Source organism: Microvirga terrae (assembly GCF_013307435.2).
Classification (GTDB): domain Bacteria; phylum Pseudomonadota; class Alphaproteobacteria; order Rhizobiales; family Beijerinckiaceae; genus Microvirga; species Microvirga terrae.
Genome location: NZ_CP102845.1, coordinates 1,354,867 through 1,408,768, shown reverse-complemented (window position 1 = coordinate 1,408,768; position 53,902 = coordinate 1,354,867). Strand labels below are relative to the sequence as shown.

Sequence of the window (53,902 nt, the reverse complement as noted above, 5' to 3'; positions counted from 1 at the left end):
AAGCTGCGCGTCGAGCCGAAGGCACTCGAGATCATCCGGGCCTTCTACTCCTCGGGCAAGACCGTCGCGGCCATCTGCCATGCGCCCTGGCTGCTCATCGAGGCGGGCGTGATCAAGGGCAAGCAGTGCACGTCCTATCACTCCATCAAGACCGACGTGATCAATGCGGGCGGACAATGGCGCGACGAGACCGTGGTGACCGACAAGGGTCTCATCACCAGTCGCAACCCGGGAGATCTCGACGCCTTCGTGAGCAAGATCATCGAGGAGGTGCGCGAGGGCTCTCATGCGGGCCGACGTCAGGCCGCCGAGTAACCAGCGCATTCTGCGGACCTTTCGCGACCGATCCACGTCATCACCGGCCTCGTGCCGGTGATCCCGATCATGAGAAGCGCCGCGCGGATGCCCGGGACCGGCCCGGCCATGACAGCGGCGCGAGCGGGACATCTACAGACGTCGAACACAAGAAAGCGGCCGGTCCGCACCGGCCGCTTCCCTATTCGTGATTGAGCCTTTTAGGCCTGCTGGATCGCCGAGATCTTCCAGGGACCGCCCTGGTCGCGCCGGAACGTCCAGAGCTCCGTCGCCTCCTCGACCCGGTTCGGATCGCCTTCCACCACCCGGCCCGTGGCCCGGTCGGCCATGACGTCGGTGATGCCGAAGCGCATCGCGACGGTCGCGTAGTCGGCGGCGCCCTCGCGCCAGGCTTCCGACAGGTCGCCCTGGTTGAGGCGCACGTTGGAGAGCTTGTTCACGACGCCGCGGGCCGCATTGTCGTTGAGCTCTTCCTGGATATAGCCCGCCATTTCGGGAGTCGCGAGCTGCCACAGCTTGGCGACGTCTTCCCGCGAATAGGCATCCTGCATCTCGACGAGGCCCCGCTCGAAAGCCGCGTAATCCTTCTCGCCGATGCCGATCTCGTCGCGCACGCCCGGTCGGGCCTGCGCCTGCTGCGGCCGGCCGCCGAGAGCGCCGCCAAGGGCACCGCCGAGACCGCCCAGACCACCGCCTAAGCCGCCGCCCATGGGGCGCCCGCCGGTCGGCGGCACGCTGCCGCCCATGGATCGAGCGTAGCCCTGGTCACCGTTCGGGCCGGCAAAGGCCGGCTGCTGGCGCCGGCGGAACCATTTCATGGCGAAGGAGACCAGCAGGACCACGAGGCCGACCTGGAGCAGAAGGCCCAGGATCGACGCGAGACCGCCGAGGCCCCCGAAGAAGCCGTGACCGAACAGCATGCCCAGAAGGCCCGCGCCGAACAGACCGGCCATCAGGCCCGTACCGAAGCCGAAGCGGCGCGGCTGCGCCACGTTCGGAGCCGGGGTGCCGGGACGGGACATGGTCGGGCTCTGGTTCGGGATCTGCGAGCGCTGGATCGGGGCCGCGGCGTCGGGCGCCGTGCGGGTCGCCGGCGGGGCCGTATAGGTGCGTGCGCCGCGCGATCCGAAGCTGCCGCTCCCCCGCCCGACGCGAGCCTCCGCCGCACTACCGGCGAGGACCAGGGCAGCCGCCAGGGCGACCATCACTCGGCTGCGGCGAGAAGCAAAGTTCATCATCGTCTTCGTTACATCCCTTCGGAGCACAATGCTCCCAGGGGATAATGTGGTGATGCCCATAGGGTTGCGGAAGGGCATGGCCGTTCGAATCCGGCCAAGCCGTCGGATGCAGCGTCCTTTGCCTGCCATCAAACACCCGTCATGGCCGCCGCGGGGCCAACCATGACGCTCGATCGCGAATGGTCAATGACCCTGCTTCTGCTTCAGCTGATCGATCCGCTTCGAGGCTTCCGCCTTGTCGAGATCGGGGTCGAAGGCCTTCGGGTCGTGCGCCTGCTCGGACAGGGTCTTCAGATACGACGCTTGGGCGCCCGTCATCGGCTCGTCGCCGGACACCCATTCGTCCGGGTCCTTGATCTGATTGTCGGACGGGTCGGGATTGACCTTCGGGTTGGCTGCCTCTGCGGAAGCTTTATGGTTAACCGCGGAGCGGCTCGGCGTTTTACCATGGGACGACATGCGGGACTCCTATTGTTCATATTTTGTTCTAGAACAGGAACACGCGCGCAGAGCATTGGTTCCTCAAGGAAAGGCGGATTACTCCCGCGGATTATTCCCCGTTATCCACAGATCTCGCTCTCGACTCGCCGCCACGCTTATGTTCCTGCTTCGTTCCGACAACGGAAAGCAGGTGGACGGCGATGCGCAAACCGACGGGTCTCGAGCGGCTCTATGTCGACTTCGATTCCTTCTTCGCCAGCGCCGAGCAGCATCTTCAGCCGCATCTGCGCGGCCGACCTGTCGGGGTGATCCCGGTCGACTCCGAGCATACAGGTCTCATCGCCGTCAGCCGCGAGGCGAAGGTCCTGGGCGTGAAGCGCGGCACCTTCGTGCGCGAGGCCCGCAGACAATGTCCCGACCTCGTTCTCGTCACCGCCCGACACGAGGCCTATGTGGCCCTGCACCATGCCATCGTTCGGGCCATCGAAACGGTCGTACCGGTCAAGGCGATCTGCTCGATCGACGAGATGCTCTGCGCGCTCCTGCCTGCCGAGTGGCCGCAGGCACTGGACATCGGGCAGCGCGTCAAGGAGGCCATCGCCCACGGCATCGGCCCCACCCTCACCTGCTCGGTTGGCCTCGGTCCGAACGATCTTCTGGCCAAGATCGCAGCCGAAATGGAAAAGCCCGACGGCCTCGTGGCGCTTCACCCGAACGACCTGCCAGGCCGTCTGCTCGCTCTTGACCTGACGGACGTTCCCGGCATCGCCCGGGGCAATGCCGCCCGCCTGGCCCGTGCAGGCGTCGGCGACATGGCGGCGCTCTGGCGTCTCCAGCCCAAGGAGCTGCGCCGCCTCTGGGGCAGCGTCGAGGGGGAGCGCCTCTGGATGGGGCTGCACGGCTATACGGTGGAGCGCCCCGAGACCCGGCGGCGGATGTTCGGGCACGGGCGCGTCCTGCCGGCGGAGTGGCGCTCCCTCAACGGCGCCTATGCGGCGGCCCGCGTTCTCCTGGCCAAGGCCTCGGCTCGGATGCGCCGGGCCGGGTTCTCGGCCCGGGCGCTCGCCCTGTGGCTCACCGACCGCAACAGCGCGGGGTGGTACGGGGAGGAGCGTTTCCAGCCGACCCGGGACGACCCGTCCCTGCTGGGCTCCTTGAGCCGCCTCTTTCTCCATGCGGAGCGGGAGGAGATGAGTCGCAGCCGCAGCGTGCACGTTGCGCTGCACGACCTAGTACCCATGGCGGACATCGAGGAGGATCTGTTCGGCCAGACGCCCGAGGCTCAGCTCAAGCGCCGCATGGAGCACCTGTCGACCCTGGCCGATCAGCTCAACGTGGCCCACCGCAGGACGCTGCTGCATTGGGGCCCGTGGGTGACGATCCCCGGCGGCTACGCGGGGGCGAAGATCGCCTTCAACCGCATTCCCGACGCGGAGGATTTTTGAACCGCCTTGGAAACGGAGATGCCCGGCACAAGGCCGGGCATCTCCGAGAGGCCTATGAGAAGCGGGACAGGCTCAAGCCGCCTTGCTCTTGGGCTGAACCTCGGCCGAATAGTCCTCCAACAGCACCCTGGTCATGTTGCCGGGCTGGAAGCGATAGGGACCGATCTCGGATACCGGAGTCACTTCCGCGGCCGTTCCCGTGATGAAGCACTCGTTGAAGCTGGAGAGCTCCTCGGGCATGATCCGGCGCTCCTCGACCCCGAAGCCGCGGCGCTTGGCGAGGTCGATCACCGTGCGGCGGGTGATGCCGTCGAGGAAGCAGTCGGCGATCGGCGTGTGCACGACGCCGTCGCGGATGAAGAACACGTTGGCGCCGGTGCATTCGGCCACGCGGCCCTGCCAGTCGAGCATGAGCGCGTCGGCATAGCCCTTCCGCTCCGCCTTGTGCTTGGAGATGGTGCAGATCATGTAGAGGCCTGCCGCCTTGGCGGCCGACGGCGCCGTGGCCGGATCGGGCCGGCGGTATTCCGCCATGTCGATGCGGATGCCCTTCATCTTCTGGGCCGGGTCGAAATAGCTCGGCCATTCCCAGGACGCGATGGCGAGGTGGATCCTGTTGTCCTGCGCGGCGACGCCCATCATCTCCGAGCCGCGCCAGGCGACCGGACGCAGATAGGCGTCCTTCTGCCCGTTCTTCTCCAGCACGAGACGCTTGGCCGCGTCGATCTCAGCCACCGTGTAGGGGATCTCGAAGTCGAGGATCTGGGCCGATTTCTTCAGGCGCTCGGAATGCTCGGTCGACTTGAAGATCTCGCCGCCATAGGCGCGCTCGCCTTCGAACACGGAGGATCCGTAGTGAAGCCCGTGCGACAGGACATGGAGCTGGGCATCCTTCCAGGGTACGATCTGCCCGTCGTACCAGATCCATCCATCACGCTGATCGAAGGGGGTCGCGGACATCGTTCTTCTCCTTGAATGCCGACCTTGGTGGCAACCGGGGCCGTGTAATTTCCGGTTCGCTTCCTGACGATTTCAATTTCATTCATTTCGCGGAAGCGGCTTGACGAGTAACAATCGTCCTGAGATATGTCAACAAGGCTGACATAAAAATTGGGAACAGATGGTGCCAGACGCAATTCCGGCTTTGAAAGCTCAGCAATCCGGCAAGGAAACGGGCAACGACATCCTGTCCGAGCAGCCGGCCTACGACCTCATCGAGCTGTTCTTCTTCGCCTATCGCGACTTCGTCAGCGATCCGGACAGGATCCTGGACGAATACGGCTTCGGGCGCGCCCATCACCGGGTTCTCCATTTCGTCAGCCGGCAGCCCGGCCTGACGATCGCGGAACTCCTGGACATCCTGCGGATCACGAAGCAAAGCCTCAACCGCGTACTGAAGGAGCTCATCGAGAAGGATTTCATCGAAAGCCGGATGGGCACCTCGGACCGTCGCCAGCGGCTGCTCTTCGCCACCCCCCAGGGCCACGATCTGGCCTTGAAGCTCGCCAAGCTGCAGACCCGCCGCATCATGCGGGCCCTGTCCGAGATGGAGCCCGAGGTCAAGGAAGCGGTCAGCCGCTATCTCCTTCGCCTCATCGATCCGGACGACAGGAGCCATGTGAAGCAGCTCGTATTCGGCTCGGGCAAAACCTGATAAGCAGGGCCCGATAAAGCAGCTCGAAGCCCGATGGATGTACGCATCGACATTCCCGACCACGCCCCGCACGTCCTCGTGGTGGACGACGACCGCCGCCTGCGCGACCTCCTGACCCGCTTCCTCACCGAGAACGGCTACCGGGTGACCGCGGCGGCCAGCGCCGCGGAGGCACGGGCCAAGGCAGGCAACTTCGTCTTCGACGCCCTCGTGCTCGACGTGATGATGCCGGGGGAAACCGGGTTCGACTATGCCCGCAGCCTGCGCGAGCATTCCCAGGTGCCCATTCTGATGCTCACGGCGCGGGCCGATGCCTCCGACCGGGTCACGGGCCTCGAGATCGGCGCGGACGACTATCTCCCGAAACCCTTCGAGCCGCGCGAGCTGCTGCTGCGCCTCGGCAATATTCTGAAGCGCACCCGTTCCGCGCCGGGCGCGGCGGCCGCCGATGTCCCGGAGGTCGTTCATTTCGGCCCCTTCTCGTATCGCTTCGACCGCGGCGAGCTGCGGCGTGGCGACGAGGTGGTGCGCATCACCGAGCGGGAGCGCGAAATCCTGACCATCCTCGGCAGCCATGCGGGCGACAACGTGCCGCGAGAGGCTCTCGCCGGCAACGGTCTCGCGGCCAACGAGCGGACGGTGGATGTTCAGATCAACAGGCTGCGCCGCAAGATCGAGACCGATCCCGCCAATCCGATCTTCCTCCAGACGGTGCGGGGGATCGGCTATCGCCTCGTGATCGATCGATGAAGATCGGGGCGACCCTGCGCTATTCCCCTCTTGACCACGTGGCGCGCTGGTTCGGCCGCTTCCTGCCGAAAGGGCTCTACGCCCGCGCGCTCATCATCATCATCGCGCCCGTCATTCTGCTGCAATCGGTCGTCGCCTACGTGTTCATGGAGCGGCATTATCAGCTCGTCACGCGACGCCTGTCCTCAGCCGTGACGGCCGACATCGCGGCGCTCATCGACATCTATGAGAGCTATCCCCAGGACAAGGATGCCAGCACCCTGTCCCGGATCGCGTCGGAGCGCCTGCAGCTCGACGTCGACATCCTGCACAACACCGACCTGCCGCCGCCCGGGCCCAAGCCGTTCTTCGACATTCTCGACGAGACCCTGACCGACGAGCTGCGGCGCCAGATCGATCGGCCGTACTGGGTCGATACGGTCGGGCGCTCGAGCTATGTGGAAGTGCGCATCAAGCTCGATCAGAGCAACGTCATGCGCATCCTCGCGCGGCGCAGCCAGGCCTACGCGTCGAACTCCCATATCTTCCTCGTCTGGATGGGCGGCTCGTCCTTCGTGCTGCTCGGCATCGCCATTTTGTTCCTGCGCAACCAGATCAGGCCGATCCTGCGGCTTGCGGAAGCCGCCGAAGCCCTGGGCAAGGGCCGCGAGATCGAGTTCCGCCCGCGCGGAGCCCGCGAGGTGCGTCAGGCCGGCCACGCCTTCCTGGAGATGAAGCGGCGCATCGAGCGCAACATCGAGCAGCGCACCACGATGCTGAACGGCGTCAGCCACGATCTGCGCACGATCCTCACGCGCTTCAAGCTCTCGCTCGTCTTTCTCGGTGAGACCCCGGAGGTCGAGGATCTCAAGCGCGACGTGGACGAAATGAGCCGCATGCTCGAGGGGTACCTTGCCTTCGCGCGCGGTGAAGGCGGCGACGCGGGCGAACAGGCGGTCGCGACGGATCTGCGGCAGCTCCTCGAAGAGGTGCAGTCCGACGCCGAGCGGCAGGGCCACGTGACCGAGCTCGACATCGTCGGCGACCCGATGATCACGGTGCGGCCCGACGCGTTCCGCCGCCTCCTGTTCAACCTGGTGTCGAATGCGGCCCGGCATGGCGACCGGATCGAGATCACGGCCAATCACGAAACGCGCTGGCTCGTTCTGCACGTCGACGACGACGGGCCGGGCATTCCGCCCACCTTGCGTGAGGAGGTCTTCAAGCCCTTCGTGCGCCTGGACGAAGCGCGCAACCAGGATGAGGGCGGATCGGGCCTGGGCCTTGCCATCGCCCGCGACGTCGCCCGCTCACACGGCGGCGACATCGTGCTGGGAGAAAGCCCACTCGGCGGCCTGCGTGCCACGGTGCGGCTGCCGGCATAGATTCTCCAAGACAGGGCGTCGTTTCGCAGGACGTGCAGCGGGCTGCCGAACGCGATCGACCAAGCCGCCATGTCACCTTCGTCATCGCCGGCCTTGTGCCGGTGATCCCGGCTGTTTGAAGCGCAGCGCCTTTCCGTATGGGGAGGGTCGGCCATGACGGGGTGCGTTCTGGATCGGTCGGGCGACGCCCGTATCGGCCTAGTACAGCCTTCCGCCCACCGGCACGTCCCGATCCGGACGGATCAGCATCACGTTCCCATTGGCGTCGGGCACGCCGAGGGTCAGCACCTCCGACATGAACGGGCCGATCTGGCGCGGCGGGAAGTTCACCACGGCCATCACCAGCGACCCAACGAGATCTTCCGGTGAATGATTCACCGTGATCTGCGCCGAGGAACGTTTGATGCCGATCTCGGGTCCGAAATCGATGGTGAGCTTGAACGCCGGCTTGCGCGCCTGGGGAAACGGCTCGACGGTCATGATCCGGCCGACGCGGATATCGACCTTCAGGAAATCGTCGAACGTGATGGGCGCCGTTGCCGCATTCGCCTGATCCATGTCTGCCCCTGTGGCCCTCTGTCAGATCGCCGCTGCGGGATTCTGCGCATCGCCGTTGCCCTCGCCGGCACGGCGTGTCTCCGAACGGGTCGCCCGGCGCCCCTGCATCAGGGCCCGCCCGACCGCGCGCAGCGGCGCGCTCAGGCGGCGCAGATCCTCGGCGCCTTCCAGAATGCGCTCGCCGCGGCGCAATTCGCGGTCGAGCCGCGCCATGGTCCTGGCGAGCGTCGGATCCTCGTCGTCGAGCCAAGTGCGCATGGTGTTGGCATAGACCAGGACCGCCCCCTGGAGCTTGAGCGTTCCAAGCGGCCCTTCCGTGTTGATGCCGGCCGCAGCCAGCATGAAGCGTTGCGAGTTGAGCGCCACCTGGTTGAGAGCGGCCAGCGAGGCGGGATCGTATTGCAGATCCCGGACGATCCGGCGCAGGGCCTGCTTGTAGGGCTCCAGCGCATCGAAGCGGCGCATGAGCACGTCGAAGATGCGCTCTCGCGCGGGTTCCCCGGCCAGGTCATCCGTTGTCCCCTCCAGCACCTGCCGGTCGATCTGGCGGGAGAGCGCGCCGAGCACGGCGCCCTTGGAGGGAAAGAGATCCCGGAATTCCGCCAGCGAAACGCCGGCGGCCTTGGCGACGTCGTTGATTTCGATCTCGTGCCAGGAGCGTCGGGCGGCGAGGTCCATGAGCGCCTCGACGATGGCCTTGCGCTTGTCCGTGGGTACGTCAGCGGTCACGATCGATCTCCTGAAAATATGCCGTTGACGCTTATCTAGGGACGGATCGGTTGAAGCCCAAGACTGACCTCGCTCAAGACTCACCTGGACCAAGGCTAGCCGGCGAGTTCCTCCGCCCGCCGCTTGGCGGCCGCTACCGCCTCGCGCATGAGCGCCTTCAGGCCGTCTGGGTCGCGCATGAGCACCTCCAGCGCCGCCGCCGTGGTGCCGCCCGGCGAGGTGACGTTCTGCCGGAGCGTCGCGGGGCTCGACTCGCTCTGGAACAGGAGTTCTCCCGCGCCCGTGACCGTGGCCCGCGCAAGACGCTGCGCCAGGTCAGGCGGAAGTCCGGCGGCCGTTCCGGCCTCGGCCAGGCATTCGACCAGATGGAACACATAGGCCGGGCCCGAACCCGACACCGCCGTGACCGCATCGATCAGGTCTTCGGAGGGCAGCCATTCGACGATGCCGTTGCTGCTCAGCAGCGCATCGGCCATCAGACGCTGCGCCTCGCTCACCGCGTCGTTCGCGGCGGCCCCGGTGGCGCCGCGCCCGATGCTGGCGGGAAGGTTCGGCATGGCGCGCACGATCGCACCGGCGGCCGGAAGCCTGGAGCGCAGATCACCGATGGTCTTGCCGGCGAGAATGGACACGATGAGGGTCTGAGGCCCGAGGTATCCGTTCAGGCTCGGAGCGGCGGCGTCGAGCATCTGCGGCTTGATCGCCAGGACCAGCACATCCGCGGGAGCGGGACTGGCCGGATTGAGCGCGATGCCGTTCGCTTGGCAGAACCGCGTCATCTCGTCGGACGGGCGCGGATCGAGAACGGAAACCCCGTCGGGCTTCATGCCGACCTTGAGCCAGCCCTCCAGCATGGAGCCGCCCATTTTGCCGGCACCGACGAGGATGAGGGACGACGGCAGATGCGAGGGGTTCGGCGACATGAGCTTAACCTGACGGAATGAATGCGGGAGGCCGCACTCTATTCACGCGCGCCCTGCCCTGTCGAGGCAGGTTTAAGCCTCGCCCTCGGTTTCGAACAGGACGGAATCGAGAGCTTCGCGGGCCGATTTGCCGGCCCAGATGACGAACTGGAAGGCCTGGAAATACCGCTCGCAGGCCTCCACTGCGACCCGCAGCATGGTCTCGCATTGGCCGTCGGTGGGATCGGCCCCGCCCGCCAGCAGAAGCGCATGCCGGAACATCACCACGTTCTCCGTGCTCCACAGGTCGAAATGCCCGACCCAGAGCTGTTCGTTGACCGAGGCGATGAGCTGAAGCACCTCCTGGCGGCGCCGCTCGGGAACCTTGAGATCGAACGCGCAGGCCATGTGCATCGCCTCCACGTCCTCGATCCACGTGAAGGCGACGTCGTAATCCGCCCAGCGGCCTGCCACCGAGATGGACATCTCGTCGGCTTCGGCCCGGTCGAAGATCCAGTGCCGCAGGGAAGCGAGACGCTCGACCACATCGAGAGGATGTTCCGAACGATCGATTTCAAGATGAATCTGCGACATGTCGATCCTGGACGCTTGATTGTCCGATTATGGTAAACACATCGGGCAACACCATTGCGTTGATCCGAATACTACTCGAAAGAAGTACTCGAAATACCTTCGATATTCCGAGCTTCCGCCGTGATCGCCTCGAATCAGCTTATGAATCGACAGTCTTAGATTTCCGCCCTCGTCACAATGCGCCGGATTCACCTGTCCACAACAGGAGGTCCGCGTCAGGCGCAGATCGGATTCCCGCTTCGATCAAGGGGTCGCAGGATTGACGCCGGCCGTGGAGGCCAGCTTCGCCTCGAGGTCCTTCACCCGGGCTTCCAGCCGCTCGTTCTCCTCGCGGGCCGCCACCACCATCTCGCGCAGAACCTCGAACTCCTCGCGGGTGGCGACGTCCATATCCTTGATCAGGCGCTCGAACTGGCTGCGGACCACGCTCTCGACCTCCCGCCGGACGCCCTGGGCCGCGCCCGCGGCATCGGTGGCGAAGCGGGCGAGTTCATCGAAGATCCGGTTGGACGATTGGGTCATGGGTTCAAATCCGCAGCGTTCGGGGAGCCGTCAGGGGCTGGTCCGTCACACATGGGCGCATTCGCCACAAACTGCAACAGGGTTGACGATGCGGGCCCTGCGGGTCCAATGGCAACCCGTTCGATCAAGGGCCGACCATGCCTCTCTCCTTTCCCATCATCGATCCCGTGGCGATCTCCATCGGCCCCTTCGCGATCCGCTGGTATGCGCTGGCCTATGTGGCCGGCCTCCTGGGCGGCTGGTTCTATGCCAAGCGTCTTGCAGCCAAGGCCGACCTCTGGGACGGTCTCAAGCAGCCCAAGCCGATGGACGTGGACGACCTCATCGTCTGGGTGGCGCTCGGCGTCGTGCTGGGCGGACGCGTCGGCTACGTGCTGTTCTACAATCTCGCCTCCTATCTGTCCCATCCGCTGGAGATCTTCGCCATCTGGCGCGGCGGCATGTCGTTCCATGGCGGTTTCCTCGGGGCGGTGCTCGCCATCGTGCTCTTTGCCCGCTCCCGGGGTCTCAACCCGCTCGCCCTGCTCGACATGGCCGCGGTGGTCACGCCCATTGGGCTGTTCTTCGGGCGCATCGCCAACTTCATCAATGGCGAGCTCTGGGGCCGCCCCGCCCCCGAATTCCCCTATGCGGTGGTCTTCCCCCATGCCGGACCGGTGCCCCGGCATCCGAGCCAGCTCTACGAGGCGTTCGGCGAGGGCCTTGTCCTCTTCATCGTCATGGCGGTCGCGGCCCGCGCCTTCGGCTTCCGCCGGCCGGGGCTTCTCGGCGGCATCTTCGTGCTGGGCTATGCGGTCGCCCGCATTGTCTGCGAGTTCTTCCGCGAGCCGGACGCACAGCTCGGCTTCCTGTTCGGGTCCTCGGTGCAGGGGCTGAGCGGCGGCATCACCATGGGCATGCTCCTGTCGATTCCCATGGCGCTCGTGGGCGCGGGCTTCATCGTCATGGCGGTGCGCGGCTTGACCCGCCCGGGCAAAGCGGTCGAGGCCGCGTGAGCCCGCTGCGGGACAGACTACGCGAGACGATCGCCCTCGAGGGACCGATCACGGTCGAGCGCTACATGGGCCTGTGCCTGACGCACTACTACGCCACCCGCGACCCGCTCGGCGCCGCCGGCGACTTCACCACGGCTCCCGAGATCAGCCAGATGTTCGGCGAACTGATCGGCCTGTGGATGCTGGAGGCCTGGAACGGCATGGGGCGTCCCGCGTCGTGCCGGCTCGTCGAGTTGGGGCCAGGCCGCGGCACGCTGATGGCGGACCTGCTGCGGGCGACGAGGCTCCTGCCCGACTTCAAGGCGGCCTCCACCGTGCATCTCGTCGAGACGAGTCCTTCCTTGCGAGGCAAGCAGCAGGCGACCCTGGCCTCGTCGGGCTTCTCCGTCGCGTGGCACGACCGGGTCGAGGACGTCCCCCCGGGTCCCACCCTGCTCGTCGCCAACGAGTTCTTCGACGCCCTGCCGGTACGCCAGTTCGTGGGCACCGAGCGTGGCTGGTGCGAGCGGCTCGTGGGCCTCGACGGCGGACGTCTGATCTTTGGCCTGCGCCCGGAGCCGGAACCTGCCCTCGGCAGGCCCCTGAAGCCCGGCGACATTCTTGAATGGCCGGGCGTCTCCATCGACGTCATCGGTGAACTCGCCCGGCGGCTCGAGCGGGATTCGGGCGCCGCCCTGATCGTCGATTACGGCTATTGGGGTCCGGCCTTCGGCGACACCCTGCAGGCTCTCAAGGGACACAAGCCCGTGGATCCTCTGGAGGAGCCCGGAGAAGCGGATCTCACGACCCATGTGGATTTCCACCGTCTCGCCCAGGCGGCCGTGGCCGGCAGGACCCGTGCCCATGGCCTCGTCGCGCAGGGCGACTTCCTCCGGAGCCTCGGGATCGAGGCGCGCGCATCCGCCCTGAAAGCGCGTGCAACCCCCGCCCAGGCGGCCGACATCGACCGGGCTCTGGCGCGCCTGACGGAGCAGGGGCCGACGGGCATGGGTGATCTGTTTAAGGTTTTGGCCGTTACACATGAGGGGATCGAGGCCGTCCCCGGATTGCCCGCCCTCTCCCCCTCCTCCTGAGATCGAGCCATGTTCATTCAAGCGCCCGCCCTCGTGTCACAGCCGAACGTCAGCCATGCCTTCTTCACCCGCCAGGGCGGCGTCTCGGAGGGGATCTACGCGTCCCTCAACGGCGGCATCGGGTCTTCGGACGAACCCGCCAGGGTTCAGGAGAACCGTCGCCGCATGGCGGAGGCTGTCGGGATCGCGCCGGATGCCCTGATCAGCGTCTATCAGGTCCATTCGCCGGATGCGGTGATCGTGGAAGGGCCCTGGCGGGGCGAGCGGCCCAGGGCGGACGCCATGGTGACGGCGACGCCTGGCCTCGCCCTCGCCATCACTACGGCGGATTGCGGGCCGGTGCTGTTCTCGGACGCGGAGGCGCGGGTCATCGCGGCCGCCCATGCGGGCTGGCGCGGCGCCGTGACCGGGGTGCTGGAATCCACGATCGCCGCCATGGAAAAGCTCGGGGCAAGGCGCGAAAGGATCGTGGCCGTTCTCGGCCCGACGATCAGCCAGAAAGCCTATGAGGTCGGTCCGGACTTCATCAAACGCTTCGGCGAGGAAGCACCCGGCCATGAGCGCTTCCTCGGCAAGGCAGAAAGGCTCGATCACGCCATGTTCGACCTTCCGGGCTTTATCGGTGCCCGACTGGACGCCGCCGGCATTGCGGCCTTTACCGATCTCGGCCTGTGCACCTATTCCGACGAGGAACGGTTCTTCAGCTACCGCCGCACCACCCACCGTCAAGAGCCGGATTACGGCCGCCTGATCTCGGCGATCGCGCTCACTCCCTGATGCCGACGACGTCTGGCGTCTCCCAGGCCAGATGCTGACCGCCGTCGACGGCGATCATCTGGCCGGTCACGCTGCGGGCCCCGGCGAGGTAGAGAACCGCGTCGGCGATCTCATCCGGGGTGCCGCCATGCCCGAGCAGGATCGCCTCGCTCTGCTTGGCGAAGTCATCGTCGCCCTGCCGGACGTTCGACAGCGTCGGCCCTGGCCCGATGGCATTGACGCGGATGCGCGGCGCCAGCGCCTGTGCCATGGTCCGGGTAGCGGTGAACAGCGCGACCTTCGTCAGCGTGTAGGAAAAGAACTGCGGCGTAAGCTTCCAGACCCGCTGGTCGACGATGTTGACGATACACCCGTGCTCATGAGCAGGAAGCTGATGGGCGAAGTCGCGGGCCAGGAAGGCCGGCGCCCGCAGGTTGACGGCGAAGTGCCGATCCCAGCGTTCCTGCGAGAGCGTCTCGACCTCGTCCGGCTCGAACTCGGACGCATTGTTGACGAGGAGCGTCAGGGCTCCCAGGGCCCGAGCCGCCTCCGGAACCAGACGCTCGACGGCGGCGCCGTCCGCGAGGTCCGCCTGAACGACTGCGGCCTGTCCCCCCTGCTCCCGAATGCGGGCTGCCATTGCGTCCGCTTCGTCGGTCGAGCGCCGGCAATGGATGGCGACCGCGTATCCCTCCCCGGCGAGGCGTTCGACGATTCGCCGACCGATGCGTTGCGCACCGCCGGTCACGAGAGCGGCTTTATTCATGATTGATCCCTTGAAATGTAACGACATCACGACAAATCAGAGCAGTGGCCAAGAAAATGCCATTTTTTCGCTTCGCGGTCGAACCAACGGCCAAGCTGCGCGTTATGGACTCCGGCGATAGCGCAAGGGGAAACTCGCACATTGCCGCCACAATCCTGCCACGGTGGTTCTCGGCCGCTGTGGTTGCGAGGTCACAGCCCTCGACCGGTTGTCGCTCTATAAACGGACAGTGCTTGGCGTGACCCAACGAAAATTGGGTCGAGCCCGCATGACATCGATTAGGAAAGAGAAACCATGAAGAAGATTCTTCTCGCCAGCGTCGCTCTCTTCGGCTTTGCCGGAGCCGCTTCCGCTGCGGACCTGCCGGTTCGCTCCGCTCCCCCGGCTCCGATTGTTGCCGCTGTTCCGGTGTTCACCTGGACGGGCTTCTACGTGGGTGTGAACGCCGGCTACGGCTGGAACACGAACGACTCGATCACGGTCGGCGGCGTGCGCTTCGACCTGGACGACGACGGCGGCTTCGTCGGCGGCGCTCAGGCGGGCTACAACTACCAGATCGGCTCGTTCGTGGTCGGTCTCGAAGGCGACATCCAGTACGCCGACTTCGGTGGTGACGACCGCTTCGACTTCAACAACGACGGCATCCTCGACGGCGACTTCAACAACAGCGACTGGTTCGGCACCGTGCGCGCCCGCGCCGGTGTGGCCTTCGACCGCGCCCTGATCTACGCCACCGGTGGTTTCGCCTTCGCGGACGACGCCACGGGCTGGACCGTCGGTGGTGGTCTCGAGTACGCCTTCACCAACAACCTGTCGGCCAAGATCGAAGGCCTGTACGTCAACCTCGACCAGGACAACAACAGCATCTTCAACATCGACAACGATGCTGAGTTCGGTGTGGTCCGCGCCGGCCTGAACTTCCGCTTCGGCACCTACTAAGAACCGTCTCCCCGGAGACACACAAGGCCCGGGTCTCCCCGGGCCTTGTTGCGTTACGGCGTCACCCGTGTCTTGGCATAGGCCGGAACGCGGGATTCGAAATCGGCCAGCCAGGCCACAAGCCTGGGATAGCTCTCGCGCCAGCGGCCGCCGAAGCGCAGGTCGAGATAGCCCAGAGCGCAGGCGAGCGCGATCTGGCCGATGTGGAGAGGCTGGCCCGCCTCCGCGAGATGGGCTTCCGCATAGTCGAGGCCGCGGCGCACCTTGTCGGCCTGATGGGAGACCCATTTCGGCTCATGCCTGTCTTCCGGTCGGAAGCGGCCTTCGTAGACCTGCAGCAGCGCCGCATCCATGATGCCGTCGGCGAGCGCCTGATCGCGCAGGGCAGAGTACCTCTCCGGGCCGTTCGGGATAACGCCGCCGCCGGCCAGATGATCGAGATAATCCACGATCACGCGGGAATCGTAGAGCACCTCGCCGCTTTCCAGAATGAGCGCCGGGATCTTGCCCAGCGGGTTCTGCTGCCGAATCGAATCGTCGGGATTCAGGGTATCCGCGTCGACGATCCGGATACGATCGGTCAGGCCGAGAATTGAGGCCGAGAGTTTGACCTTGCGGCCGAAGGGCGATGCAGGCGAGGAGCGGAGAACGAGCATGGGTGACCTCTGTTGGAGAAACCGGCAGGAGTCATGAACGCTCGCATCCCGAACGGCAATCCGCTTTAAGCAGGAGGCCCGAAGGCTTCACAGAGGAAAGCCCCATAGCCGCCGCGGGACAGGCGCTCGGCAAGAGCCGGCAGCAGCGTCTCGGCCTCCTCCTTCAGGGACCAGGGCGGGTTGAGCACGAAGAGACCGCTGCCGTTGAGCCGCGACGGGTCGCGCGGATCGTCCACATAGAGCTCGAGGCGCAGGCCCGGGCGCGGGCTCTCGGCATGCAGCCGCGCGGCCACCGCGTCGACGGGGGCGACCTCCTTGATCGGATACCACCCAGCATAGACTCCTGTCGGCCACTTCTTCAGGGCAGCGAGCAGCTCCGCCCCGAGACGGTCCAGTTCGTTCGGCTTCTCGTACGGCGGATCGATGAGCACGAGACCGCGCTTCTCCTTCGGCGGGATCAGGGCATGGAGCGCCGTCCAGCCATCCAGGTGCATCACCTTGAGATTCGCGACCGCGTTGAAGGCGTCGCTCAGCACCCGGTAATCGGCCGGATGCAGTTCCACGAACACGCCCCGGTCCTGCCGCCGCAACAGTTCGCGCACGAGACCGGGCGAGCCGGGATAGATGGTCTCGCCATGGCGCGCACGCACCTCCGCCACCACCCCCCGATAGGGGGCGAGGATCTCCTCGACCTCGGGCGCGAAGGCTTCGTCGAGGCGCCCGATCCCGTCGACCCATTCCCCGGTCCGGCCGGCCTCGTCGCCGGCGAGGTCGTAGAGCCCGATCCCCGCGTGGGTGTCGACGACGCGCACAGGCGTCTCCTTGCGCTGCAGATAGGCGAGGATGCGCACCAGGAGGGCGTGTTTCATGACGTCGGCGAAATTGCCGGCGTGGAAGGCATGGCGATAGTTCATGGTCGTCCTACGGCATCAGCCCCGGAGGTGGATCGCGTTCCTGGGATCAGCCCGATGGTCTCTGACTCGTGCACGTCGTTCGATGCGCTATCTGACCGCCGGCACGGTAATCTCGCCCGCACGGCAGCCGTCGCGATCGACCTCGGCGCACTGGCGGAATCCGCGCAGGTCCCTGGTGAGGCAGATGCGGACCTCCTGGAAGATGCGCCGTCCGCAGGAAACCGAAATCATGTCGGGACGCAACCCCGGATTGGCCTTCATGAAGGCGCTTTCGATCTCGCTCGGCAGCACCTTGGACCGGCTGTTCAGGCCGTTGAAACCGTCCGGCAGGCGCACGAGGTCCCGCGCCTGCCGGACCGCGCGGAAATACCCCCCGGGGCTCTCGCCCGTACAGGTGCCGTGCTTGCGCCACTGATAGCGGGCGAGATTGTCGTCCGGGAAAAGACCCGCGGCATCGGCCATGGCGGCCTGAGGCACGAAGCGGCCGGCGGGCTCGCAGAAGCTGGGGTAGCCCTGCTCCCGCTGAGGCCAGAGACCGTGGGTCACGAAGCCGAGACCGCTGCCGCTGTCGCACTGCCGGTTCCGGCTGCCGCTGTTCTCGCAGAAGCCGGGCGACCAGGACAGGGCCAGCACATAAAAATCGAACTGCCCCATCGGGGCGCCCCTCGCCTCCCGGGGATTCTGGGCCGCGGCAGGAAGGATCGAGAGGAGGAAGGCGCCCGCGATGGCGAAGCACCAGCGCAGGATCAAGGAGCCGCCTGCTTGCAATGGGGCGCGAAGGCATAGTCGCGGTCGAGCCCGTCGACGCACGCTTCCGTGTTCCAGCCGATGCCGATGAAGCCGAGATCCTCGCGGATCGAGAAGTTGATCCGGCGCTTGTAGCCGTCGGACACGATCACGGTGCCGGTGCAGAAGCGGCGGGGGATGTAATCGAGCCCCCAGGGACGCCATGCGACTTCCTGCACCCGCTCGAATCCGACCAGCCTGAGGTCGGAGTTCCAGAACCGGCCCTCCTTCTTGGCGAACCGCGAGCTGATGCTCTGGAGCACGGAGGGATCGGCGCAGGCCGGCAGCATCGCGTCGAAAGGCTCTTCCCGCCGCTCCGCGGGCGTGATCTCGCGCGCAAGCGCAGGTGCGCTCAACAGCATGCAGGAGATGAAAGCCGCCAGCCACTTCATTGAAAATGCTCCACCAAGTCTTCGGACCGTGCAACCTCGACCATGTGGGCGGCGCCCGCGAAGGTCAAGATCCGCTTACGCTTTAATAGATGGCGTGGCTGTTGAGCATCAGCGGCTGGCCTGCCGAGCGCCCCTGCTGTCTGGGCGGCGCATAGGTCTGCTCGGCCGGACGGCCGAGGGGCGGAAGAGGCGCCCGAGAATAGGATGGGGACGGGCTCCCCCGCGATGGTCCCGCGTTCGGGCCCGGAAGGTCGGCCGAGAAGCCGCCGCCGGACGAGTAGCGGGCCGGCGGAGCCACAGGCGCGGACAGAGCCGGCGATGGGGGCGGAGGCGCCGGCGGGATGTAGGCCTCCCCATCCGGGACGTCCTGTTCCAGATCGACGGGCGCGAGGTCGCCGGAGGCCGCCGCGCTCTGGAGCGCCTCGCGGCTGCGTTCGGGGTCGATTCGCGGGGAGAATTTCAGGATCGGCTTGCAGATGCGCCGCTGACCCCGCGGGTCATGCCGCGCCAGGTCGATGTGGAGATGGTCGTAATGGAAGGCATCGGAGCCCGGCCCCAGCACCGTGGTGAAGTAGCGGCAGGCGCCGACGAAGGCCTCGCGCAGGAACTCCTGCTCGGCTCCGTCCCCTCCCCGCCAACCCTTGACCACGGAGACCTCCCGGCCATCGGCGAGCACGAAGGCCATCACGTCCATGGCGTTGCCGAAGGCGTGCTCCGACACCTTCGCGCCCATCTGGTTGTTGCGAGGCCGGCACGAATACGAGCCGGCTTTGATGTCGGCCAGAGGCACGCCGAAATACATCTCGGCCGCCGGTCTCACGATCTCGTCGAGCCAAGTGTCGATCTGGGGGATGATCGGGCAGGCCAGCGTCACCTTCGATTTCAGCCCTACCGCGCCGTTGTTGAAGGCCGAGACCTTGAACGGATGATCCATGCCGCAGACGCCGGGGCCGTCGATCTTCGAGCTGAGAGCCATGTAGGCGGAAGGCTGCACGAGGCGCTGAGACAGGCAGGCCTCTTCCGCCTGGGCGCGCCACGGCTCGCGCTGCTCGAACCGAAACAGCCCGCAACCGGTGAGCCCAAGCCCGGCGAGCGATAGGGCAAAAAACGCAACTAACCCACGACGCATGCAGTGAGCCTGCCCCAACAACGTAAACATCCCGTCAACCGGGTGCGAAGGGCTTCGTAGCTGGCTCGATTCGGGCTCGTCAGGGGTCGTGCTGAACATTATCCACGCAGTGACGGGGTGCGACACAATCGAGCAGGAACTTTTTTTGTCCGGAATGTCGCAAGAATTAAAGTCGACGAAACAAGGGCTTAATAAATTGTTAACGATTACATCGACGGTCGCCTTGCCTGCCCCTCCCGGCCGGGGTGCTTCTCAGGATCTCGGAGGTTTGATAGGGTGCCTATCCATTCAGATAGGGGGATAACCCCTTCAGAGAGAGGGGCTCAGATGAACCTGACTTCGAATCTGGACTGGGCGTCCAAGCTCAACATCGCCGCCGTCTGCGTGTCCTTCTCGTTTATCTGCGCCGTTTTCACGGGCCTTCTGTAAGCCGGCACCGATCGCCTCTGGCGATATCGACCATCGATCGAATCCTTGTGAACGCTGCCGCGATCGGCGGCGTTTTTCATGTGTCGGGACAGGGCACTTCCGTGATGGTCCAGGACATCACGTTTATCTCCATCTGGCACTGCGCCAGCTTGGGACCCTCAGTCGTCTTGAGACAGGCTTTCTCTCCCACAGCGAACATCTTGCCCTGAGCGCGGCAATAGCAGTCGAGCAGGTTATGGGCGGGCGCCTGAGCCGTCTGGGGAACGGGCATGTCGTGGCCGAGGGCTGGGGCACCGGCGATGAGGCCAAGGAAGACAACGACGCTGCGCATGGGACGCCTCCGTGGTCGTTCACGGTCGATGCTCATCCCGCCGCAGGGTCCCGTCAAGCGCCGTTCAACGCCACCTGTCCGCGGCGAGGTCGTCAGCCTCCTTGGCATCGACCCAGGTTCCGACCGTCCCGTCCTTGAGATGCTCGCGCTTCCAGAACGGGGCCTGAGTCTTCAGGTAGTCCATCAGGAAGGAGGCCGCCTCGAAGGCAGCCTGACGGTGAGCGCTGGCCGTGAGGACCAGGACGATCTCCTCGCCCGGAGCGATTCTGCCGAAGCGATGGACGATCGTGAGGCCAAGGAGCGGCCAACGGCTTGTCGCCTGATCGGCGAGCCGGCCGATCTCGGCTTCGGCCATGCCGGGATAGTGCTCGAGCTCGAGGGCCGCGAGCCGCCCCCCTTCGTCCCGGCACAGCCCGGAGAAGGCGACCACAGCGCCGATATCCAGCCGTCCCCGGGTCAGGGCCGCGGTCTCAGCGGCGGCATCGAAGGGTTGGGCCTGGATGCGGATGGTGAAATCCATGGCATTGCGGCTCCCCGACGGGAGCTAGCCTCCCGTCATCGGCGGGAAGAAGGCGATCTCCCGAGCTCCGGCGATTCGGGCCTCGGGCTTCACGTGGACGTGGTCGATAGCGGCTCGGACGACCCCTTCGTTCTCGAAGGCATAGGCGTATTCCTCGCTCCTGCCTTTCAGCCAGCGCACCAGATCGGCCACTGTGTCGATGCCATCCGGCAGTTCCACCTGCTCGTCCGTCCGTCCGACCCGCTCCCGCACCCAGGCGAAATAGACGAGCTTCATGGCGCTAGCCCTCGTCCATGAGGTGATGGATGCCGTTCTTGAAGTAATCCCAGCCGGTATAGATCGTCAGGATGGCGGCGATCCACAGAAGGATCGTGCCGATCAGGATGTTGTTGGGAAGCACCGTCTCGCCGGCCGGTCCTGCGATCAGGAAGCCTAAGGCGACGAGCTGGAGCGTCGTCTTCCATTTGGCGACCCGGCTGACCGGCACGCTGACCTTCAGCTCGGCCAGGAACTCGCGCAGGCCCGAGACCAGGATCTCGCGGCAGAGGATCACGATGGCGGCCCACAGGGCCCATCCCTTGATAGTCCCGTCAGCCACCAGCATGAGCAGGGTCGCGGCCACCAGAAGCTTGTCGGCGATGGGGTCGAGCATGCGACCGAGCGCCGATTGCTGGGCGAAGGTTCGCGCCACGTAGCCATCGAGATAGTCGGTGATGGCCGCGATCGCGAAAACCGCCAGCGCGAACCAGCGGGACCAGTGGTCCTCGGGCCAGAACAGGAGACCGACCACGGCCGGAACCGCGGCGAGCCGACCGTAGGTCAGCATGTTCGCGAGGTTGAACGCCTTCGAGCGGCCCATGGAGGAAACAGTCTTCATCACACCCGCAGGAAGCATGAGGACGGTCTGCCCGTCAATCGGACAGATCCCGGTTGCGCACCGCGGCCATCCGGCGAACACGGCAATGTGAGGGAAGCCTGAACGGTCCGGCGAGCGCGCAATCCTATCCCCTCTCGTGGAAGAAATCATAGACCGCGCGGGCCGTGGCGGCATTGACGCCCGGAGCCTTCATCAGGTCCTCGAGGGCGGCCCGCTGGATCGCCTTGACGGTGCCGAAATGGTGCAGCAGCGCCCGCTTGCGGGTCGGCCCGATGCCCGGGATCTCGTCCAGCGGGTTCTTCACCAGCTCGCGCTTGCGCTTCGCTCGGTGCGCCCCGATGGCGAAGCGGTGGGCCTCGTCGCGCAGGCGCTGGACGAAGTAGAGCGCGGGATCCCGCGGCGGCATCTTGAACGGCGGCTGGCCCGGCTTGAAGAAGGTCTCGCGGCCGGCGTCCCGGTCGCGCCCCTTGGCGATGCCGACCAGGGCCACGTCGTCCTCGCTCACGCCCACCTCGGCGAGGGCCTGACGGGCGGCCTCGAGCTGCCCCTTGCCGCCGTCGATCAGGACCAGATCGGGCCAGGCCGGAAAGCCGTCGTCGCCCGATCGTCCGTCCGCCTCGGAGCCGCGCGGCTCCTCCTTTACCAGGCGGGCGAAGCGGCGCTGCAGCATCTCGCGCATCATGCCGTAATCGTCGCCGGGCTTGAGGTCCTCGGACTTCATGTTGAAGGTCCGGTAATGCTGCTTCATGAAGCCGTTGGCGCCCGCCACTACCATGGCGCCCACCGCGTTGGTGCCCATGATGTGCGAGTTGTCGTAGACCTCCACACGCTTCGGCGCCTTCGACAATCCGAAGGCCTGCCCCAGGGACACGAGGAGCTTCTGCTGCGACGAGGTATCGGCCAGGCGCCGGGCCAGCGCCTCGCGGGCGTTGCGCAGCGCATACTCGATGAGCTGACGCCGCTCGCCGCGCTGGGGCGCATGGATCTCGACCCTGGCCTCCGCGCGGGTCGAGAGCGCCGCCGCCATCAGCTCCGCATCGTCGATCTCGTGCGACAGGAGGATCAGGCGGGGCGCGGGCTTGTCGTCATAGAACTGCGCCATGAACGAGCCGAGAACCTCCTCCCGGCTCATGGACTTGTCCGCCTTCGGGAAATAGGCGCGGTTGCCCCAGTTCTGCCAGTTGCGGAAGAAGAACACCTCGACGCAGAACTGGCCCGCCTGCTCGTCGAGCGCGAAGACGTCCGCCTCCTCCACCGACTGCGTATTGATGCCTTGAACACCCTGGATGGCCGACAGCGCCGCGAGACGGTCGCGGCAGCGCGCGGCGCGCTCGAACTCGAGGTCCTCGGCCGCGGCCTGCATCTCATCGGTGATGCGCTGCTTGACGGCGTTCGACTTGCCCGACAGGAAGGCCCGCGCCTCGGAAACGAACTCGGCATAATCCTCCCGCGAGACCTCGCTCGTGCAGGGTCCCGAACAGCGCTTGATTTGATAGAGCAGGCAGGGCCGCGTGCGGTTCTCGTAATAGCTGTCGTTGCAGGAGCGCAGCAGGAACGCGCGCTGCAGCGCGTTGATCGTGCGGTTCACGGCCCACACGCTCGCGAAGGGGCCGTAATAGTCGCCCTTGCGCTTCCTCGCGCCGCGATGCTTCACGAGCTGCGGCGCCTCGTGATCGGCGGTGAGCAGGATGTAGGGCAGAGACTTGTCGTCCCGCAGAAGCACGTTGTAGCGCGGCTTGAGCTGCTTGATGAGATTGGCTTCGAGCAGCAGCGCCTCGGTCTCCGTCGCTGTGGTGACGAATTCCATCGAGCTGGTCTGGCCGATCATCCGGGCGATGCGGTTCGAGTGGGCCTGGCCCCGCGCATAGGAGCCGACGCGGTTCTTCAGGCTCTTCGCCTTGCCGACATAGAGCACGTCGCCCTTGGCATCGAGCATGCGGTAGACGCCGGGCGCGTTGGGAAGGGTCGTCCAGAACTGCCGAATGACCTCGGTGCCGCGCTGGACCGAGTCCGGATTGACCTCCAGGTCGAACTCGACGTCCGAGCCGCTCTCGAGAGCGACGGATTCCTCGTCGTCCTCGTTGTCCAGAATGTCCGGGGGGACGTCGTTGGTGGTGTTGCGAGTCATGGGGGAGATTTAAGGGCTCGGGACTCGCGAGGAAAGTGCCGCCGACGAACTGGCGCAGCCCGGCCGTTCGGTTTACACGGCTAAGCTCCTGGAACGCCTGCGGAGCCGGTCATGCGCCTGTCGATCGTCACGTCAGCCGTCGTCGCGGCCCTGGTGGGGTTCGGCAGCACGATCGCCATCATCATCGCGGCCGCCCAGGCGGTCGGGGCCGACGCAGCCCAGACCTCGTCCTGGGTGGCGGCCCTGTGCCTGGCCATGGCGGCCACCAGCGGCACCTTAAGCGTGCGCTACCGCATGCCCGTGGTCACCGCGTGGTCGACCCCGGGGGCGGCGCTGATCGCCTCCTCCAGCGGCATCTCGATCCATGCGGCGGTCGGCGCCTTCCTGCTCGCCGGCGGCCTCATCGTGCTGACGGGCCTCGTCAGGCCGTTCGGGCGGCTGATTGAGCGCATTCCCACGTCCATCGCGGCCGCGATGCTGGCGGGCGTCCTGCTCCAGTTCGTGGTCGGGGTCTTCCAGAGCGCCCAAGGGGCGCCCGGGCTCGTCCTGCCCCTCGTGGGTATCTTCCTGGTGGTTCGCCTGTTCAATCCCGCGCTCGCCGTGCTGGCGGTGCTCTTCGTCGGGCTCGGGCTCTCCTTCGGCGGCGGCATGGCGCGGCCGCTTGCGTCCGATCTCACCCTGTCCACCCTCACGTTCATCGCGCCGACCTTCGATCCCTCGGTCCTGATCGGCCTCGGCCTGCCCCTGGTCCTGGTCACGATGGCGTCCCAGAACCTGCCGGGGCTCGCGGTGCTCAAGGCGTCCGGCTACGAGCCGCCCGCTGGCCCGATCCTTGCCGCGACGGGACTGGCTTCGGTCGTCACCGGGATCTTCGGCGCCCATACCAGCAATCTCGCGGCCATCTCGGCCGCGATCTGCACCGGGCCCGATACGCATCCCGACCCGAAGAAGCGCTGGATGGTCGGGCCATTCTACGCCCTGAGCTACCTGGTCTTCGCGGCCTTCAGCGCCGCACTGATCGGGCTGATCGCCGCCCTCCCCCCGGAGTTGATCAAGACCGTCGCCGGCCTCGCCCTCATGGGAGCCTTCCTGGGCGCTCTCGGGTCCGCCCTTGCCGAGGAGGTGAAGCGCTTTCCGGCCATCGTCACCTTCGCGGTCACGGCCTCCGGACTGACGCTCTTCGGCATCGGATCCGCCTTCTGGGGTCTGGCCGCCGGTCTCGTGACCCTGGCTCTCGACCTCCTGGCGATCCGCCTGCGGCGGCGCGCCTGATCTGGACGAAAGCCTCCGTTAAGCTTAAGACTTCGTTACGAAGACCAAGAACGGGGGCCCTCATGGCCGGGATGACGCATGCGGGGCGGCTGGCCGCTCTGGTCCTGACGGTGGCGTTGGGAGCCTGCCAGGGCTCGCTCGGCGGATCGCCGGAAGGCGTTCCGGTCGCCCTGGAGAGCATCGACGGCGCCCCGGCTCCCATCCGCACCGCCCTGGTCGACGAACTGACCAGCGCGGCCACCGACCGCAAGGTCGATCTCGTCGGCGCCAGCGCCCAGGCGCGATACCGGGTCCGCGGCTATTTGTCGACCTCGACCGAGGATGGGGAAACCAAGGTGGCCTATGTCTGGGACGTGTTCGACGCCCAGAAGCGTCGGGCCAAGCGCCTGGCCGGATCGAGCCCGGCTCCCGCCTCCTCCATCTCGGCCCTCGACAAGGCGGCGCTCGCGAAGCTCGCCCAGGCGAGCATGGACGAGATCGCCGAATTCCTGACGGCGTCCAAGTCCGAAAGCGCCTCCGACATGCAGGCAACCGTGGAATTACCCATTCAGACGGCGGAGGTCTCGGGCGACGAGCTCCCTGTCGCAATGCAATGATTGCATGGCAACGCACCAAACTTGCAGCACATTGGAAGCCCTCCATGTATTGTGACGGTTTCATATCGCTGCTAAGAGCCTTGCGCCCAGCCGTGCAGGGATTATGGCATTGCGCAGCGGGTGTTATCGATCACTCGAAGCCAAAGTTGCTTGCATGAAGCTCGTTGCGGGAAATTCCAACCGTCCGCTGGCTGAGGCCATCGCCGCCTATCTCAACGTTCCGCTCGCCAAGGCCCAGGTGCGGCGCTTCGCGGACATGGAAGTCTTCGTCGAGATTCAGGAGAACGTACGCGGCGAGGATGTGTTCATCATCCAGTCGACCTCGTTCCCGACGAACGACCACCTGATGGAGCTCCTGATCATCACGGATGCGCTGCGCAGGGCCTCGGCCCGCCGCATCACGGCAGTGATCCCGTATTTCGGCTACGCCCGGCAGGATCGGAAGTCCGCATCGCGCGCGCCGATCTCGGCCAAGCTCGTTGCCAATCTCATCACCCATGCGGGCGTCGACCGTGTGCTCACGCTCGACCTCCATGCGGGCCAGATCCAGGGATTCTTCGACATCCCGACCGATAACCTGTTCTCCGCTCCGACGCTGGCGCGCGACATCAAGGACCACCTCGACGGCGGCAACCGCATGGTGGTTTCGCCCGACGTGGGCGGCGTGGTGCGCGCCCGGGCGCTCGCCAAGCGCATCGATGCTCAGCTTGCCATCGTGGACAAGCGCCGTGAGCGCCCCGGCGAATCCGAGGTGATGAACATCATCGGCGACGTGTCCGGCCGCTCCTGCATCCTGGTCGACGACATCGTGGATTCCGGCGGCACACTGGTGAATGCTGCCGACGCGCTCCTCGCCAACGGGGCCAAGGAAGTCTACGCGTATATTACCCACGGCGTCCTCTCCGGCGGCGCGGTGGCCCGCATCGCAGGCTCGCGGCTGAAGGAACTCGTGATCACCGATTCGATCATGCCGACCGAGGCCGTAAAGGTCGCGCACAACATCCGCGTCATCTCCATCGCGTCCCTCATGGGCGAGGCGATCGGCCGTACGGCGACGGAAAGCTCGGTATCGAGCCTGTTCGACTAATCACCGACAGGCCGTGACCTGGCCCGGCCCTGGCAGCCCGCTGCAGCCCCTCAGACAGCCGGGCGGCGGTTCGCCAGCATGCCGCCGGCCATGATGCAGGCGAGCCCTGCCAAGGACAGCCCCGTCAGCACGTCGTCGAACAGGATTGCAGCGAGCAGCACGCCGAAGCCGGTGCCCCAATAGCCGATCTGGCTGAACACCACCGGACCGGCGATCTGTTGCAGGCGGAAGTTCATCACCTGCGAGAGAGCCGACATCGCTCCCAGGCCCACGAGCCACGAGAGGATCGCCGGATCGTCGAACCGCCAGCCGGCGGGCGTCTCGAAGACAGGTGACAGCAGGGCCACCATGACGCTCGAGGTGAGCGAAGCGCCGCAGGAGAATGCGAGCGCGGACGTCTCCTTCGGCCACCAGGCGGACCGGATGATGTTGCCCGTAGCCGCGCAGACCGGGATCGCGAGGCCCACGGCAACCCAGAGTGGCTGCCCCATATCGATGTGCAGGATCTGCTGCTGGACGAGCGCAACCATGCCCGTGAAGCCGATCACGATCCCGAGGAAGCGCCGCATGAACATGCGCTCGATCCCGAGGCCGGCTGCGAAGCTCATCGTGAGCAGCGGCGAGAGGCAATACACGATGGACGTGTAGGCAGGCACGACCTTCTGGACCACGAAATAGGACAGCACGCTCGGCACCGCGAAGCTGACGATCCCGAGAACCCCATAGAGAGCCAGATGCTCCGGCGCAGTCGGGATCCTCTGCCGGAAGGCTGCGAGCCAAGGCAGCAGGAACAACCCGGCGCCCAGATTGGCAAAGACGCCGAGCTGGAACGGCTGGACCCCGGCATCGAGCGCCATCTTGTTCATCATGATCCGGCCGGCGAAGAGAAACCCGCATAGGCCGAGCAGGCCGAAGGCGGATTCCGAAGCGATGGAGAGACGGGCTGCGATCACGGCGGCACTCTCGGATACTCTGCCGGTGGGCTCGGCAACGGAGTGTTGCAGGAGGTGCGGCGGGGGTTTATCTTGATGCAAAGATAAGTGGATATATCTTGATGTCAAGACATTATGAGGCACCCTCCTATGCGTCCGACCAAGACGGCATCGACGAGCGGTGCGCCCAATGGGCTGCCGAACTGCCGGATGTCGACACCCGGGGCATGGGTGTCCTGGGTCGGGCGCGCTGGATCACCCTGACCGCCCGCCCGCCCATCGAGGCTGTCTTCAAAGCCCATGACCTGGACAGCGGCGAGGCCGACGTCCTGTTCTCCCTGCTCCGCTCCGGCCCGCCCTATCGCCTGCGGCCCACGGAGCTGTTCCGGACCCTGATGATTTCCTCGGGCGGTCTCACCGACCGTCTCAACCGTCTCGCCAAGGCAGGCCTGATCCGGCGGGCGGTCGCCGAGGGCGACGGCCGCAGCCTGCCGGTGGAGCTGACGGAGGAAGGCGCCCGGCGCGCGAAAGAGGCGTTTCAGGAGGACATGGCCGTCGAGGCGGCCATGCTCGAAGGCTTGACCGAGGACGAGCAGACCCAACTCGCCGGACTTTTGAGAAAGCTCGCCCTGACGATCACGGCCACGAAGCCTTTCGCCTGAGCGCCTTCCGGGTGGGCCCTGCCCGGTCTATGACCCGACTTGTTGCATTTTCGGCGGTTGTTCACTATAAGCCGCCTCGCGCCCGCTCGACACCCTTGGAGGCACGGGCGCCGACCTCATGGCCGCCGGTAGGTTTCTCGAGAAGCCTGGGCGGCCATCGGTTTTTCAACTCAATTCAAAGGACCACGACCATGAGCGAAGTAAAGCAGATCAAGGCCGTGGCGCGCGACCGGGCCGGCAAGGGGGCCGCCCGGGCCGTTCGTCGCCAAGGCCAAGTTCCCGCCGTCATCTACGGAGCCGGCCAGTCGGCCCAGGCGATTGCCCTCGACTTCAACCAGACCAAGCAGCTGATCTTCGCCGGTCACTTCCTGACCACGATCTTCGAGATCGACGTCGACGGGCAGACGGTCCGCGCCATCCCGCGCGACTACCAGCTCGACCCGGTGCGTGACTTCCCAATCCACGTCGACTTCCTGCGCCTCGCGCAGGGCCAAGCGATCAAGGTTGTGGTTCCGGTGCACGTGGTTGGCCAGGAGAAGAGCCCGGGCGTGAAGCGCGGCGGCGCTCTCCAGATCGTCGAGCATTCGGTGGAACTCCTGGTTCCGTCCGACGCGATCCCGGACTTCATCGAGGCTTCCGTCGAAGGCCTCGACATCGGCTCCTCGATCCACCTGAACGACATCGCCCTGCCGAACGGCGCCAAGGCGACCTCGGCCGAGAACCTGACCCTCGTCACCGTCGTGGCCCCGACCGGCCTTACGGAAACGGATGCGGCTCCGGCTCCTGCCGAAGGCACCGCTGCCGCCTGATCGGCCTGATCGGGCGTTCAAGCCCATCGACCGGCTTCGACGCTCCGACCGCAAGGCCGGAGCGTTTCTTATGAGCAGGACCACGCGATGCGTCTCTTCGTCGGACTCGGCAATCCCGGATCCCGCTACGCCAGGAACCGCCACAACATCGGTTTCATGGCCGTGGACGAGATCGCGCGAGCGAACAACGCCGGGCCTTGGCGCAAGCGCTTCCAGGCGGAGGCGGCCGATGCGGTGATCGGCGGTGAGAAGGTTCTGCTGATCAAACCGCAGACCTACATGAACCTGTCCGGCCAGGCTGTGGGAGAAGCGCAGAACTTCTTCAAGATCCCGCTGCATGACGTGACGGTCTTCTACGACGAGCTCGATCTCCCGCCCGCCAAGCTGCGCGTGAAGATCGGCGGCGGCAATGCAGGCCACAACGGCCTGCGCTCGATCTCGGCCCATTGCGGCAACGACTACCGTCGCGTGCGGCTCGGCATCGGCCATCCCGGCCACAAGGCGCTCGTGCAGAACCATGTGCTGGGCGATTTCGGCAAGAGCGAGGAGGCCTGGGTCGACGATCTGTGCCGGATCATCGCGGACAATGCGGCCCTCCTCGCCAAGGGTGAGGACGGAAGCTTTCAGAACAAGGTCCACCTCGCCATGGAGGCGAGAGGCTGGACCGACGTGAAGCGGCCTGGAGAAAAGGCCACGTAATTCGACAATCACGCCGGCGCAGACGCCGGCCATGCAAGGAGTGAGGCCATGGGCTTCAAGATGGGCATCGTCGGCCTGCCGAACGTGGGCAAGTCCACCCTCTTCAACGCTTTGACGCAGACCGCGGCCGCGCAGGCCGCCAACTACCCATTCTGCACCATCGAGCCCAACGTGGGCGACGTGGCGGTGCCGGACGAGCGGCTCGACCGGCTCGCAGGCATCGCCAGCTCGGCGCAGATCATCCCGACCCGCCTCACCTTCGTGGATATCGCGGGTCTCGTGCGCGGCGCGTCGAGGGGCGAAGGCCTCGGCAACCAGTTCCTGGCCAATATCCGCGAGGTCGATGCCATCGCCCATGTGGTGCGCTGCTTCGAGGACACGGACATCACCCATGTCGAGGGTAAGATCGATCCCATCGCCGATATCGAGACCATCGAGACCGAGCTGATGCTGGCCGACCTCGACAGCCTCGAGAAGCGCGTCACCGCTCTCGAGAAGAAGGCCAAGGGCAACGACAAGGAGGCCAAGGAGACCCTCGACCTCGTCAATCGCACCCTGCCGCTCCTGCGCGACGGCAAGCCCGCCCGCCTTGTCGAACGGAAGGTCGAGGAGGAGCGCCTCTTCCAGATGCTCGGCCTGCTCTCCTCCAAGCCCGTGCTGTACGTCTGCAACGTGGAGGAAGCCTCCGCCGACAAGGGCAATGAATTCTCCGCCCGCGTCTTCGAGCGCGCCAGGGAAGAGGATGCCAAGGCCGTGGTCGTCTCGGCCAAGATCGAAAGCGAGATCGCGGTTCTGCCCCCCGAGGAGCAGAAGGATTATCTCGACGCCGTCGGCCTTGAAGAGCCTGGCCTCAACCGGGTGATCCGCGCCGGTTACGAGCTTCTCGGCCTGATCACGTACTTCACCGTCGGCCCGAAGGAGGCCCGCGCCTGGACGATCACCCGGGGCACCAAGGCTCCGGCCGCCGCGGGCGTCATCCACACGGATTTCGAGAAGGGCTTCATCCGCGCCGAGACCATCGCGTATGCGGACTACACCTCGCTCAAGGGCGAGGCCGGGGCACGCGACGCGGGCAAGCTGCGGCTGGAAGGCAAGGACTACACGGTGCAGGACGGCGACGTGATGCACTTCCGGTTCAACACCTGAGGAATCCGACGCCACTGTCATTCCGAAGGGTTCGGCAGGCAACGCCCTCTCGTCATCACCGGCACGAGGCCGGTGATGACGTGGATGGGCGACCGATGAGCCCCTTCATCAACCTGACAATTTCCTGAACGCGGGCTTCGTCGTCCGTTCAGGGCCATTCTGCGAAAAAGGCTGCGTAGAGGGTGTGATCCATGCAGACTTTTTTTGACAGCTTCGTTTCTCCCGGGTTCGGCAACGCTGAATTCTTCGTCGGCGTGCTCGTGGCCTGTGGGTTCGTGATGATCGGCATCTCGTCACTGTTCCCCAAGCGGGGAGACGATGGGCTCGAATGGTGGGAGCGCTAAGGCAGGCGAAGCGCCTTGGGCCCAATCCCGAGGCCGATCTGCAGGCTCTCCGCGATGCGCCGCGCCCGGTCGACGAAGAAAGCCGCCACGTCCGGCGCGCAGATCTCCCGAGCCGTATCCTCGAACAGCTCCAGCCAGCGGACGAACAGCTCCGGGGTGAGATCGAGCCCGAAATGGGCCGCCTGGGGCTTGCCCTGGTAGCGGCCGGTTCGTAGGGCGATCGAGGACCAGAAATCCACCATCAGCGCCAGATGCCGGCTCCAGCGGCCGGAAAGCTTGGCGTGGAAGATCGGCCCGAGTTCCGGATCGCGGATCACCCGGTCGTAGAAGGTTTCCACGAGCTGCCGGATCAACTCCTCCGAAACGCCTTCGGCCGGGCTGATGATCGGAATGCTGCGGCCGGTGGCGGCTGAATGAGCCAAAGCGGATCTCCTTTCACACCGAAGGGACGGGAGCACCATGCGCCCATCCCTTCGGACAATCCTTGCGCCAGATCAAGCCGGGCCGTTTCCATGGCCCGGCCCGTCATCAGTGGTGGCCATGCTCGGCTTGAGGCTTCGCCTGCGGCCCGTGGGGATATTCCTTGCTGTGGGAATGTGTCGTCAGTTCGATCTGCCGACCGGCGCCCTCGGCGCCGTAGAAGGCACCATGGAGCCCCCAGTAGCCGCTTACCAGCACCACGAGGGCGACGGCGAGACCGGCCGGAACCGAGGCCAGGCTACCGAAGCGCGGCAGGGCGTTCGGCACCTTGACGGCGATGGCCTTGGCGTCACGGCAGGGATCGGCCGCCACGAGGAACAGAGCCGCCATGATCAGGGCGTGCCCGACGAGGTCGATCCGCCCGAACGGATAGACGGCGGTGAAGAAGATCAGCAGCAGGGACACGGCCGAGAGACGGCGCACCAGCGGGGTCCAGAGCAGGCCGAAGCCAAGGGTGAACTCGGCCACTCCGGCCATCGGGATGAACACGTCGCGCGGCATTCCGAAGGTGAGGAACGGCTTCTCCTCGACGAGCGGGTAGAACCAGTTGGGATAGGCGAACTTTTCCAGGCTCGACCACATGAGCGCGATCGCGATGCCCCAGCGCAGAGCCATGAACCGGCGCGCACGCCATTTCTCGTCGTTCGAGGAGGCCATGACCAGATAGGCCGCGACGCCGACGCCGAGCGCCAGATAGTCGAGAAGATGGAACAGGTCGTATTCGCGCAGGGCCACCACCCACAGGGCGATGATGCCGGCTGCTGCGACCGGCATGGTCCGGCGCGAGAACACCCCCATGGCGATCAGAAGCTGGGCCCATGAGATCAGCTCCGAATCCGTCTTGAGGTCGGGCGTGAGATAGATGCCGCCGACGGCGAAGATGGCGACGAAGAAGCCGCCGACGGATGCGCGCATGAAATCGTCCGAACGGCTCCAGAGCGGGGCGCTGATCCAGTCGAGACCGGCCTGGACGGCCCGGCCCAGCGCCATGCGTTCGACCGCAAGCGTCGCCAGGAAGAAGGCGAGCACCAGGCCGATCCCGGTCCAGAACCATTGATTGGTCAGCGTGGCGCCGATCGGCTGGGGAGCGGCATCGACGATATAGGGGGCAAACCACTTCACATGGGCTTCGGCCGGCAGCGTCCACACGGCTCCGGCACCGAGCGCGATGAGGCCGGCGGCGGCGCGTGCCAGGGAATGTAAGGGGTTCGGTTTCGGCTCACGTGGCATCAGGCCGGTTGCGGCAGGTTCGGTACGCATGACATCCTCGTTGTGGGAGATCGGTCTTGGATGCCTACGGAGATAGCTCCATCGTCGGAGCAGATACATTCAGATCATCCCCCTAAGGGATTTTCCGGAGTGTCGTCATAGGCTTGGCCGTAACACAGCCGTTCGGGCGGGATCGCCCGCATGCGGCCGCGGATCGTTCGGGAACCTTGAGCGTTGACGGCGTGTCCTCATCGATGCCCGATCATGCAGCTTCACCACCGCCACGACTGGAAACTCACCCCTACCGAGGCCATCGCTCTCCAGCACCAGCTGAGAACGGAAGTCGTGTCCGACCGCCCGATTGATCTCGATGGGGTGCAGCTTGTGGCCGGCGTCGACGTGAGCGTGAAGAACGAGCAGTCGCAGGCGGCCATCGTCGTGGTCACCTTTCCGGGCTTCCTGCCGGTGGAGACCGTCCTGGCTCAGCGCCCGACGCCCTTTCCCTACGTGCCCGGCCTCCTGAGCTTCCGCGAGGGCCCCGTGCTCGAGGAGGCGTTCGAGAAGCTGAAATCCGAGCCGGACGTTTTCCTGTTCGACGGCATGGGCATCGCTCATCCTCGCCGGATCGGGATCGCCAGCCATATGGGCCTGTGGCTGCAGCGCCCCACCATCGGCTGCGGCAAGACCCTCCTGTGCGGACGCTACAGGGACCTTGCGGAGGAAAAAGGTTCCGCCGCCCCCCTGATCGACCGCAAGGAGACCATCGGGGTAGCGCTGCGCACCCGGACGGCCAAGAACCCGATGTTCATCTCTCCCGGGCACTTGGCCGATATTCCGACGGCGGCGGAACTCGTCCTGCGCTGCTCCCCGAAATACCGCCTGCCGGAGCCGATCCGGCTCGCGCACAACGCGGCCGGGCAATTTTCCCCTTGAGGCGGACAGCCCCGGAGCTATCCCAAAGTCAGGCCACGGTTGCGGCGGCAAGCCTCCCCATGGCGGAGGCGTTATGCTAGGGCAGACCCCGACAAGGGATTGCTCATGCGCACGTTCGAAGATCTTCCGCCCGGCCTGACCGAGACCTTCGGCCCACTCACGGTGTCGAAGGACGACGTCCTGACCTTCGCCCGAGAATACGATCCGCAGCCCTTCCATGTGGACGAGATCGCCGCCAAGGACAGCTTCATCGGCACGCTCATCGCCTCGGGCTGGCACAGCTGCAGCCTGAACATGCGCCTGTTCGCCGACGGACTGATCCTGAATTCCTCCTCCATGGGATCTCCGGGCATCGACGAGGTGAAATGGCTGAAGCCCGTGCGGCCCGGCGATACCCTGCGCACGCGCATGAATGTCCTGGAAAGCCGCGTCTCAAAGAGCAGGCCCTCCCTGGGCCTCGTGCGGTTCCATTTCGACATGCTGAACCAGGCCGACGAGACGGTTCTGACCCAGACCAACTGGGTGATGTTCGCGACCCGCGATGCCGAGCCGTTCACCGGCGGCCGCAACGCCTTGACGGCTGCGGCGGACGCACTGCCTGGCGCCGTTCCGGCGCGGGAGGTTCCGCCGGTCTCGGCCAATCCGTTCTTCGAGGACCTCGTCGTCGGCGGGACGGACGAGCTCGGCTCCTATACCTTCACGCCCGAGGATATTGTCAGCTTCGCCCGCCAGTTCGATCCGCAGCGCTTCCATGTGGACGCGGAGGCCGCCAAGGACAGCCTGTTCGGAGCCCTGTGCGCCTCCGGCTGGCATACGGCCAGCGTGTGGATGAAGCACATGGTCGGCCACCGCGACCGCATCCGTGACTATGCGCTGAGCCATGGCCAGCGGCCCGCACGGCTCGGGCCCTCCCCGGGCTTCACCAACCTGAAATGGCTCAAGCCCGTCTATGCCGGCGACACGATCACCTACCGGTCCACCGTGACGGCCAAGCGCGCTTCCGCGTCCCGCCCCGGCTGGGGCCTGGTGTTCCACCACAACACGGGCACGAACCAGAACGGCGAAGAGGTATTCGCGTTCGACGGGATGGTGTTCTGGGAACGCCGGGACTAGAGCATCGGACCCAAAAGTGGACCCACTTTTGGGTCCGATGCTCCCACCTCTTTGAAGAGCGCATCGTTCATGCGGAAAACCGGATCCACTTTTCCGCACGATGCGCTAGCGGGTCTTCGAGCCTCCGGCCCGCACTCGCGTCTCCTCGTCGAGCAGAACACGGATCTCGGCCAGAATCGGGTGAGCGGATGTATGCTTGCGCCCATAATCGAGGTTGAACGCGTAGTCGAAATCAACAGGGTTTCGGCCCTGGTTGTGCTGGAGAATCGTCTCCAGCTTATCGAGTCCTTTGGCGAGAACGGCCTCGGGCGACGAAGCCGCCTCGTATTCCTCCCACAGGGCCAGGATCTCGGCCTGCTTCGCGGGATGAAGGGCTCTGGTCAGCTCCTTGAGGTCAGCCCTTTCCTGAGCGGACTTGTCGAACCTTTCCGTCTGAAGAACGGCGGGGATGTCTCCGCTTAGGGCCTCGCCGAGATCATGGACGATGCAGAGCTTGATGAGGCGCAAAGGGTCGATGTCCCCGAACTCGTCCGAGAACACCAGCGCCATGAGGCACAGGCGCCAGGTATGCTCGGCCGTGCTCTCGGACCGGCCCGTGGACGTGAAGCCGCTGCGCAGGGTGCTCTTGAGCCGCTCCGCCTCCCGCAGGAAGTCCAGCGCTCCCAGGAGGCGCTCGTTCGCCATCGATGATTCCTCAATGCCCCTCGAAGCTCACGAGGCTTCGCACCTCGACCCCGAGGTCCCGCAGCTTCGCGGCGCCGCCGAGATCCGGCAGGTCGATGATGAAGCATGCCGCCACGATGTTGGCGCCCATCTGGCGCAGAAGCTGGGACGCTGCGACGGCCGTGCCGCCCGTGGCGATGAGGTCGTCGACGAGGATCACCCGCTCGCCCTGGCCGATGGCGTCCGTGTGGATCTCCATCTCGTCGACGCCGTATTCGAGCGAATAGGCGATGCGCACCGTCTCGTGGGGCAGCTTGCCCTTCTTGCGGATTGGGACGAAGCCCGAGGAGAGCTGATGCGCGATGGCGCCGCCGAGAATGAAGCCCCGCGCCTCGATGCCCGCGACCTTGTCGACCCGTCCGCCCGCGAACGGATGGACGAGCTCGTCCACGGAGCGACGGAAGGCCCGGGCGTCACCCAGAAGGGTCGTGATGTCCCGGAACACGATGCCGGGCTTCGGGTAGTCCGGGATCGAGCGGATTGCGGCCTTCAGGTCGGTGATGAGACGCTGGTCCATGAGGTCAAGCCTGCCTGAGTATCGAAAAGGGTGGGTTCGCCGGCAGCATTCCCGAAGGAATCCGGCGATCGCGCGCTCAAGGGTTTAGCACCCGCCCGGCCACCGCATCCAACTTTTTCAGAAGATCCGGGTCGCGGGCTGAAGGGGCCGTCATGATGGCGCCGTCGAGGGCCCGGTCGGAGCCCACCGGGCACGGCTCATGCTCGGTCGGGAAGTCGCGGGCGATGCGGGCAATCAGTCGGGCCACCTTCGTGGCGTTCTGGTGGGCGACCGCGACCACGGAGGCCACGTCTACGTTGTCGTGCTCGGGATGCCAGCAATCGAAATCGGTCACCATCGCGATGGTCGCGTAGGTGATCTCGGCCTCGCGGGCGAGCTTGGCCTCCGGCATGGCCGTCATGCCGATCACGTCGTAGCCGAGCTTCTTGTAGGTCATGGACTCGGCGTAGGTGGAGAATTGCGGCCCCTCGATGCACACCAGCGTGCCTCCGAGGGTGAACGGGATTTTCTCGGCCACCGCGGCATCGGCGATGTGCTGGCGCAGCAGGGGGCCGACCGGATGGGCCATGGGCACATGGGCGACGCAGCCCCGGCCGAAGAACGAGCTTTCGCGGCGGTGGGTGCGGTCCACGTACTGGTCCACCAGGACGAAGAAGCCTGGATAGAACTCGTCCTTGAACGAACCGCAGGCCGAGACGGAGATCAGGTCCGTGACCCCGGCGCGCTTCATGACGTCGATATTAGCCCGGTAGTTGATGTCGGACGGGGACAGGCGGTGCCCGCGCCCATGGCGCGGCAGGAAGACGATTTCGGTCGTGCCGATGCGTCCGATGCGCGGCACGTCCGAGGGTTCGCCCCAGGGCGACCGGATGCGCTCTTCGCGCATGTCCTCGAGCCCGGGCAGATCGTAGACCCCCGACCCGCCGATGATGCCTAAAACCGCCTTCGCCATCGCGCGCCCTCACCGTTCCTGGGCTTTCCGCCCGTTCCGCTTCATAGACGAGTGCGGGCCGGGTCCCAAGTCCCGCATCGGGATCACGCGATTCATCTAGGTGAATGCGGGCGGCGACCGGGACATTATGCTTTCCTGATGAACGACAAGACCGGCAACGCCACCCGACGCTGCTCCGCGGCGATCGGCCAGTCTCATATCCTCGCGGCCCTGACCCGCGAGCAGATCCGCTATAGCGAGTTGCTGATCGCGCAATCGCTCATCCTCCTCCGGAGCCAGCGCATCTATCCCTACGATCCCGTCGCGCAAGCGGGCCCGACGCCCCAGGCCGTCACCTTGGCGGCGTCCGAACCATCCTCGGAGCCTCGTCTCACCGCAGGGGAATAGACGCGATCTCGTCCGTTTCGAGGCAGGGAAAGAGCGTCTCGCGAACGAGCCTGATCCGCGTGACGGGCGCCGTGATCGAGACGGGCAGGCTTTCGACGCGTGCCACCACCTCGTCCGGGATGGCGGTGCTCGTCCGGTAGCGTGCAAGCGTGGAGTGGATCAGGTCGTAGATGATCGGGCTTGCCCCCGGCGGTGGAGGGATTTCGCGCACGATCCTGTCCCGGATGGCTTGGATGAGGCCTGTCTCGTCGGTGGCCGTCGCGATGATGGCCGTGTCCGTCACCTTGAGGCGGGAAAAGCGCAGCTCCAAGGTCTGATGACCCGTGCAGAGCTCCTTCAGAAGGCTCTCGCTCTGCCGGGCGATGCTCTGCCAGTAGGCCTCCTTGTCGAAGCCGCCCTTGACGGTCACGAGCGGATAGATGGTGACATGCAGCCCGTGCTTGGGCCCCGCATGCAGGGGGCCCGGCCAGAGCCCGGCGAAGGCCTGCTGCACTGTCTCGAAGGCCGCCCGGGTTTCAGGCTCCAGGCTGGGCTGCACATGATAGGCGAGGCAATCCTTGCCCCAGATGTCGTCGGCGATGGTCTGCAGCATGATGGTCGGCCTGGACGCCTCTCCGGTCGAGGTCACCTCGAAAAGAAAAAGGCCCCGGAAGACGGGGCCTTGATCCTTAGGGATTGTGGGTCATCGGAGGCGTCGCGTGCCCTTCGACCTCGCCGCCCACCCGGGCCCAGACCTTCTTCTTGGTGAAGTAGAGCAGACCGGACAGGACGAGCAGGAACAGGATGACCTGGAAGCCGAGGCGCTTGCGGGCCTCGAGGTGCGGTTCAGCCGTCCAGGTAAGGAAGGCCGTCACGTCGCGAGCGTATTGATCGACGGTTTCCGGGACCTGAGGTTGGCCGGCCTCGTTCTTCGGATACTCGACCTGGCCGTCGCTGAGCGGCTTCGGCATCGCGATCACGTGGCCCGGATAGTAGTGGTTGTAGTGACCACCCTGAGGAACCGTGAAGCCCTGCGGCGGCTCCTCGTAGCCGTTGAGCAGCGCCACGAGGTAATCCGCGCCGTTTTCCGAGTACTGCCGGAACACGTCGGTGATGAACCAGGGGAAGCCGCGCTCGTAGGTGCGGGCCTTGGGCATCAGGGACAGGTCCGGAGGAGCCTTGCCGCCGTTGGCGGAAGCCGCGGCGTTCTCGTTCGGGAACGGAGCCGGGAAGTGGTCGGCCGGACGGCCCGGACGCTCGAACATGTCGCCGGCTTCGTTCGGACCGTCCTGGACCTTGTACTCCGCCGCGAGTGCACGGACCTGGGCCTCGGAGAATTCCGGACCGCCGGGCTGATGCAGATTGCGGAACGCCACGTAGTTCAAGGAATGGCAGGAGGCGCAGACCTCCCGGTAGACCTTGAAGCCGCGCTGGAGCTGGGCCCGGTCGAACTTGCCGAACGGCCCCTGGAAGCTCCACTTGAGCTGCGGCGGGACCGGGGTCTCGCCAGCAGCGAAGGCCGGAGCGGACAAGCCGAGAACGGCGGCTGCGATGAGAAGAGTACGCTTCATCATTGTTTGTGTTTCCTCGACTCTCGCATCAGCCCTTGGAATGCGGCTCGGCATTGGCGCCGGCCGGAATCCCAGCCCCGCCCTTCTGCACGCCCATGACGGATTCGAGGATCGAATTCGGCAGCGGCAGCGGACGCTCGACGAAGCCGAGCACCGGCAGAATGATGAGGAAGTGGGCGAAGTAGTAGGCGGTGCAGATCTGGGAGGCGATCACGTACCAGCCCTCAGCCGGGCGGGAACCCAGCCAGCCGAGCAGGAAGCACACGATCACGAAGATCCAGAAGAACTGCTTGTAGAGCGGGCGGTAGGCCGTGGAGCGCACCTTCGAGGTGTCGAGCCAGGGCATGAACACCCAGATCACGATGGCCGAGCCCATGGCGATGACGCCGCCGAGCTTGTCCGGGATGGCGCGCAGGATCGCGTAGAACGGCAGGAAGTACCATTCGGGAACGATGTGCGCGGGCGTCACGGCCGGGTTCGCCGGGATGTAGTTGTCCGCATGGCCCAGATAGTTGGGCATGTAGAACACCCAGTAGGCGAAGAAGATCATGAACACGACGACCGCGAAGACGTCCTTGATCGTCGCATAGGGGGTGAACGGAACCGCGTCCTTGCCCGACTTGATCGGGATGCCGGTCGGGTTGTTCTGGCCCGGCACGTGCAGCGCCCAGATGTGCAGGATCACGACGCCCGCGATCATGAAGGGCAGCAGGTAGTGCAGGGAGAAGAAGCGGTTCAGGGTCGGGTTGCCCACCGAGTAGCCGCCCCAGAGGTAGCTCACGATAGTCTCGCCGACGAGCGGGATCGCCGAGAAGAGGTTCGTGATCACGGTGGCGCCCCAGAAGCTCATCTGGCCCCAGGGGAGCACGTAGCCCATGAACGCGGTGGCCATCATCAGGAGGAAGATGATCACGCCGAGGATGTAGAGAACCTCGCGCGGCGCCTTATAGGAGCCGTAGTAGAAGTTCCGAAAGATGTGAACGTAGACGGCGACGAAGAACATCGACGCGCCGTTGGCGTGCAGGTAGCGGATCAGCCAGCCGTAGTTCACGTCGCGCATGATGTGCTCGACGGACTGGAAGGCCATACCCGCGTTCGGCGTGTAGTACATCGCCAGGAACACGCCGGTCACGATCTGCGCGACGAGCATGAACACCAGGATGGCGCCGAAGGTCCAGAAATAGGTCAGGTTCCGCGGAACCGGGAACGCGATGAAGGACGAGTGGATGAGGCCCGCGATGGGCAAGCGGCTCTCGAACCACTTACCGAAGGCGCTCTTGGGAACGTAAGTTGTGGGATGGTCGCTCATGATATCGCCTGATCGTCGCTTAGGTTACGCCGTGGCCTCTTGGCCGATCACGATCTTGGTGTCGGACGCGAAGGTATAGGGCGGGATCGGCAGGTTGATCGGCGCCGGGCCGCCGCGGACGCGGCCGGAGGTGTCGAAGATCGAGCCGTGGCACGGGCAGAACCAGCCGTGATACTCGCCCTGCTGGCCCAGCGGCACGCAGCCCAGATGGGTGCAGTTGCCGTAAACGATGAGCCACTGGGCATGGCCTTCCTTCACGCGGGCCGAGTCCGGCTGCGGATCGCGCAGGGAGGCCACGTTCACGTCCTCGGCGGCCTTGATCTCCTCGGCCGTGCGGTGACGGATGAAGATCAGCTTGCCGCGCCAGAAAACCTTGACGATCTGCCCTTCGGCGATGGGGGTCAGGTCCACCTCGACGGGGGCGCCGGCCGCCACCGTCGCCGCGTCGGGCGCCAGGGACTGGACGAAGGGCCATACCAGGGTGGCTCCGCCGACGACGGCAGCTGCGCCCGTGGCGATGTAGAGGAAATCGCGCCGTGTCGGCTCAGCGACATGAGTGGTGGTCTCGGCCACTTGGCTCTCCAGCATTGATCAAAAAACGAGAACCGCGCATCGGCAATCCCTTGGGAACCAAGGCATTTGGCACACGAGGTCCAAAATGGAACAAGCATGCGCGGCGACGCGCGCGCAATGCGACTGGGAGTCGCCGCGCGGTGGCTCTTTGGCACGGCCAAGCCCGCCTGTCCATAGCCGGATTGGAGTTGTTCCAGCTTGTGGCGCAAATGCCGCCGGGGCGAATGGCCCTGCGGCTCCCTTGACGGCGAAGCCCGTTCCTCCGATGACGGGCCCATGCCCCGTCTCGCCATTTTCCAGCCCGACATTCCACAGAACACCGGGACCATGCTGCGCCTGGCCGCCTGTCTCGGCGTGCCGGTGGAGATCATCGAACCTGCGGCCTTCGACGTCTCCGACCGCAACCTGCGCCGCTCGGGCATGGATTATCTCACCCATGTGACGGTCACCCGGCACATCTCGTGGCGTGCCTTCGAAGCCTGGCGGCAGGAGAGCAAGGGCCGGCTGATCCTGACGACCACGAAAGGCGCGGTCGCTTACACGGATTTCGCCTACCGGCCGGACGACATCGTCCTGGTCGGACGGGAATCCGCCGGCGTGCCGGAGGAGGTCCATCGGGCGGCCGACGCCCGGGTCGTCGTCCCGATGCAGCCCGGCCTTCGCTCCCTGAACGTCGCCGTTACGGCCGCCATGATCCTCGGCGAGGCCCTGCGGCAGACCAACGCGGTTCCCCATCCGGCTCCTTCCGAAACCTGAAGCGACACCACCATGATCGATACGACAGCCGTCGAACGCCTGCAGGCAGAGGCTCCCATCTGGTTCGCCCTGCTGCGCGACCGCATCTGCGCCGCGTTCGAGGCGCTCGAGGACGAGGTCGCGGCTCCCCTGCCCCCCGAGGCCACCGAGCCAGGACGGTTCGAACGCACGCCCTGGGAGCGCAAGGATCACGGCGGCGCCCCCGGCGGCGGGGGCGTCATGTCCATGATGCGTGGCCGCGTCTTCGAGAAGGTGGGCGTGCATGTCTCGACCGTGCATGGCGAGTTCGCGCCGGAGTTCCGCGGCCAGATCCCGGGCTCCGACCAGGATCCGCGCTTCTGGGCTGCCGGCATCTCGCTCATCGCGCATCCCTGGAACCCGAACGTTCCAACGGTGCACATGAACACCCGCTTCGTGGTGACCACCAAGCCCTGGTTCGGCGGCGGGGCCGACCTCACGCCCGTGCTCGACCGGCGTCGGACTCAGGACGATCCGGATACCGTCGCGTTCCATGCGGCCCTGGAGAAGGCCTGCCGCACCCATGCGCCCGACGGCTCCTACGAGAAGTACAAGACCTGGTGCGACGAGTACTTCCATCTCAAGCACCGCAACGAGCCGCGCGGGGTCGGGGGCATCTTCTACGACTACCACTGGACCGGGGATCCGGACGAGGACTTCGCCTTCACCCGGCACGTGGGCGAGGCCTTCCTCAAGGTCTATCCCGAGATCGTCCGGCGCAACGTCACGCAGCCCTGGACGGAGGAGGACCGGGTCGAGCAGCAGGTGCGGCGCGGGCGCTACGTGGAGTTCAACCTGCTCTACGATCGCGGCACGATCTTCGGGCTGAGGACCGGCGGCAACATCGCGTCGATCCTCTCGTCCATGCCGCCGACGGTGCGGTGGCCGTGACGCCAGCCACCGCGGAAAAGCACGGTTGTTCGACATCGACGCCCTCACGGCATCCTCCGTCATCGCCGGCCTCGTGGCGATGATCCCGCTTGTTTGAGGTGAGGCGCTTTTCCGATCGGGATGGCCGGCACAAGGCCGGCCATGACGGGCGGAGGGTGGCGGGACGGGGGAGCGTCACGCTGCGGTGCGGGTTCGTGATCTGTGCGCTGTCAAAGAGCAGCACCTGTGGGCCCGCAGCTTGCGCTGCGAGCCTGCAGGATGATCGAGGGTGGCGCGAGTGGCAGCCTGGCTCGATGTCTGAGGTGATAAGCGAGAGCCAAGCTGCTCGTCGCGCACGGTTCTTTTCAGGCGGACCAGCTGGACGGAGCCCAAGGTCGGCCTCCTGCGCGCCCAGGGGTGCGAAGCCTGTCGCAGGACCGTGCCGGCTCCCACACTTGCGACGCCTCGCGAGCGCGCCCCTCGCAGGAACCGATCTGCGCCATGATATAGCTTAGCTTGCACCTGCTGTCAAGAACAAAGTGAGAACACATCGTTGCGCAGACCCTGCCACGGCATCACCGGCCTTGGGCCGGTGATCCCGACCCGTAAGGCGCTCTGCTCTTCCAATCGGGATGGCCGGGACAGGCCCGGCCATGACGGGGAGGGTGTCAGGACGGACGGAGGGTGGCCACGACGCGGTGGGTGGACGGGAACCGTTCTAGGCCTGCTCCAGCACCCGCCTGAGCAGATCCTTCGCGTAGACCTCGTCGGTCCGGCAGCCTTCCGCCAGCCAGGCTTGGCGGGCCTGCGCGAGCAGTTCACCGATCCTCGGCCCTTTCGGGATGCCGCCATCCACGAGGTCGCCCCCCCGCAAGGGGAAGACCGGCACGGGTTCCGCCCCGGTGCGGTAGCGTTCCAGTGCCTCGCGGCCGCCAGGATGCACGATCGGGAACGGCTCGCCGGCGGTCGCCGTCAGGACGGTGTCGAGGGCCGCGACATCGTGATCCGCCGCCAGGCGGCGGATGGAAGCCGCGTCCAGGGGCAGGGCCCAGGTCTTCACAAGGCTCAGAAGCCGCGCATAGGCGACGAGCTTCCGGTGCTCGTCGTTGGAGAGACGCAGGCGCTCCCGCAGGCGGTCGGAATCCTCTTCGACCATCACCGCGAGCGCGGCCAGGCGCCAGACCGGGACGGGGTTCGCCGCGTCGGAGGCCGCCACCCGGCTGAAGCGGCCGAACTCGGCGGCGCCGCCCAGGAGCCACGGGAGGAAGCCGTGCTCCGCCAGGACGCCGATCGTGTCCTGCGCCCGCCGGGCGACCAGGAGCTTGAGCAGTTCGTGCCGGATCCGCTCCTTGGAGAGGATGTCCAGGCCCTGCCGCTCGGCACCCGCGGCCGCGAGCCCCTCTGGGTCCGGATCGGCCTGCGCGTATTCCGCGTGGAAGCGGAAGAAGCGCATGATCCTCAGATAATCCTCGCGGATGCGGGTGTGGGGATCGCCGATGAACCGGACCCGCCGGGCCGCCAGATCGGACACGCCGTCCGTGTAGTCGTGGAGCCGCCCGTCGAGGCCGAGCGAGAGCGCGTTGATGGTGAAGTCGCGGCGCCTGGCATCGAGCACGAAATCGCGTCCGAAATGCACGACCGCGTGGCGCCCGTCGGTTTCCACATCCTCGCGCAGAGTCGTGATCTCGTAAGGCTCGCCGGCGACGATCACGGTGATCGTGCCGTGCTCGATCCCGGTCGGCACCGCTTTGAACCCGGCATCCTTCGCGCGCTCGACGATGGCTTCGGGCAGCATGGTCGTGGCGCAGTCCACTTCCGTCACGGGCCGCCCGAGAAGGGCATTGCGCACGGCCCCGCCGACGATGCGGGTCTCCTCGGTGCCGTCATTAAAGACTTCCAGGAGACGGCGCAGGGGTGGGCGCTTAAGAAGGCTCAGCAAGGCCTGTCGATCGAGGGTTTCCATCACTCGAAATGTCCTGGGACGACCCGTCCGTTCTCGACGTGGGTCGGCACATAGGTGCCCGTCTCGCGTTCGGCCAGCAGGCCGGTCGCAACCAGCGAGGCGATCACGAAGCTCAAGCCCGCGATGGCGAGCCAGAGAGACTGGTCGCTCCAGTGCGACCAGATGAGCGGATTGCGGCGGCGGACGACGAGGTAGACGCCGAAGAGAACGAAGGGCAGGAGGAACAGAACCAAGCCCTGGACAACCGCCCGCGTCATGAACCGTAGAGCCTCTCATACAGATTGCGGATGATGCCCGCCGTCACGCCCCAGATGTAGCGTCCCTCGTAGGGCATTGCATAGTAGCGCCGCACCCTCCCCTTCCATTCGCGGGAATGGAGCTCGTGGCGGGCGGGATCCATGAGGAAGCCGAGCGGCACCTCGAAGGTATCGGCCACCTCGTCGTGATTGAGGTTGAGGCTGTAGGAGGGGGAGACCCGCGCCACCACGGGCATGACGAGATAGTTGGTGGTGGACAGGTAGGCGTCCAGGTAGCCGAGCGGGCTGATGAAGCGGCTGTCGAGGCCGATCTCCTCCATGGCCTCGCGGCAGGCCGCCGCAAGGACCGACGCGTCCTCGGGGTCGACCCGCCCGCCCGGAAAGGCGATCTGCCCGGAATGCTGCCGCAGCTGCGCCGAGCGCTCGGTCAGGAGGAGCATCGGCTCCGCGCGCATGACGACCGGGACGAGGACCGCGGCAGGCTTCGGGGTCAGGGGGTGGGCCAGGGGCACGTTGTCGAGGCTGTGGTCGCCGCGCGGATTGGCGAGCGCCTCCTCGGGATGCGGCGGCTCGGCCCGCAGGCGCTCGGCCGCCAGCGTCAGGAAGTCCGGCGCGTCGTGGGGAGCAAGCCGCATCAGGAGGCATCCAGAGCGCTGAGGGGAGCGATGGGGAAGAACATGCCATTGGCCATGACACCGAAGGTGGCAACGTCCGCCACATCCCGTTCTTCGCCCATGGCGACCAGATCCAGCGCCAGGGAGCGCGTCACCCGCGCCCACAGATCCCCTCGGATCTTCACGTAAGGTTTGACTCCGCCGTTGGCGTCCTGCTCGAAGCGCAGGGGATGCTCGGGCCCGACCTGCACGAGATCGTCCACATTGGTCCGGAATGCGATCTGGCGGCTTTCCCCATCGCCGTCCACGGCCATCTCGACGGCGAGGAACGGCGCATCTTCAACGGTGATGCCGACCCGTTCGACCGGCGTGACGAGCACGTAGCGCTCCGGATCCTTGCGCAGCACCGTCGAGAACAGCCTCACGAGAGCGGGGCGGTTGATGGGCGTGCCCATGTAGTGCCACGTCCCGTCGGCCGCGATGCGCATATCGATCTCGCCGCAATAGGCCGGGTTCCAGCGCTCGACCGGCGGTGGTCCCTTGCGCGTGCCATCGGAGCCCAGAGCCTCTGTCAGGCGGGCCAGGGCATTCCCGGGAGCGGAGGCGGAGGGATCGATCATGACGCAAGCGTGAACAGGATTTTGAACTTTATGGATCGACGAATGGCCGCCGATTGTTACTTCTTAGTGCATCGTGCGGAAAAGTGGACCCGGTTTTCCGCATCAACGATGCACACATCAATGACGAAGCATCGGATCCGATCCCAAAAGTGGGTCCACTTTTGGGTCCGATGCTTAAGAGCATAGAGCCCCCGGCTGTCTCGTCCACTCCATCCCGTTCCTTGCTGCGGCGCAACGACCCTTGCATCTCGACGCGGATCGAAGGCAGACTACCTACCGGGGGCAACTGCGATCGAGAGAGTGACCTCATGACGGCCAGCATTGCTCAGGCGCCTACCGCATTGGACGACGCGATCATCCGCAACGCGGAGGCGACCCTCGAGACTGTCGGTCGGGCCCGCGAGGCCATCCACACGGTCATCTTCGGCCAGGAAGACGTGGTCGATCTCACCCTCATCACGCTTCTCGCGGGCGGCCACGGCCTGCTCGTGGGCGTTCCCGGCCTCGCCAAGACGAAGCTGGTGGAGACGCTCGGCACTGTGCTCGGGCTCGACGCCCGCCGCATCCAGTTCACCCCGGACCTGATGCCCTCCGACATTCTCGGGTCCGAGATCCTCGACGAGGGCGCCGACCGGCGCCGCTCCTTCCGCTTCGTCAAGGGTCCTGTCTTCGCGCAGCTCCTGATGGCCGACGAGATCAACCGCGCGAGCCCGCGCACCCAGTCGGCCCTGCTCCAGGCCATGCAGGAGCATCACGTCTCCGTGGGCGGCGAGCGGCATGACCTTCCGCAGCCCTTCCATGTGCTGGCCACGCAGAACCCGATCGAGCAGGAAGGCACCTATCCCCTGCCTGAAGCCCAGCTCGACCGCTTCCTGCTCGAGATCGACGTCGGCTATCCGACGCGCGAGGCCGAGCGGCGCATCCTGATCGAGACCACGGGCGCCGACGAGCACAAGCCGCAGGCGGTCATGAACGCCGAGGCCCTCATGAACGCGCAGCGCCTCGTCCGCCGCCTGCCGGTCGGCGAGAGCGTGGTCGAGGCGATCCTCGACCTCGTCCGGTCGGCGCGTCCCGAGGGCAACGGCATCGAGGGCGTGACCGACAGGATCCTCTGGGGACCCGGTCCCCGCGCCAGCCAGGCCCTGATGCTGGCGGTGCGCGCCCGCGCGTTGATCGAGGGCCGGGTCGCCCCGTCCATCGCCGACGTGGTGGCGCTCGCCGAGCCGGTGCTCAAGCACCGCATGGCCCTGACCTTCTCGGCCCGGGCGGATGGAGAAACCATCAAGAGCATCGTCGGCCGGCTCACGTCGCGGCTGGCAGGCTAGGAACACCGTCATGGCCCGTGTCCGGGTCCTCCCCGAAAGCGCCCGCTCGCCGGGCCGCCGCGAAACGGAGAGCGCTCTCTCCCTCGCAGACCGCATGCCGCACCTCGTGCTCGAGTCCCGGCGGGTCGCCGCCAACCTGGCCCACGGCATCCACGGCCGCCGGCGCGCCGGCACCGGCGAAACCTTCTGGCAGTTCCGGCCCTTCGTGGCCGGCGAGGCGGCGCAGCGCGTCGACTGGCGCCGCTCGGCCCGCGACGACCGCCTCTATGTGCGCGAGCGCGAATGGGAGACCGCCCAGACCGTCTGGTTCTGGATCGACCGCTCCGCCTCCATGGGCTACGTCTCGGAGCTGGCGCAGGCGCCCAAGATCGAGCGCGCCATCGTGCTGGGCCTCGCGCTCGCCGATACCTTCGTCGAGGCCGGCGAGCGGGTCGGCATGCTCGGCCTCATGCCGCCGCGGGCAACCCGGCGCATCGCCGAGACCATGGCCCAGACGTTGGTGACGGACCGATTTTCCCTGGAGGAGGACCTGCCCCCGCAGGCTCCCGTGGCGCCGCAGCACGAAGCCGTTCTGATCAGCGATTTCCTGTCGCCCCTGCACGACGTCACCGCCATGGTCGAAGGCATCTCGTCGCGCGGGGCGCGCGGTCATCTCGTGATGATCGTCGATCCCGTCGAGGAGACCTTTCCGTTCCAGGGGCAGGCCGTCCTGCACGATCTCGAGGACGGGCTGTCGCTGCGGATCGGCGATGCGGTCTCCTGGGGCCGAGCCTATCGCCTGCGGATCGAGGAGCACCGGGAAGCGCTTCAGCAACTGGCCCGCCGCCGCGGCTGGACACTGACCATCCACCGCACCGACCGCCCGGCCAGCGAAGCCGCGCTCCGCATCATGACGCTCGTGTCGACGGCGCGCGGCACCGGGCCCGGAGGGCGCTGAGCGATGCTGGGCCTCCCCCTCACCTTCGCGGTTCCGCTCGTCCTGACGGCGCTCGCGGCCCTGCCGGCGATCTGGCTGCTCCTGCGCATCACACCGCCGCAACCGCGGCGGGTCGACTTCCCGCCCCTCAAGATTCTCGCGGATCTGCGGCCCGAGCAGGAGATGCCGGCGCGCACGCCCTGGTGGCTCCTTCTGCTGCGGCTGCTGCTCGCCGCCTTCCTGATCCTGGCGGCCGCGGGCCCGATCTGGAACCCGCTCGCGGAGGACGACAACCGCTCGCCGCTCCTGATCGTGCTCGACAACGGCTTTGCCGCCGCGCACGACTGGCGCGAGCGCATGAACCTCGCGGCGGAGCGCATCGAGGCGGCAGGCCGCGACGGGCGCACGGTCGCGCTCGTGGCGACCGCCGAGGCTCCCGCGGCCATCGAGCTGGCGAGCCCGGCCACCGCCCTGGAACGACTGCGCTCCCTCAAGCCCCTGCCGCATCTCCAGGACCGCCAGGCCGCGCTCGATTCCATCAGGCGTTTCATGGAATCCACGCCCGAGGCCAACATCGTCTGGATCAGCGACGGGGTGGCGGGCGTTGACGGACAGGGCTTCATCGACGGTTTGGCCAAGATGGCGAACGGGCAGCGGATCACCGTTCTGAAAGCGGAGCGCGCTCCGGCCCTGGCCGTTGCCGGCGCAGAGAATGCCAGCGGCCAGCTCAATGTCAGGCTCGTGCGTCCCGAGCCGAACGGACGCGATGCCGGCACCGTGCGCGCCCTCGACCTGAAGAGCCTGCCGCTTGCGGACATGCGCTTCTCCTTCGATCCGAACGCCACCGAGACCAACGTCGCGTTCGATCTGCCCACCGAAATCCGCAACGCCATCGCGCGCATCGAAATCCTCGGCGAAGGCTCGGCCGGCGCCGTGCATCTCCTCGACGAGCGCGGCAAGCGCCGCCGTGTCGGCCTCGTGTTCGGCGGCACCTCCGATCAGGCCCAGCCCCTGCTCTCGCCGCTCTACTACATCGAGCGCGCGCTCGCGCCCTATTCGGAGATCCGCAACGGACGCGGCGCGGTGGCCGACGCGGTGAACCAGCTCATCGACGAGCAGGTATCCGTTCTCGTGCTGGCCGATGTGGGCGGGCTCGACCGGGAGACCCTGGGCCGGGTCACGGCCTTCGTCGAGAAGGGCGGGATGCTCCTGCGCTTCGCCGGCTCCCGCCTGGCGGCCGGCAACGACGAGCTCGTGCCGGTGCGCCTGCGCCGGGGCGGGCGCAGCCTCGGCGGCACCCTGTCCTGGGACACGCCCAAGACCTTCGCGCCCTTTACCCGAGAAAGCCCCTATTTCGGCCTGACCGTGCCGGAGGAGATCGGCATCCGACGCCAGATCCTCGCGGAACCGGACGGCGACCTGCCGGCGAAGACCTGGGCGTCGCTCGTCGACGGCACGCCCATCGTGACGGCGGACAAGCGCGGCGACGGCATGATCGTGCTCTTTCACGTGACGGCCGACACCACCTGGTCGAACCTGCCCCTGTCGGGCCTCTTCGTCGACATGCTGCGCCGGACCACGGCGCTCGCGGGGGCGCCGAGCGATGCCAACGCGGAGGCGCGCAATGCGGAGAACGACACGGTGGCCCCACGACTGACCCTCGACGGCTACGGCATCTACACGTCGCCCCCGGCCAACGCTCGCGCCGTGGCGCGCAACTACGCCGAGCGCGCGACCGGAGAGCATCCGCCGGGCTTCTACGGGCCGGTGGATTCGAGTCTCGCGGTGAACGCGCTCCTGCAGGGCGACCGTCTCGCGCCTCTCGACTACGCTCCCCTCAACGCCCGGGTCGCCCCGCTCGCCGGGGCGCAGACCATCGATCTGCGCATGCCGCTCTTCATGCTCGCCCTGGTGCTCCTGCTGATCGACACCCTCGCGTCGCTCTGGCTCGGGGGCCATCTGTCGAACGTCGCCTCGCGTCTGCGCCGGGCCGGCGCCGCGGCCGCCATCGTGCTCGGCGCGTCCCTTCTCCTCAACCCGGCCTCGGACGCGAGCGCGCAGGAGCGCCGCTCCTCCATGTCGATGGAGAGCGCCAGCCCCGCCCTCGTGACGCGGCTCGCCTATGTGGTCACGGGCGATTCCCAGGTCGATGAAACGAGCAAGGCGGGCCTGACCGGGCTGACGCAGGTGCTGAGTCAGCGGACCGCCCTGTCGCCCGGAGAGCCCATCGGGATCGATCTCTCGCGGGACGAAGTGGCGTTCTATCCACTGATCTACTGGCCCGTCGTGGCGTCGCGGCCCATGCCGTCCGAAGCGGCGATCCGGCGCCTCGATGCCTTCATGAAGGGCGGCGGCACCGTGATCTTCGACACCCGCGACGCCTTCGGCAACCGTCCGGACGGCGCCCCCACGGCCGAGGGGCAGTATCTGCGCCGGATGCTGGCGAGCCTCGACATCCCGGAGCTCGAGCCGGTGCCCGCCGACCACGTGCTGACCAAGACCTTCTACATCCTGGACACCTTCCCGGGCCGCTACGCCACCGGGCAGACCTGGGTCGAGGCCCTGCCGCCCGCGCCCGAAGGCGAGGCGAGCCGCCCGGCCCGCTCCGGCGACGGCGTCTCGCCGATCATCATCACGTCCAACGATCTCGCGGCCGCCTGGGCGGTCGGGGCCAGGGGCGAATTCATCTACCCGATCGTGGGCAGCGACCAGCGCCAGCGGGAATTCTCGTACCGCAGCGGCGTCAACATCGTCATGTACGCGCTGACCGGCAACTACAAGGCCGACCAGGTGCACGTGCCGGCCCTGCTCGAACGCCTCGGGCAGTAAGAGGGAACCAGCTTGCTCTCGATCAGCTTCTCCCCGCTCATCCCGGCCTACGGCCTCTGGGCCCTCGGCGCGGTCGTCGCGCTGCTCGCGGTCCTCGCGCTGGTCTCCCGTGGACCCGTGGCGATCCTCCGGGCCGTCGCCCTCGGACTCGTGCTCCTGGCGCTCGCCAACCCGGCGCTCGTGCAGGAGGATCGGGAGAAGGTGAAGGACATCGTGGCGGTCGTGGTCGACCGCTCCACCTCGCAGACCCTGGGCGACCGTCCGGCCATGACCGATCAGGTGCGGGCCGAGCTGGAGCGGCGCTTCGGCTCCCTGGCCGACGTGGACCCGCGCTTCATCGAGGCGGATGACGGCAGCGGCGACGACGGCACGCGCCTGTTCGCCGCCCTCTCCAACGGGTTGGCCGACGTGCCGCCGGACCGGCTCGCCGGCGTCGTCTTCGTCACCGACGGCGTGGTGCACGACATCCCGTCCTCCGTGGAGGGTCTCGGCTTCCGGGCGCCTCTTCACGCGCTCATCACCGGTCGCCCCGATGAGCGCGACCGGCAGATCAAGCTCCTGGAGGCACCCCGGTTCGGCATCGTCGGCAAGGACCAGACGATCCGCGCACAGATCATGGAGCGCGGCGGCACCGGCTCGGCGCTCGTCACCGTTCGCCGCGACGGACAGGTTCTCACCCGCCAGCAGGTGCGGGCCGACACGCCCTTCTCCCTCGATGTACGCATTGAGCATGGCGGCACCAACGTGGTCGAGCTCGAAGTGGAAGGCCTGCCCAACGAGCTGACGCAGGCCAACAACCGGGCGGTGATTCCCATCGAGGGCATCCGCGAGAAGCTGCGCGTGCTGCTGGTCTCCGGCGAGCCGCATGCGGGCGAGCGCACCTGGCGCAATCTCCTGAAATCCGACGCCAATGTGGATCTCGTCCACTTCACGATCCTTCGCCCGCCGGAGAAGCAGGACGGCACGCCGATCAACGAGCTCTCGCTGATCGCCTTCCCGACCCGCGAGCTGTTCCAGCAGAAGATCAAGGAATTCGACCTGATCATCTTCGACCGCTACGCCAACCAGAGCATCCTGCCGTCGAGCTATTTCGAGAACATCGTGCGCTATGTGCGCGAGGGCGGGGCGATCCTGGTGGCGGCGGGCCCCGAATTCGCGAGCTACGGCAGCCTCGCGCAGACCCGGCTCGCGCCGATCATCCCGGGCCAGCCCAACGGCAGCATCGTCGAGCAGCCCTACAAGGCGCAGATCACCGATACGGGCGACCGTCACCCCGTCACCCGCGACCTTCCGGGCTCGGAGCAGTCGCCGCCGGCCTGGGGCGAGTGGCTGCGGATCATCGGCTCGCAGGTGCAGTCGGGCGATACGCTCATGTCGGGAGCGAACGACCTGCCGCTCCTCGTCCTGCGCCGGGAGGACAAAGGCCGCGTCGCGCTGCTGCTCTCGGACCATGCCTGGCTCTGGGCCCGCGGCTATCAGGACGGCGGCCCGCATCTCGATCTCCTGCGCCGCCTCGCCCATTGGCTCATGAAGGAGCCGGCTCTCGAGGAGGAGGCCCTGCGGGCGAGCGCGCAGGGCCGCGACATCCGGGTCGAGCGCCAGACCATGGCGGAAACCGCCGACCCGGTGACCATCGTGGCGCCGAGCGGCCAGGAGAGCAGCGTCCCGCTCACCGAGTCGCGCCCCGGTCTCTTCACGGCCCAGGTGGCGAGCCGCGAGCTCGGCCTGCACACGGTCCGCTCGGGCGATCTCATCACCTTCGTCAGCATCGGCCCGGCCAATCCGCGCGAGCTCATGGACGTGTTCAGCAACACGGAAGCGCTGAGCGCGATCGCCGAGGCGACCGGCGGATCGGTCCGCCGCGTCGCGGTGGCGGGCGATCAGAGCATCACAGTGCCGCGCGTTCTCGCGGTGCATTCGGGCACGCGCTTCTCCGGCGGCGACTGGATCGGAATCAAGCCGAGCGACAGCGCCATCGTGCGCGGGGTGTCCGTGTTCCCGATGGCGCTCGGCTTCGTGGGCCTCGTGCTCCTGATCGGCTCGACCCTCGCGGCCTGGCTGATCGAGGGACGGCGCCGGGCGTAAGCGAGGCGGCAATCCGCTCCTGCGTCATCACCGGCCTTGTGCCAGTGATCTCGATTGTTTGAAACACTGCGCTTTTCTGTATTGGGATGGCCGGCACAAGGCCGGCCATGACGTCGAGTGGTGAACAACGGATGCGGACTACCCGTCCGCGTCAGGGAGCGGGCTCACCAAACCCCTGGCGCCGGCCATGGCGCCTTCGCCCAGCTCCAGGGCCAGGAAGCGGGCCGGATTGACCGGGCCCGGAAGCTGCAGCTGCTGCGGCGGGATGCGCTTGAAGCCGAAGCGGCTGTAATAGGGCTCGTCGCCCACGAGCAGCACCAGGGTATGGCCCCCAGCCTTGGCGGCATCGAGGGAGCGGCGCATGAGGGCCGCCCCGATGCCGCGGCTCTCGAAGGCCGGCTCGACGGTGAGCGGGCCCAGCATCAGGGCCGGCACGTCGCCGGCCTTCACCGGGGTCATGCGCACCGAGCCGACCAGCAGCGTGCCGACCAGGGCCGTGAACGACAGGTCGAGCCGATGGGACGCCCCTTCCCTCAGGCGCGAGGCGGTGCGGGCGAAGCGGCCCGGGCCGAAGGCGCGCTCGTGCAGGCGCTCGATGGCCTCTGAATCGATGGGTTGCTCGGTGCGGATCTGGAGCGAGAGCTCGGTCATGGACGGACTCGGAGACGAGAAAGAGAACGAGAAGGCGGCGGAACTGAACGTCAGCCGTGTCGTCGTCGCGCAATCCGTGTGATGCTCATGGGGCTCGGCATTTCCTCAACGGTGCTAGCGCATTGTGCGGAAAAGTGGACCCGGTTTTCCGCGAAGAACGATGCGCTCTTCAAAGAGTGGAGCATCGGATGAGATTCCAAAAGTGGAATCCACTTTTGGGTCCGATGCTCTAGGCCATAGCAGCGCCGGGAACGCGGCGCAAACCCTCTCTCACCAGATGGCCGAGGGGGGCTGCCCGTCCAGGATCTCGGCCAAACGGCTGCGGGTCGCGGCGGTCGTTCCCTCGGGCAGTCGGTCGAGCGAGAAGAAGCCCGCCTCGGCGATCTCCCGGTCCGGCTGCTTGACCGACAGCACCGTGAACCGTCGGATGACGTAGACCAGCACGTGGTCGCGCCGGGAGATCCGGTTGTTGAAGAAGACACCGAACAGCCGGGGCGTTTCG

Annotated in this window: 61 protein-coding genes (2 of these 61 running past the window's edge); 26 read left to right on the top strand and 35 right to left on the bottom strand. The window is 66.5% G+C overall.

From position 1 onward, the window contains the following. On the top strand, positions 1-315 hold the 3' portion of the coding sequence (locus HPT29_RS06670; RefSeq protein ID WP_173946163.1) for a type 1 glutamine amidotransferase domain-containing protein. The gene continues 267 nt to the left of window position 1, outside the view; 315 of the gene's 582 nt are visible here — the last part of the coding sequence; its start codon lies off the left edge, out of view; the stop codon is at positions 313-315. Between the two features lie 200 nt (positions 316-515). Here HPT29_RS06670 and HPT29_RS06665 read toward each other — a convergent pair whose 3' ends face one another. Next, positions 516-1,553: a Tim44 domain-containing protein gene (locus HPT29_RS06665; protein ID WP_173946162.1), complete on the bottom strand. Its 1,038-nt coding sequence runs from the start codon at positions 1,551-1,553 to the stop codon at positions 516-518. A gap of 183 nt (positions 1,554-1,736) precedes the next feature. Continuing rightward, positions 1,737-2,012 (bottom strand): DUF3072 domain-containing protein, encoded by a 276-nt coding sequence (locus HPT29_RS06660; RefSeq protein ID WP_173946161.1) that lies wholly within the window; start codon positions 2,010-2,012, stop codon positions 1,737-1,739. A gap of 182 nt (positions 2,013-2,194) precedes the next feature. On the opposite strand from HPT29_RS06660, the gene HPT29_RS06655 reads away from it, so the two are divergent. Then, positions 2,195-3,439 (top strand): Y-family DNA polymerase, encoded by a 1,245-nt coding sequence (locus HPT29_RS06655; protein WP_173946160.1) that lies wholly within the window; start codon positions 2,195-2,197, stop codon positions 3,437-3,439. A 72-nt stretch (positions 3,440-3,511) separates the two neighbouring features. On the opposite strand, the gene HPT29_RS06650 is transcribed toward HPT29_RS06655, so the two are convergent. After that, the gene (locus HPT29_RS06650) at positions 3,512-4,399 is read right to left on the bottom strand and encodes a branched-chain amino acid aminotransferase (protein ID WP_173946159.1); all 888 of its coding nucleotides are present in this window, start codon (positions 4,397-4,399) and stop codon (positions 3,512-3,514) included. A 160-nt stretch (positions 4,400-4,559) separates the two neighbouring features. On the opposite strand from HPT29_RS06650, the gene HPT29_RS06645 reads away from it, so the two are divergent. The 3 genes from HPT29_RS06645 to HPT29_RS06635 are packed head-to-tail and all read left to right on the top strand — an operon-like array spanning position 4,560 to position 7,207. Then, complete coding sequence (locus tag HPT29_RS06645; RefSeq protein WP_173946158.1) at positions 4,560-5,093, top strand: MarR family winged helix-turn-helix transcriptional regulator; 534 nt, start codon at positions 4,560-4,562, stop codon at positions 5,091-5,093. Positions 5,094-5,126: 33 nt separating this feature from the next. Then, positions 5,127-5,843, top strand: coding sequence for a response regulator (locus HPT29_RS06640; RefSeq protein WP_173946157.1), 717 nt, complete (start codon positions 5,127-5,129; stop codon positions 5,841-5,843). Continuing rightward, complete coding sequence (locus HPT29_RS06635) at positions 5,840-7,207, top strand: ATP-binding protein (protein ID WP_173946156.1); 1,368 nt, start codon at positions 5,840-5,842, stop codon at positions 7,205-7,207. Before HPT29_RS06640 ends, HPT29_RS06635 begins: the two co-directional genes overlap by 4 nt. A 198-nt stretch (positions 7,208-7,405) precedes the next feature. Here the strand turns inward: HPT29_RS06635 and HPT29_RS06630 are convergent, their stop codons facing one another. The 5 genes from HPT29_RS06630 to HPT29_RS06610 all read right to left on the bottom strand — a co-directional run bounded on the left by HPT29_RS06630 (position 7,406) and on the right by HPT29_RS06610 (position 10,512). Beyond that, the gene (locus tag HPT29_RS06630) at positions 7,406-7,765 is read right to left on the bottom strand and encodes a tRNA-binding protein (protein ID WP_173946155.1); all 360 of its coding nucleotides are present in this window, start codon (positions 7,763-7,765) and stop codon (positions 7,406-7,408) included. A 21-nt stretch (positions 7,766-7,786) separates the two neighbouring features. Then, positions 7,787-8,443 (bottom strand): TetR/AcrR family transcriptional regulator, encoded by a 657-nt coding sequence (locus HPT29_RS06625; RefSeq protein WP_210271982.1) that lies wholly within the window; start codon positions 8,441-8,443, stop codon positions 7,787-7,789. 146 nt (positions 8,444-8,589) lie between these two features. Then, on the bottom strand, positions 8,590-9,417 hold the full coding sequence (gene proC, locus HPT29_RS06620; protein WP_173946153.1) for a pyrroline-5-carboxylate reductase: 828 nt from the start codon (positions 9,415-9,417) through the stop codon (positions 8,590-8,592). A gap of 72 nt (positions 9,418-9,489) precedes the next feature. Beyond that, a complete protein-coding gene (locus HPT29_RS06615) occupies positions 9,490-9,990 on the bottom strand; it encodes a type III secretion system chaperone family protein (RefSeq protein WP_173946152.1) in 501 nt (166 codons plus the stop codon). A 243-nt stretch (positions 9,991-10,233) separates the two neighbouring features. Continuing rightward, positions 10,234-10,512 carry an accessory factor UbiK family protein gene (locus HPT29_RS06610; protein ID WP_173946151.1) on the bottom strand — a complete coding sequence of 93 codons (279 nt, stop codon included), beginning with the start codon at positions 10,510-10,512 and terminating at the stop codon, positions 10,234-10,236. A gap of 137 nt (positions 10,513-10,649) precedes the next feature. Between HPT29_RS06610 and lgt the strand changes: the two genes are divergently transcribed. The 3 genes from lgt to pgeF are packed head-to-tail and all read left to right on the top strand — an operon-like array spanning position 10,650 to position 13,357. Continuing rightward, on the top strand, positions 10,650-11,507 hold the full coding sequence (gene lgt / locus HPT29_RS06605; protein WP_173946150.1) for a prolipoprotein diacylglyceryl transferase: 858 nt from the start codon (positions 10,650-10,652) through the stop codon (positions 11,505-11,507). Continuing rightward, on the top strand, positions 11,504-12,580 hold the full coding sequence (locus HPT29_RS06600; RefSeq protein WP_259060502.1) for a class I SAM-dependent methyltransferase: 1,077 nt from the start codon (positions 11,504-11,506) through the stop codon (positions 12,578-12,580). The genes lgt and HPT29_RS06600 overlap by 4 nt, the downstream gene beginning before the upstream one ends. Positions 12,581-12,589: 9 nt before the next feature. Further along, positions 12,590-13,357 (top strand): peptidoglycan editing factor PgeF, encoded by a 768-nt coding sequence (pgeF, locus tag HPT29_RS06595; protein WP_173946149.1) that lies wholly within the window; start codon positions 12,590-12,592, stop codon positions 13,355-13,357. Here pgeF and HPT29_RS06590 read toward each other — a convergent pair. Continuing rightward, positions 13,347-14,102, bottom strand: coding sequence for an SDR family oxidoreductase (locus HPT29_RS06590; protein ID WP_173946148.1), 756 nt, complete (start codon positions 14,100-14,102; stop codon positions 13,347-13,349). The two genes, pgeF and HPT29_RS06590, sit on opposite strands and share 11 nt — an antisense overlap. 294 nt (positions 14,103-14,396) lie before the next feature. On the opposite strand from HPT29_RS06590, the gene HPT29_RS06585 reads away from it, so the two are divergent. After that, positions 14,397-15,041 (top strand): outer membrane protein, encoded by a 645-nt coding sequence (locus tag HPT29_RS06585; RefSeq protein WP_259060501.1) that lies wholly within the window; start codon positions 14,397-14,399, stop codon positions 15,039-15,041. 53 nt (positions 15,042-15,094) lie between these two features. Here HPT29_RS06585 and HPT29_RS06580 read toward each other — a convergent pair whose 3' ends face one another. From HPT29_RS06580 to uvrC, 10 genes are all read right to left on the bottom strand, one after another. After that, positions 15,095-15,697 carry a glutathione S-transferase gene (locus HPT29_RS06580; RefSeq protein WP_173945734.1) on the bottom strand — a complete coding sequence of 201 codons (603 nt, stop codon included), beginning with the start codon at positions 15,695-15,697 and terminating at the stop codon, positions 15,095-15,097. Between the two features lie 65 nt (positions 15,698-15,762). Further along, on the bottom strand, positions 15,763-16,611 hold the full coding sequence (locus HPT29_RS06575) for a 23S rRNA (adenine(2030)-N(6))-methyltransferase RlmJ (protein ID WP_173945733.1): 849 nt from the start codon (positions 16,609-16,611) through the stop codon (positions 15,763-15,765). 87 nt (positions 16,612-16,698) lie between these two features. After that, the gene (locus HPT29_RS06570) at positions 16,699-17,361 is read right to left on the bottom strand and encodes a ribonuclease T2 family protein (RefSeq protein WP_173945732.1); all 663 of its coding nucleotides are present in this window, start codon (positions 17,359-17,361) and stop codon (positions 16,699-16,701) included. Continuing rightward, positions 17,358-17,789 (bottom strand): hypothetical protein, encoded by a 432-nt coding sequence (locus tag HPT29_RS06565; RefSeq protein WP_173945731.1) that lies wholly within the window; start codon positions 17,787-17,789, stop codon positions 17,358-17,360. The genes HPT29_RS06570 and HPT29_RS06565 overlap by 4 nt, the downstream gene beginning before the upstream one ends. Positions 17,790-17,871: 82 nt before the next feature. After that, complete coding sequence (locus HPT29_RS06560; RefSeq protein WP_173945730.1) at positions 17,872-18,918, bottom strand: extensin-like domain-containing protein; 1,047 nt, start codon at positions 18,916-18,918, stop codon at positions 17,872-17,874. 505 nt (positions 18,919-19,423) lie between these two features. Continuing rightward, on the bottom strand, positions 19,424-19,678 hold the full coding sequence (locus HPT29_RS06555; protein WP_173945729.1) for a hypothetical protein: 255 nt from the start codon (positions 19,676-19,678) through the stop codon (positions 19,424-19,426). 64 nt (positions 19,679-19,742) lie between these two features. After that, the gene (locus HPT29_RS06550) at positions 19,743-20,198 is read right to left on the bottom strand and encodes a molybdenum cofactor biosynthesis protein MoaE (protein WP_173945728.1); all 456 of its coding nucleotides are present in this window, start codon (positions 20,196-20,198) and stop codon (positions 19,743-19,745) included. A 24-nt stretch (positions 20,199-20,222) separates the two neighbouring features. Then, complete coding sequence (gene moaD, locus HPT29_RS06545; RefSeq protein ID WP_173945727.1) at positions 20,223-20,474, bottom strand: molybdopterin converting factor subunit 1; 252 nt, start codon at positions 20,472-20,474, stop codon at positions 20,223-20,225. 4 nt (positions 20,475-20,478) lie between these two features. Further along, a complete protein-coding gene (pgsA, locus tag HPT29_RS06540; protein WP_247654242.1) occupies positions 20,479-21,075 on the bottom strand; it encodes a CDP-diacylglycerol--glycerol-3-phosphate 3-phosphatidyltransferase in 597 nt (198 codons plus the stop codon). Positions 21,076-21,199: 124 nt separating this feature from the next. Then, complete coding sequence (uvrC, locus tag HPT29_RS06535; protein ID WP_173945725.1) at positions 21,200-23,203, bottom strand: excinuclease ABC subunit UvrC; 2,004 nt, start codon at positions 23,201-23,203, stop codon at positions 21,200-21,202. A 111-nt stretch (positions 23,204-23,314) separates the two neighbouring features. On the opposite strand from uvrC, the gene HPT29_RS06530 reads away from it, so the two are divergent. The 3 genes from HPT29_RS06530 to HPT29_RS06520 all read left to right on the top strand — a co-directional run bounded on the left by HPT29_RS06530 (position 23,315) and on the right by HPT29_RS06520 (position 26,158). After that, positions 23,315-24,475, top strand: a complete 1,161-nt coding sequence (locus HPT29_RS06530) for a benzoate/H(+) symporter BenE family transporter (protein WP_173945724.1) — start codon at positions 23,315-23,317, stop codon at positions 24,473-24,475. 62 nt (positions 24,476-24,537) lie between these two features. Next, entirely contained in the window at positions 24,538-25,071 is a 534-nt protein-coding gene (locus HPT29_RS06525) for a hypothetical protein (RefSeq protein ID WP_173945723.1), read from the top strand. A gap of 154 nt (positions 25,072-25,225) precedes the next feature. Then, the gene (locus HPT29_RS06520) at positions 25,226-26,158 is read left to right on the top strand and encodes a ribose-phosphate pyrophosphokinase (RefSeq protein WP_173945722.1); all 933 of its coding nucleotides are present in this window, start codon (positions 25,226-25,228) and stop codon (positions 26,156-26,158) included. Between the two features lie 50 nt (positions 26,159-26,208). Here the strand turns inward: HPT29_RS06520 and HPT29_RS06515 are convergent, their stop codons facing one another. Next, positions 26,209-27,111, bottom strand: a complete 903-nt coding sequence (locus HPT29_RS06515; RefSeq protein ID WP_259060500.1) for a DMT family transporter — start codon at positions 27,109-27,111, stop codon at positions 26,209-26,211. A 101-nt stretch (positions 27,112-27,212) separates the two neighbouring features. Between HPT29_RS06515 and HPT29_RS06510 the strand changes: the two genes are divergently transcribed. The 5 genes from HPT29_RS06510 (at position 27,213) to HPT29_RS06490 (ending at position 30,750) form a co-directional block, all read left to right on the top strand. Next, positions 27,213-27,752: a MarR family winged helix-turn-helix transcriptional regulator gene (locus HPT29_RS06510; protein WP_173945721.1), complete on the top strand. Its 540-nt coding sequence runs from the start codon at positions 27,213-27,215 to the stop codon at positions 27,750-27,752. 191 nt (positions 27,753-27,943) lie between these two features. Continuing rightward, positions 27,944-28,561, top strand: coding sequence for a 50S ribosomal protein L25/general stress protein Ctc (locus HPT29_RS06505; RefSeq protein ID WP_173945720.1), 618 nt, complete (start codon positions 27,944-27,946; stop codon positions 28,559-28,561). Between the two features lie 87 nt (positions 28,562-28,648). Further along, positions 28,649-29,260 carry an aminoacyl-tRNA hydrolase gene (gene pth / locus HPT29_RS06500; RefSeq protein ID WP_173945719.1) on the top strand — a complete coding sequence of 204 codons (612 nt, stop codon included), beginning with the start codon at positions 28,649-28,651 and terminating at the stop codon, positions 29,258-29,260. A gap of 48 nt (positions 29,261-29,308) precedes the next feature. Continuing rightward, a complete protein-coding gene (gene ychF / locus HPT29_RS06495) occupies positions 29,309-30,406 on the top strand; it encodes a redox-regulated ATPase YchF (protein ID WP_173945718.1) in 1,098 nt (365 codons plus the stop codon). 191 nt (positions 30,407-30,597) lie between these two features. Continuing rightward, entirely contained in the window at positions 30,598-30,750 is a 153-nt protein-coding gene (locus HPT29_RS06490) for a hypothetical protein (RefSeq protein WP_173945717.1), read from the top strand. On the opposite strand, the gene HPT29_RS06485 is transcribed toward HPT29_RS06490, so the two are convergent. Beyond that, positions 30,747-31,172: a group III truncated hemoglobin gene (locus HPT29_RS06485; RefSeq protein WP_173945716.1), complete on the bottom strand. Its 426-nt coding sequence runs from the start codon at positions 31,170-31,172 to the stop codon at positions 30,747-30,749. The two genes, HPT29_RS06490 and HPT29_RS06485, sit on opposite strands and share 4 nt — an antisense overlap. Before the next feature lie 106 nt (positions 31,173-31,278). Continuing rightward, positions 31,279-32,490 (bottom strand): hypothetical protein, encoded by a 1,212-nt coding sequence (locus HPT29_RS06480; RefSeq protein WP_247654243.1) that lies wholly within the window; start codon positions 32,488-32,490, stop codon positions 31,279-31,281. Positions 32,491-32,703: 213 nt separating this feature from the next. Here HPT29_RS06480 and nfi point away from each other — a divergent pair, with 213 nt between their 5' ends. Both nfi and HPT29_RS06470 read left to right on the top strand, forming a co-directional pair. Continuing rightward, the gene (gene nfi / locus HPT29_RS06475) at positions 32,704-33,372 is read left to right on the top strand and encodes a deoxyribonuclease V (RefSeq protein WP_173945715.1); all 669 of its coding nucleotides are present in this window, start codon (positions 32,704-32,706) and stop codon (positions 33,370-33,372) included. 99 nt (positions 33,373-33,471) lie between these two features. Beyond that, the gene (locus HPT29_RS06470; RefSeq protein WP_432807277.1) at positions 33,472-34,485 is read left to right on the top strand and encodes a MaoC family dehydratase; all 1,014 of its coding nucleotides are present in this window, start codon (positions 33,472-33,474) and stop codon (positions 34,483-34,485) included. Positions 34,486-34,590: 105 nt separating this feature from the next. Here HPT29_RS06470 and HPT29_RS06465 read toward each other — a convergent pair whose 3' ends face one another. The 3 genes from HPT29_RS06465 to HPT29_RS06455 form a co-directional block, all read right to left on the bottom strand. Further along, on the bottom strand, positions 34,591-35,169 hold the full coding sequence (locus HPT29_RS06465) for an HD domain-containing protein (protein ID WP_173945713.1): 579 nt from the start codon (positions 35,167-35,169) through the stop codon (positions 34,591-34,593). Between the two features lie 10 nt (positions 35,170-35,179). Next, entirely contained in the window at positions 35,180-35,725 is a 546-nt protein-coding gene (locus HPT29_RS06460; RefSeq protein ID WP_173945712.1) for an adenine phosphoribosyltransferase, read from the bottom strand. Positions 35,726-35,801: 76 nt separating this feature from the next. Continuing rightward, positions 35,802-36,677: an S-methyl-5'-thioadenosine phosphorylase gene (locus tag HPT29_RS06455; protein WP_173945711.1), complete on the bottom strand. Its 876-nt coding sequence runs from the start codon at positions 36,675-36,677 to the stop codon at positions 35,802-35,804. Between the two features lie 138 nt (positions 36,678-36,815). Here HPT29_RS06455 and HPT29_RS06450 point away from each other — a divergent pair, with 138 nt between their 5' ends. Continuing rightward, positions 36,816-37,064 (top strand): hypothetical protein, encoded by a 249-nt coding sequence (locus HPT29_RS06450; RefSeq protein WP_173945710.1) that lies wholly within the window; start codon positions 36,816-36,818, stop codon positions 37,062-37,064. On the opposite strand, the gene HPT29_RS06445 is transcribed toward HPT29_RS06450, so the two are convergent. From HPT29_RS06445 to petA, 4 genes are all read right to left on the bottom strand, one after another. Then, positions 37,048-37,656 (bottom strand): 2'-5' RNA ligase family protein, encoded by a 609-nt coding sequence (locus HPT29_RS06445; protein WP_173945709.1) that lies wholly within the window; start codon positions 37,654-37,656, stop codon positions 37,048-37,050. The genes HPT29_RS06450 and HPT29_RS06445 overlap by 17 nt on opposite strands. A gap of 76 nt (positions 37,657-37,732) precedes the next feature. Then, complete coding sequence (locus HPT29_RS06440; RefSeq protein ID WP_173945708.1) at positions 37,733-38,617, bottom strand: cytochrome c1; 885 nt, start codon at positions 38,615-38,617, stop codon at positions 37,733-37,735. Positions 38,618-38,642: 25 nt separating this feature from the next. Beyond that, positions 38,643-39,923: a cytochrome b gene (locus HPT29_RS06435; RefSeq protein WP_173945707.1), complete on the bottom strand. Its 1,281-nt coding sequence runs from the start codon at positions 39,921-39,923 to the stop codon at positions 38,643-38,645. Between the two features lie 24 nt (positions 39,924-39,947). After that, on the bottom strand, positions 39,948-40,511 hold the full coding sequence (gene petA / locus HPT29_RS06430) for a ubiquinol-cytochrome c reductase iron-sulfur subunit (RefSeq protein ID WP_173945706.1): 564 nt from the start codon (positions 40,509-40,511) through the stop codon (positions 39,948-39,950). A 261-nt stretch (positions 40,512-40,772) separates the two neighbouring features. On the opposite strand from petA, the gene HPT29_RS06425 reads away from it, so the two are divergent. Then, positions 40,773-41,252 (top strand): tRNA (cytidine(34)-2'-O)-methyltransferase, encoded by a 480-nt coding sequence (locus HPT29_RS06425; RefSeq protein WP_173945705.1) that lies wholly within the window; start codon positions 40,773-40,775, stop codon positions 41,250-41,252. A 12-nt stretch (positions 41,253-41,264) separates the two neighbouring features. After that, entirely contained in the window at positions 41,265-42,161 is an 897-nt protein-coding gene (hemF, locus tag HPT29_RS06420) for an oxygen-dependent coproporphyrinogen oxidase (RefSeq protein WP_173945704.1), read from the top strand. A 697-nt stretch (positions 42,162-42,858) separates the two neighbouring features. Here hemF and HPT29_RS06415 read toward each other — a convergent pair. The 4 genes from HPT29_RS06415 to HPT29_RS06400 are packed head-to-tail and all read right to left on the bottom strand — an operon-like array spanning position 42,859 to position 45,594. Further along, the gene (locus tag HPT29_RS06415) at positions 42,859-44,103 is read right to left on the bottom strand and encodes a CCA tRNA nucleotidyltransferase (RefSeq protein WP_173945974.1); all 1,245 of its coding nucleotides are present in this window, start codon (positions 44,101-44,103) and stop codon (positions 42,859-42,861) included. Beyond that, positions 44,103-44,360, bottom strand: coding sequence for a DUF6111 family protein (locus HPT29_RS06410; protein WP_173945973.1), 258 nt, complete (start codon positions 44,358-44,360; stop codon positions 44,103-44,105). Before HPT29_RS06410 ends, HPT29_RS06415 begins: the two co-directional genes overlap by 1 nt. Further along, positions 44,357-44,995, bottom strand: a complete 639-nt coding sequence (locus HPT29_RS06405) for a CoA pyrophosphatase (RefSeq protein ID WP_173945972.1) — start codon at positions 44,993-44,995, stop codon at positions 44,357-44,359. The genes HPT29_RS06410 and HPT29_RS06405 overlap by 4 nt, the downstream gene beginning before the upstream one ends. Continuing rightward, entirely contained in the window at positions 44,995-45,594 is a 600-nt protein-coding gene (locus HPT29_RS06400) for a DUF1285 domain-containing protein (RefSeq protein WP_173945971.1), read from the bottom strand. Before HPT29_RS06400 ends, HPT29_RS06405 begins: the two co-directional genes overlap by 1 nt. 308 nt (positions 45,595-45,902) lie before the next feature. On the opposite strand from HPT29_RS06400, the gene HPT29_RS06395 reads away from it, so the two are divergent. From HPT29_RS06395 to HPT29_RS06380, 4 genes are read left to right on the top strand one after another with little or no spacing between them, the layout of a single operon-like run. Next, positions 45,903-46,919: an AAA family ATPase gene (locus HPT29_RS06395; protein ID WP_173945970.1), complete on the top strand. Its 1,017-nt coding sequence runs from the start codon at positions 45,903-45,905 to the stop codon at positions 46,917-46,919. Positions 46,920-46,929: 10 nt separating this feature from the next. After that, positions 46,930-47,856: a DUF58 domain-containing protein gene (locus HPT29_RS06390; protein ID WP_173945969.1), complete on the top strand. Its 927-nt coding sequence runs from the start codon at positions 46,930-46,932 to the stop codon at positions 47,854-47,856. Between the two features lie 3 nt (positions 47,857-47,859). Beyond that, positions 47,860-50,664, top strand: coding sequence for a DUF4159 domain-containing protein (locus HPT29_RS06385; protein ID WP_173945968.1), 2,805 nt, complete (start codon positions 47,860-47,862; stop codon positions 50,662-50,664). A 12-nt stretch (positions 50,665-50,676) separates the two neighbouring features. Continuing rightward, positions 50,677-52,749, top strand: a complete 2,073-nt coding sequence (locus HPT29_RS06380; protein WP_173945967.1) for a hypothetical protein — start codon at positions 50,677-50,679, stop codon at positions 52,747-52,749. Positions 52,750-52,887: 138 nt separating this feature from the next. Here the strand turns inward: HPT29_RS06380 and HPT29_RS06375 are convergent, their stop codons facing one another. Together HPT29_RS06375 and HPT29_RS06370 are read right to left on the bottom strand one after the other, a co-directional pair. Further along, positions 52,888-53,400, bottom strand: a complete 513-nt coding sequence (locus tag HPT29_RS06375) for a GNAT family N-acetyltransferase (protein WP_173945966.1) — start codon at positions 53,398-53,400, stop codon at positions 52,888-52,890. Between the two features lie 270 nt (positions 53,401-53,670). Continuing rightward, positions 53,671-53,902: the end of an NUDIX domain-containing protein gene (locus HPT29_RS06370; RefSeq protein ID WP_173945965.1), read on the bottom strand. 248 nt of this gene lie beyond the right edge of the window; 232 of the gene's 480 nt are visible here — the last part of the coding sequence; the start codon falls outside the window, past its right edge — the gene reads right to left on this strand; the stop codon is at positions 53,671-53,673.

Coding starts and splice junctions, on each gene's coding strand:
- HPT29_RS06665 (WP_173946162.1), bottom strand. CDS start 1,553: ATGATGAACTTTGCTTCTCGCCGCAGCCGAGTGATGGTCGCCCTGGCG.
- HPT29_RS06660 (WP_173946161.1), bottom strand. CDS start 2,012: ATGTCGTCCCATGGTAAAACGCCGAGCCGCTCCGCGGTTAACCATAAA.
- HPT29_RS06655 (WP_173946160.1), top strand. CDS start 2,195: ATGCGCAAACCGACGGGTCTCGAGCGGCTCTATGTCGACTTCGATTCC.
- HPT29_RS06650 (WP_173946159.1), bottom strand. CDS start 4,399: ATGTCCGCGACCCCCTTCGATCAGCGTGATGGATGGATCTGGTACGAC.
- HPT29_RS06645 (WP_173946158.1), top strand. CDS start 4,560: ATGGTGCCAGACGCAATTCCGGCTTTGAAAGCTCAGCAATCCGGCAAG.
- HPT29_RS06640 (WP_173946157.1), top strand. CDS start 5,127: ATGGATGTACGCATCGACATTCCCGACCACGCCCCGCACGTCCTCGTG.
- HPT29_RS06635 (WP_173946156.1), top strand. CDS start 5,840: ATGAAGATCGGGGCGACCCTGCGCTATTCCCCTCTTGACCACGTGGCG.
- HPT29_RS06630 (WP_173946155.1), bottom strand. CDS start 7,765: ATGGATCAGGCGAATGCGGCAACGGCGCCCATCACGTTCGACGATTTC.
- HPT29_RS06625 (WP_210271982.1), bottom strand. CDS start 8,443: ATGGACCTCGCCGCCCGACGCTCCTGGCACGAGATCGAAATCAACGAC.
- proC (WP_173946153.1), bottom strand. CDS start 9,417: ATGTCGCCGAACCCCTCGCATCTGCCGTCGTCCCTCATCCTCGTCGGT.
- HPT29_RS06615 (WP_173946152.1), bottom strand. CDS start 9,990: ATGTCGCAGATTCATCTTGAAATCGATCGTTCGGAACATCCTCTCGAT.
- HPT29_RS06610 (WP_173946151.1), bottom strand. CDS start 10,512: ATGACCCAATCGTCCAACCGGATCTTCGATGAACTCGCCCGCTTCGCC.
- lgt (WP_173946150.1), top strand. CDS start 10,650: ATGCCTCTCTCCTTTCCCATCATCGATCCCGTGGCGATCTCCATCGGC.
- pgeF (WP_173946149.1), top strand. CDS start 12,590: ATGTTCATTCAAGCGCCCGCCCTCGTGTCACAGCCGAACGTCAGCCAT.
- HPT29_RS06590 (WP_173946148.1), bottom strand. CDS start 14,102: ATGAATAAAGCCGCTCTCGTGACCGGCGGTGCGCAACGCATCGGTCGG.
- HPT29_RS06585 (WP_259060501.1), top strand. CDS start 14,397: ATGAAGAAGATTCTTCTCGCCAGCGTCGCTCTCTTCGGCTTTGCCGGA.
- HPT29_RS06580 (WP_173945734.1), bottom strand. CDS start 15,697: ATGCTCGTTCTCCGCTCCTCGCCTGCATCGCCCTTCGGCCGCAAGGTC.
- HPT29_RS06575 (WP_173945733.1), bottom strand. CDS start 16,611: ATGAACTATCGCCATGCCTTCCACGCCGGCAATTTCGCCGACGTCATG.
- HPT29_RS06565 (WP_173945731.1), bottom strand. CDS start 17,789: ATGAAGTGGCTGGCGGCTTTCATCTCCTGCATGCTGTTGAGCGCACCT.
- HPT29_RS06560 (WP_173945730.1), bottom strand. CDS start 18,918: ATGCGTCGTGGGTTAGTTGCGTTTTTTGCCCTATCGCTCGCCGGGCTT.
- HPT29_RS06555 (WP_173945729.1), bottom strand. CDS start 19,678: ATGCGCAGCGTCGTTGTCTTCCTTGGCCTCATCGCCGGTGCCCCAGCC.
- HPT29_RS06550 (WP_173945728.1), bottom strand. CDS start 20,198: ATGGATTTCACCATCCGCATCCAGGCCCAACCCTTCGATGCCGCCGCT.
- moaD (WP_173945727.1), bottom strand. CDS start 20,474: ATGAAGCTCGTCTATTTCGCCTGGGTGCGGGAGCGGGTCGGACGGACG.
- pgsA (WP_247654242.1), bottom strand. CDS start 21,075: ATGAAGACTGTTTCCTCCATGGGCCGCTCGAAGGCGTTCAACCTCGCG.
- uvrC (WP_173945725.1), bottom strand. CDS start 23,203: ATGACTCGCAACACCACCAACGACGTCCCCCCGGACATTCTGGACAAC.
- HPT29_RS06530 (WP_173945724.1), top strand. CDS start 23,315: ATGCGCCTGTCGATCGTCACGTCAGCCGTCGTCGCGGCCCTGGTGGGG.
- HPT29_RS06525 (WP_173945723.1), top strand. CDS start 24,538: ATGGCCGGGATGACGCATGCGGGGCGGCTGGCCGCTCTGGTCCTGACG.
- HPT29_RS06520 (WP_173945722.1), top strand. CDS start 25,226: ATGAAGCTCGTTGCGGGAAATTCCAACCGTCCGCTGGCTGAGGCCATC.
- HPT29_RS06510 (WP_173945721.1), top strand. CDS start 27,213: ATGTCAAGACATTATGAGGCACCCTCCTATGCGTCCGACCAAGACGGC.
- HPT29_RS06505 (WP_173945720.1), top strand. CDS start 27,944: ATGAGCGAAGTAAAGCAGATCAAGGCCGTGGCGCGCGACCGGGCCGGC.
- pth (WP_173945719.1), top strand. CDS start 28,649: ATGCGTCTCTTCGTCGGACTCGGCAATCCCGGATCCCGCTACGCCAGG.
- ychF (WP_173945718.1), top strand. CDS start 29,309: ATGGGCTTCAAGATGGGCATCGTCGGCCTGCCGAACGTGGGCAAGTCC.
- HPT29_RS06490 (WP_173945717.1), top strand. CDS start 30,598: ATGCAGACTTTTTTTGACAGCTTCGTTTCTCCCGGGTTCGGCAACGCT.
- HPT29_RS06480 (WP_247654243.1), bottom strand. CDS start 32,490: ATGCGTACCGAACCTGCCGCAACCGGCCTGATGCCACGTGAGCCGAAA.
- nfi (WP_173945715.1), top strand. CDS start 32,704: ATGCAGCTTCACCACCGCCACGACTGGAAACTCACCCCTACCGAGGCC.
- HPT29_RS06465 (WP_173945713.1), bottom strand. CDS start 35,169: ATGGCGAACGAGCGCCTCCTGGGAGCGCTGGACTTCCTGCGGGAGGCG.
- HPT29_RS06460 (WP_173945712.1), bottom strand. CDS start 35,725: ATGGACCAGCGTCTCATCACCGACCTGAAGGCCGCAATCCGCTCGATC.
- HPT29_RS06455 (WP_173945711.1), bottom strand. CDS start 36,677: ATGGCGAAGGCGGTTTTAGGCATCATCGGCGGGTCGGGGGTCTACGAT.
- HPT29_RS06450 (WP_173945710.1), top strand. CDS start 36,816: ATGAACGACAAGACCGGCAACGCCACCCGACGCTGCTCCGCGGCGATC.
- HPT29_RS06445 (WP_173945709.1), bottom strand. CDS start 37,656: ATGCTGCAGACCATCGCCGACGACATCTGGGGCAAGGATTGCCTCGCC.
- HPT29_RS06440 (WP_173945708.1), bottom strand. CDS start 38,617: ATGATGAAGCGTACTCTTCTCATCGCAGCCGCCGTTCTCGGCTTGTCC.
- HPT29_RS06435 (WP_173945707.1), bottom strand. CDS start 39,923: ATGAGCGACCATCCCACAACTTACGTTCCCAAGAGCGCCTTCGGTAAG.
- petA (WP_173945706.1), bottom strand. CDS start 40,511: ATGCTGGAGAGCCAAGTGGCCGAGACCACCACTCATGTCGCTGAGCCG.
- HPT29_RS06425 (WP_173945705.1), top strand. CDS start 40,773: ATGCCCCGTCTCGCCATTTTCCAGCCCGACATTCCACAGAACACCGGG.
- hemF (WP_173945704.1), top strand. CDS start 41,265: ATGATCGATACGACAGCCGTCGAACGCCTGCAGGCAGAGGCTCCCATC.
- HPT29_RS06415 (WP_173945974.1), bottom strand. CDS start 44,103: ATGGAAACCCTCGATCGACAGGCCTTGCTGAGCCTTCTTAAGCGCCCA.
- HPT29_RS06410 (WP_173945973.1), bottom strand. CDS start 44,360: ATGACGCGGGCGGTTGTCCAGGGCTTGGTTCTGTTCCTCCTGCCCTTC.
- HPT29_RS06405 (WP_173945972.1), bottom strand. CDS start 44,995: ATGCGGCTTGCTCCCCACGACGCGCCGGACTTCCTGACGCTGGCGGCC.
- HPT29_RS06400 (WP_173945971.1), bottom strand. CDS start 45,594: ATGATCGATCCCTCCGCCTCCGCTCCCGGGAATGCCCTGGCCCGCCTG.
- HPT29_RS06395 (WP_173945970.1), top strand. CDS start 45,903: ATGACGGCCAGCATTGCTCAGGCGCCTACCGCATTGGACGACGCGATC.
- HPT29_RS06390 (WP_173945969.1), top strand. CDS start 46,930: ATGGCCCGTGTCCGGGTCCTCCCCGAAAGCGCCCGCTCGCCGGGCCGC.
- HPT29_RS06385 (WP_173945968.1), top strand. CDS start 47,860: ATGCTGGGCCTCCCCCTCACCTTCGCGGTTCCGCTCGTCCTGACGGCG.
- HPT29_RS06375 (WP_173945966.1), bottom strand. CDS start 53,400: ATGACCGAGCTCTCGCTCCAGATCCGCACCGAGCAACCCATCGATTCA.